Annotated in this window: 46 protein-coding genes and 1 riboswitch (1 of these 47 running past the window's edge); of the genes, 23 read left to right on the top strand and 23 right to left on the bottom strand. The window is 69.5% G+C overall.

Annotated elements, in window-relative coordinates:
• From ACWDZ6_RS27565 to ACWDZ6_RS27535, 7 genes are all read right to left on the bottom strand, one after another.
• On the bottom strand, positions 1-293 hold the beginning of the coding sequence (locus ACWDZ6_RS27565) for an ABC transporter ATP-binding protein (RefSeq protein WP_326652748.1). 805 nt of this gene lie to the left of the window's left edge; 293 of the gene's 1,098 nt are visible here — the first part of the coding sequence; the start codon lies at positions 291-293; its stop codon lies off the left edge, out of view.
• A complete protein-coding gene (locus tag ACWDZ6_RS27560; protein WP_389178205.1) occupies positions 290-1,288 on the bottom strand; it encodes an ABC transporter permease in 999 nt (332 codons plus the stop codon). Before ACWDZ6_RS27560 ends, ACWDZ6_RS27565 begins: the two co-directional genes overlap by 4 nt.
• Positions 1,289-1,413: 125 nt before the next feature.
• The gene (locus ACWDZ6_RS27555; RefSeq protein ID WP_451504977.1) at positions 1,414-3,189 is read right to left on the bottom strand and encodes an ABC transporter substrate-binding protein; all 1,776 of its coding nucleotides are present in this window, start codon (positions 3,187-3,189) and stop codon (positions 1,414-1,416) included.
• A gap of 107 nt (positions 3,190-3,296) precedes the next feature.
• Positions 3,297-4,295 carry an ABC transporter permease gene (locus ACWDZ6_RS27550; RefSeq protein ID WP_389178199.1) on the bottom strand — a complete coding sequence of 333 codons (999 nt, stop codon included), beginning with the start codon at positions 4,293-4,295 and terminating at the stop codon, positions 3,297-3,299.
• Between the two features lie 435 nt (positions 4,296-4,730).
• On the bottom strand, positions 4,731-5,522 hold the full coding sequence (locus ACWDZ6_RS27545) for an enhanced serine sensitivity protein SseB C-terminal domain-containing protein (RefSeq protein WP_351456395.1): 792 nt from the start codon (positions 5,520-5,522) through the stop codon (positions 4,731-4,733).
• Positions 5,523-5,645: 123 nt separating this feature from the next.
• Positions 5,646-6,416: an enhanced serine sensitivity protein SseB gene (locus tag ACWDZ6_RS27540; RefSeq protein WP_389178193.1), complete on the bottom strand. Its 771-nt coding sequence runs from the start codon at positions 6,414-6,416 to the stop codon at positions 5,646-5,648.
• A 172-nt stretch (positions 6,417-6,588) separates the two neighbouring features.
• On the bottom strand, positions 6,589-7,257 hold the full coding sequence (locus ACWDZ6_RS27535; RefSeq protein ID WP_451504976.1) for an AAA family ATPase: 669 nt from the start codon (positions 7,255-7,257) through the stop codon (positions 6,589-6,591).
• 181 nt (positions 7,258-7,438) lie between these two features.
• A riboswitch (glycine riboswitch) is annotated at positions 7,439-7,536 on the top strand.
• Between the two features lie 148 nt (positions 7,537-7,684).
• Here ACWDZ6_RS27535 and gcvT point away from each other — a divergent pair.
• The 5 genes from gcvT to ACWDZ6_RS27510 all read left to right on the top strand — a co-directional run bounded on the left by gcvT (position 7,685) and on the right by ACWDZ6_RS27510 (position 12,625).
• Positions 7,685-8,809 (top strand): glycine cleavage system aminomethyltransferase GcvT, encoded by a 1,125-nt coding sequence (gene gcvT, locus ACWDZ6_RS27530; protein ID WP_366735589.1) that lies wholly within the window; start codon positions 7,685-7,687, stop codon positions 8,807-8,809.
• Positions 8,810-8,867: 58 nt separating this feature from the next.
• Positions 8,868-9,245 carry a glycine cleavage system protein GcvH gene (gene gcvH, locus ACWDZ6_RS27525; RefSeq protein WP_326652738.1) on the top strand — a complete coding sequence of 126 codons (378 nt, stop codon included), beginning with the start codon at positions 8,868-8,870 and terminating at the stop codon, positions 9,243-9,245.
• 23 nt (positions 9,246-9,268) lie between these two features.
• Positions 9,269-10,531, top strand: coding sequence for a serine hydroxymethyltransferase (glyA, locus tag ACWDZ6_RS27520; protein ID WP_366735590.1), 1,263 nt, complete (start codon positions 9,269-9,271; stop codon positions 10,529-10,531).
• Positions 10,532-10,685: 154 nt separating this feature from the next.
• Positions 10,686-12,053, top strand: coding sequence for an L-serine ammonia-lyase (locus tag ACWDZ6_RS27515; protein WP_451504975.1), 1,368 nt, complete (start codon positions 10,686-10,688; stop codon positions 12,051-12,053).
• A 179-nt stretch (positions 12,054-12,232) separates the two neighbouring features.
• Positions 12,233-12,625, top strand: coding sequence for an STAS domain-containing protein (locus ACWDZ6_RS27510; RefSeq protein ID WP_451504974.1), 393 nt, complete (start codon positions 12,233-12,235; stop codon positions 12,623-12,625).
• Between the two features lie 111 nt (positions 12,626-12,736).
• Here ACWDZ6_RS27510 and ACWDZ6_RS27505 read toward each other — a convergent pair whose 3' ends face one another.
• Positions 12,737-12,952 carry an EF-hand domain-containing protein gene (locus ACWDZ6_RS27505; RefSeq protein WP_326652731.1) on the bottom strand — a complete coding sequence of 72 codons (216 nt, stop codon included), beginning with the start codon at positions 12,950-12,952 and terminating at the stop codon, positions 12,737-12,739.
• A 185-nt stretch (positions 12,953-13,137) separates the two neighbouring features.
• Between ACWDZ6_RS27505 and ACWDZ6_RS27500 the strand changes: the two genes are divergently transcribed.
• A complete protein-coding gene (locus ACWDZ6_RS27500) occupies positions 13,138-13,776 on the top strand; it encodes a GNAT family N-acetyltransferase (RefSeq protein WP_451504973.1) in 639 nt (212 codons plus the stop codon).
• 176 nt (positions 13,777-13,952) lie between these two features.
• On the opposite strand, the gene ACWDZ6_RS27495 is transcribed toward ACWDZ6_RS27500, so the two are convergent.
• From ACWDZ6_RS27495 to ACWDZ6_RS27470, 6 genes are all read right to left on the bottom strand, one after another.
• Entirely contained in the window at positions 13,953-15,131 is a 1,179-nt protein-coding gene (locus tag ACWDZ6_RS27495; protein WP_451504972.1) for a YVTN family beta-propeller repeat protein, read from the bottom strand.
• An 8-nt stretch (positions 15,132-15,139) separates the two neighbouring features.
• Entirely contained in the window at positions 15,140-15,916 is a 777-nt protein-coding gene (locus ACWDZ6_RS27490) for a polysaccharide deacetylase family protein (protein WP_451504971.1), read from the bottom strand.
• 396 nt (positions 15,917-16,312) lie between these two features.
• The gene (locus tag ACWDZ6_RS27485) at positions 16,313-16,816 is read right to left on the bottom strand and encodes an ATP-binding protein (protein ID WP_451504970.1); all 504 of its coding nucleotides are present in this window, start codon (positions 16,814-16,816) and stop codon (positions 16,313-16,315) included.
• A 262-nt stretch (positions 16,817-17,078) separates the two neighbouring features.
• On the bottom strand, positions 17,079-17,849 hold the full coding sequence (locus ACWDZ6_RS27480; RefSeq protein WP_451504969.1) for an enoyl-CoA hydratase/isomerase family protein: 771 nt from the start codon (positions 17,847-17,849) through the stop codon (positions 17,079-17,081).
• A gap of 86 nt (positions 17,850-17,935) precedes the next feature.
• The gene (locus tag ACWDZ6_RS27475) at positions 17,936-19,186 is read right to left on the bottom strand and encodes a L,D-transpeptidase (RefSeq protein WP_451504968.1); all 1,251 of its coding nucleotides are present in this window, start codon (positions 19,184-19,186) and stop codon (positions 17,936-17,938) included.
• 184 nt (positions 19,187-19,370) lie between these two features.
• Positions 19,371-20,582, bottom strand: coding sequence for an Ig-like domain-containing protein (locus ACWDZ6_RS27470; protein WP_451504967.1), 1,212 nt, complete (start codon positions 20,580-20,582; stop codon positions 19,371-19,373).
• A 199-nt stretch (positions 20,583-20,781) separates the two neighbouring features.
• Here ACWDZ6_RS27470 and glgX point away from each other — a divergent pair, with 199 nt between their 5' ends.
• From glgX to ACWDZ6_RS27445, 5 genes are all read left to right on the top strand, one after another.
• A complete protein-coding gene (gene glgX, locus ACWDZ6_RS27465) occupies positions 20,782-23,058 on the top strand; it encodes a glycogen debranching protein GlgX (RefSeq protein WP_366735599.1) in 2,277 nt (758 codons plus the stop codon).
• A gap of 151 nt (positions 23,059-23,209) precedes the next feature.
• Positions 23,210-25,000, top strand: a complete 1,791-nt coding sequence (locus ACWDZ6_RS27460; protein ID WP_451504966.1) for an ABC transporter ATP-binding protein — start codon at positions 23,210-23,212, stop codon at positions 24,998-25,000.
• A complete protein-coding gene (locus ACWDZ6_RS27455) occupies positions 24,997-26,886 on the top strand; it encodes an ABC transporter ATP-binding protein (RefSeq protein WP_451504965.1) in 1,890 nt (629 codons plus the stop codon). The genes ACWDZ6_RS27460 and ACWDZ6_RS27455 overlap by 4 nt, the downstream gene beginning before the upstream one ends.
• Positions 26,887-27,210: 324 nt before the next feature.
• Complete coding sequence (locus ACWDZ6_RS27450) at positions 27,211-27,606, top strand: hypothetical protein (RefSeq protein ID WP_451504964.1); 396 nt, start codon at positions 27,211-27,213, stop codon at positions 27,604-27,606.
• A 174-nt stretch (positions 27,607-27,780) separates the two neighbouring features.
• Entirely contained in the window at positions 27,781-29,817 is a 2,037-nt protein-coding gene (locus ACWDZ6_RS27445) for a M4 family metallopeptidase (RefSeq protein WP_451504963.1), read from the top strand.
• Between the two features lie 347 nt (positions 29,818-30,164).
• Here ACWDZ6_RS27445 and ACWDZ6_RS27440 read toward each other — a convergent pair whose 3' ends face one another.
• Positions 30,165-32,822: a glycosyltransferase family 1 protein gene (locus ACWDZ6_RS27440; protein WP_451504962.1), complete on the bottom strand. Its 2,658-nt coding sequence runs from the start codon at positions 32,820-32,822 to the stop codon at positions 30,165-30,167.
• Between the two features lie 166 nt (positions 32,823-32,988).
• Complete coding sequence (locus ACWDZ6_RS27435) at positions 32,989-33,180, bottom strand: hypothetical protein (protein WP_451504961.1); 192 nt, start codon at positions 33,178-33,180, stop codon at positions 32,989-32,991.
• A gap of 396 nt (positions 33,181-33,576) precedes the next feature.
• Here ACWDZ6_RS27435 and ACWDZ6_RS27430 point away from each other — a divergent pair, with 396 nt between their 5' ends.
• The 4 genes from ACWDZ6_RS27430 to glgB all read left to right on the top strand — a co-directional run bounded on the left by ACWDZ6_RS27430 (position 33,577) and on the right by glgB (position 41,243).
• Entirely contained in the window at positions 33,577-35,565 is a 1,989-nt protein-coding gene (locus ACWDZ6_RS27430; protein ID WP_451504960.1) for an alpha-1,4-glucan--maltose-1-phosphate maltosyltransferase, read from the top strand.
• Positions 35,562-37,286, top strand: a complete 1,725-nt coding sequence (gene treS, locus ACWDZ6_RS27425; protein WP_326652715.1) for a maltose alpha-D-glucosyltransferase — start codon at positions 35,562-35,564, stop codon at positions 37,284-37,286. Before ACWDZ6_RS27430 ends, treS begins: the two co-directional genes overlap by 4 nt.
• A 154-nt stretch (positions 37,287-37,440) precedes the next feature.
• Positions 37,441-38,862, top strand: a complete 1,422-nt coding sequence (locus ACWDZ6_RS27420; RefSeq protein WP_451504959.1) for a maltokinase N-terminal cap-like domain-containing protein — start codon at positions 37,441-37,443, stop codon at positions 38,860-38,862.
• Between the two features lie 29 nt (positions 38,863-38,891).
• Positions 38,892-41,243, top strand: a complete 2,352-nt coding sequence (gene glgB, locus ACWDZ6_RS27415; protein ID WP_451504958.1) for a 1,4-alpha-glucan branching enzyme — start codon at positions 38,892-38,894, stop codon at positions 41,241-41,243.
• A 124-nt stretch (positions 41,244-41,367) separates the two neighbouring features.
• Here the strand turns inward: glgB and ACWDZ6_RS27410 are convergent, their stop codons facing one another.
• On the bottom strand, positions 41,368-43,644 hold the full coding sequence (locus ACWDZ6_RS27410; protein WP_451504957.1) for a HelD family protein: 2,277 nt from the start codon (positions 43,642-43,644) through the stop codon (positions 41,368-41,370).
• Between the two features lie 166 nt (positions 43,645-43,810).
• Between ACWDZ6_RS27410 and ACWDZ6_RS27405 the strand changes: the two genes are divergently transcribed.
• Positions 43,811-44,359, top strand: coding sequence for a DUF6817 domain-containing protein (locus tag ACWDZ6_RS27405; protein WP_451504956.1), 549 nt, complete (start codon positions 43,811-43,813; stop codon positions 44,357-44,359).
• Between the two features lie 572 nt (positions 44,360-44,931).
• Here the strand turns inward: ACWDZ6_RS27405 and trxA are convergent.
• The 4 genes from trxA to ACWDZ6_RS27385 form a co-directional block, all read right to left on the bottom strand.
• On the bottom strand, positions 44,932-45,324 hold the full coding sequence (gene trxA / locus ACWDZ6_RS27400) for a thioredoxin (RefSeq protein WP_451504955.1): 393 nt from the start codon (positions 45,322-45,324) through the stop codon (positions 44,932-44,934).
• Positions 45,321-45,740: a MerR family transcriptional regulator gene (locus ACWDZ6_RS27395; protein WP_451504954.1), complete on the bottom strand. Its 420-nt coding sequence runs from the start codon at positions 45,738-45,740 to the stop codon at positions 45,321-45,323. The genes trxA and ACWDZ6_RS27395 overlap by 4 nt, the downstream gene beginning before the upstream one ends.
• 60 nt (positions 45,741-45,800) lie before the next feature.
• Positions 45,801-46,688, bottom strand: a complete 888-nt coding sequence (locus tag ACWDZ6_RS27390) for an NAD(P)-dependent oxidoreductase (protein ID WP_451504953.1) — start codon at positions 46,686-46,688, stop codon at positions 45,801-45,803.
• An 83-nt stretch (positions 46,689-46,771) separates the two neighbouring features.
• Positions 46,772-47,290 carry an Lrp/AsnC family transcriptional regulator gene (locus ACWDZ6_RS27385; RefSeq protein ID WP_451504952.1) on the bottom strand — a complete coding sequence of 173 codons (519 nt, stop codon included), beginning with the start codon at positions 47,288-47,290 and terminating at the stop codon, positions 46,772-46,774.
• Positions 47,291-47,354: 64 nt separating this feature from the next.
• Between ACWDZ6_RS27385 and ACWDZ6_RS27380 the strand changes: the two genes are divergently transcribed.
• From ACWDZ6_RS27380 to ACWDZ6_RS27365, 4 genes are all read left to right on the top strand, one after another.
• Positions 47,355-48,263, top strand: coding sequence for an NAD-dependent epimerase/dehydratase family protein (locus tag ACWDZ6_RS27380; RefSeq protein WP_451504951.1), 909 nt, complete (start codon positions 47,355-47,357; stop codon positions 48,261-48,263).
• Positions 48,263-49,222: an aldo/keto reductase gene (locus tag ACWDZ6_RS27375; protein WP_451504950.1), complete on the top strand. Its 960-nt coding sequence runs from the start codon at positions 48,263-48,265 to the stop codon at positions 49,220-49,222. Before ACWDZ6_RS27380 ends, ACWDZ6_RS27375 begins: the two co-directional genes overlap by 1 nt.
• Positions 49,223-49,398: 176 nt before the next feature.
• On the top strand, positions 49,399-50,838 hold the full coding sequence (locus tag ACWDZ6_RS27370; RefSeq protein ID WP_451504991.1) for a glycoside hydrolase family 16 protein: 1,440 nt from the start codon (positions 49,399-49,401) through the stop codon (positions 50,836-50,838).
• 16 nt (positions 50,839-50,854) lie between these two features.
• Positions 50,855-51,826 (top strand): DUF1996 domain-containing protein, encoded by a 972-nt coding sequence (locus tag ACWDZ6_RS27365; RefSeq protein ID WP_451504949.1) that lies wholly within the window; start codon positions 50,855-50,857, stop codon positions 51,824-51,826.
• A gap of 3 nt (positions 51,827-51,829) precedes the next feature.
• Here the strand turns inward: ACWDZ6_RS27365 and ACWDZ6_RS27360 are convergent, their stop codons facing one another.
• Positions 51,830-53,509 carry an MFS transporter gene (locus ACWDZ6_RS27360; protein ID WP_451504948.1) on the bottom strand — a complete coding sequence of 560 codons (1,680 nt, stop codon included), beginning with the start codon at positions 53,507-53,509 and terminating at the stop codon, positions 51,830-51,832.
• Positions 53,510-53,602: 93 nt separating this feature from the next.
• Between ACWDZ6_RS27360 and ACWDZ6_RS27355 the strand changes: the two genes are divergently transcribed.
• Complete coding sequence (locus tag ACWDZ6_RS27355) at positions 53,603-54,223, top strand: TetR/AcrR family transcriptional regulator (RefSeq protein ID WP_366735152.1); 621 nt, start codon at positions 53,603-53,605, stop codon at positions 54,221-54,223.
• 31 nt (positions 54,224-54,254) lie between these two features.
• Positions 54,255-54,560, top strand: coding sequence for an ArsR/SmtB family transcription factor (locus ACWDZ6_RS27350; RefSeq protein WP_451504947.1), 306 nt, complete (start codon positions 54,255-54,257; stop codon positions 54,558-54,560).
• A gap of 126 nt (positions 54,561-54,686) precedes the next feature.
• Here ACWDZ6_RS27350 and ACWDZ6_RS27345 read toward each other — a convergent pair whose 3' ends face one another.
• Positions 54,687-56,060 (bottom strand): cation:dicarboxylate symporter family transporter, encoded by a 1,374-nt coding sequence (locus ACWDZ6_RS27345; protein ID WP_451504946.1) that lies wholly within the window; start codon positions 56,058-56,060, stop codon positions 54,687-54,689.
• A 123-nt stretch (positions 56,061-56,183) separates the two neighbouring features.
• Here ACWDZ6_RS27345 and ACWDZ6_RS27340 point away from each other — a divergent pair.
• Positions 56,184-57,671: PAS domain-containing protein (locus ACWDZ6_RS27340; protein ID WP_451504945.1), on the top strand; the 1,488-nt coding region annotated here is incomplete at its 3' end.

Here is a 57,671-nt window from a genome sequence, read left to right as displayed (position 1 = left end):
CCGTTCAGCCAGATCTCGCCGGAGAGGTGCGCCTTCTGCCGGCCGTACTGGCCGACGCGGTGCAGGCCCATGATGCCGAGCGAGGTCACCGACTTGCCGGAACCGGACTCACCCACGATGCCGAGGGTCTTGCCCTTCTCCAGCGTGAAGGAGAGTCCGTCGACCGACTTCACGAGACCGTCGTCGGTCGGGAAGTGCACCTGGAGGTCGCGTACCTCGAGGAAGGCGGTGGAGGGGGCCGAGCCCGCGGAGACGGGCTCGCCGACGGCCCCGGTCTTCGTCAGATCGGTCATGAGAGCCTCACTCGGGGGTCGATCACTGCGTACATGAGGTCCACGACGAGGTTGGCGAGGACAACGAAGAAGGCCGCGATGAGCGTGACTCCGAGGATCACGGGCAGATCGTGGTTGCTGATGGCGTTCACCGCGTTGTAGCCGAGGCCGTGCAGGGAGAAGGTGCTCTCCGTCAGGACCGCGCCGCCCACGAGTGCTCCGAGGTCCAGGCCGAGGACGGTCAGGATCGGGGTCATGGTCGAGCGCATCGCGTGCTTGCCGATGACCACCGGTTCCGTGAGGCCCTTGGCTCTGGCGGTGCGGATGTAGTCCTCGTTGAGGACCTCCAGCATGGTGGCGCGGGTGAGCCGGGCGTACATCGCGGCGTACAGGAAGGCCAGCGTGACCCACGGCAGAACCATGCCGTTGAACCAGGCCGCCGGATCCTCACCGAACGTCGCGTCCGGCCGGTCGAACCACCCCAGCTGGTCGGAGAAGAGCGCCAGGGAGAGCATGCCGGTGAAGTAGATGGGCAGCGAGACACCGCCGAGAGCGATGCCCATCGCCGAACGGTCCAGGGGCGTACCGCGCTTGAGGGCGGAGATGATGCCGGTGGAGACACCACCGATCACCCAGAGCACGACGGCGCCCGCGGCGAGCGAGAGGGTGACCGGCAGCCACTCGAGCAGCAGCGGCCAGACCTCCTGCTCGGTCTTGAACGAGTACCCGAAGCAGGGCGCGGCGCACTGCGTCACGTCGGAGCCGTTGGCGTACGTCCGTCCGCTCACCAGCCCGGCCACGAACTTCCCGAACTGGACCAGGATCGGGTCGTCCAGGCCCATCTTCTGCCGGATGCCCTCGATGGAGGCGGGGTCGGACTGTTTGCCGACGAAGTACAGCGCCGGGTCCGTCCCGATCATCTTGGGGAAGAGGAAGAAGATTCCGAAGGTCACCAGCGTGATGACCATCAGCATGACGATGACGGCGAAGATTCGCCTGATGAGATATGCAAGCACTGCGCTCGGCCCGACGGTGGCCCGGGGGCCCTCTCTTATGGAGAGGGCCCCGGGCCACCGCTCGCGGCCATCACCTGCCCTTCGTGCCTAGCGGGTGTGGCACTGGAACGTGAACTGACTGGGATTTACTTGACGACGCCGAGCGAGGCGTAGTCGTAGCGGCCGTTGTAGGCGTCCGCGGTGTAGGCGTTGGTCAGGCGGGTGCTGCGCCAGGTGATCGTCTTGTCGTAGACGAAGGGCAGGTAGACAGCAGCCTCGGAGACCTTCTGGTTCATCTGCTTGTAGATCTCGCCGGCCTTGGCCGGGTCGGTCTCGGCGATGGCCTGGTCGAAGAGCTTGTTGACCGCGGGGTCTTTCAGCTCGGAGAAGTTGTTGTTACCGCTCTGCAGGATGAACCGGCCGTCGACCAGCGGCTGCGAGAAGCCCTGGCCGGTCGGGAAGTCCGCGCCCCAGCCCATGATGATGATGCCGTAGCCCTTGTCCTTGACGACCTTCGGCGAACCGATGATGCCGGACGTCTGGGCGCCGTCGAACTGGTCGACCTGAGCGTCGATGCCGACCTGCTTCAGCGCGTTCTGCAGCGAGACGGCCGTGGCGACCTCGACCGGCTTGTTGTTGCGCACCGCGATGGTGGTCTTGAAGCCGTTCGGCTGGCCACAGGCCTTCAGCGCCGCCTTGGCCTTCTCGACGTTCGGCTTGCCGTCGTTCTTGAGGACCTCGTACGGGTCGTACGACGGGTCCGAACCCTTGATGCCCGCGGGGAGCATGTTCGGGGCGATGTCGCCACCGGCCTGCGGGCCGCCACGGGCGGTCTGCAGCGACTTGTGGTCCGCGGCGTAGATGACCGCCTTGCGGCACTCGACGTTGTCGAACGGCTTGACCGTCTGCGGGAAGACCGCGTAGCGGATGAAGCCGGTCTGGCCGTTGTCGAGGTTGTCCTTGTGCTTGCGCAGGGCGGTGGTACGCGCCGCCTGGCCGATGCCCGTCGCGTTGATGTCGACATCGAAGTCGCCCTTGAGCAGGCGCTTGTCCATGTCGTCCGCGTTGGTCATGAAGGTGACCGTGATCTTGTCCGGAAGCGCCTTGCGGATGGTGTCCGAGGCGGGCTTCCAGTTGGTGTTGCGGGACAGCGACATCGACTTGTTCGGCGCGTACGAGTCGATCTTGTACGGGCCGTTGGAGAAGGGCTTGAGGCCGTACTTGGAGGCGGTGTCCTTCTCCTTCTTCACCGGAGAGGCCGCCGGCATGGCGAGCATCTGCTCGAAGTCACCGTTCGGCTTCGGCAGCTTGAAGACGATGGTCTTCGCGTCCGGCGTCTCGATCGCCTTCAGGCCGAGCTTGTCCGCGGCCTTGTCCTTGTACGGACCCTTGTACTCGGTCTTCGGGTCGAGCACCTGCATCAGGTAGACCGGACCGCCGGAGATGACGTCCTGGGCCCAGGTGCGCTCGATGCCGTACTTGATGTCCTGCGAGGTGACGGGCGTGCCGTCCTCCCAGGTCACGTTGTCCTTGAGGGTGTACTTGTAGGTCTTGCCGCCGTCCGATATCTCAGCCTTCGCGGTCGCGAGGTCCGGGACGAGCTCGGTGCTGCCCTGGCCCGGCGCCGCCTTGAAGCTGACGAGCTGGCGGGTGTAGTAACGGGCGAAGTCCCACATGAAGCCGTAGTAACCGCGCTGCGGGTCCCACGAGTCGGCGTCCTGCGTGCCGACGAACTTAAGCGTGCCGCCCTTGGTGTCGGACGCGTTGGCGACCTTGCCAATGCCGGCGTTGAAGCCGGCCGCCTTGCCGGCGCCGTCCTTGCCGTCGTCCTTGCCGCCACATGCCGTGGCGGTCAGCAGGGCCGCGAGCACGACAGCCGTGCCTGCGGCAAGCCTGCGCTTCGACGTGCGATTGGTTGTCACGATGCTCGCAACCTCCGTAGTAGTCACTGCCCTTGAGGGCCGTGGTTCTGGGCTATTGCTCCTGGCGGCTTCGACAGGGGCGGTGTGTCCGCAGGGACGTGTGGGGGTCAGCGGGACCCCTTCGGGTCCAGCGCATCTCGTACGCCGTCACCGAAGAGATTGAAGGCCAACACGGTGACGAAGATCGCCAGGCCCGGGATGATCATGAACAGCGGATCATCCTCGTAGGTGCGCACGGCCGACGAGAGCATCTCGCCCCACGACGGAGTGGGCGGCTTGACGCCAACACCGAGGAAGCTCAGGGCGGCTTCCGTCAGGACGTTGGTGGGGATCATCAGCGTCGTGTAGACGGTGATCGGGGCCACCAGGTTCGGCAGCAGCTCCCGGAAGAGGATGTACGTACGGCCCGCACCGAGGCTGCGCGCCGCTTCGACGTACTCCCGCTCGCGCAGCGAGAGCGTCTGCCCGCGCACGATCCGGCCGATGTACGGCCAGCCGAAGAAGCCGATCACCAGGACGAGGACCGCGATGCGCAGACCCGAACCGGAGAAGCCCCACAGTTCATTCGGGACGACCGAGATCAGGGCGATGATGAAGAGCAGCTGCGGGAAGGCCAGCAGCAGGTCCATCACCCGGCTGATCGCCGCGTCGACCCAGCCGCCGAAGTAGCCGGCGACGACTCCGAAGACGGTGCCCAGGGTGACCGCGACGAAGGCGGAGAGGAAGGCGACGAGAAGCGAGATCCGCGCGCCGTAGACGATTCGGCTGAAGACGTCCCGGCCGTTGACCGGCTCAACTCCGAAGAGGAAGTCGGAATTGATGCCACCCCAGTCACCGATCGGGGTACCCAGCAGCGGGTCGATCGCATCCTCGTGGAGCTCCTCCGGCGGGTGGCCGAGCAGGCTCACGATCAGTGGAGCGAATATCGCGACCACGATCAGGAGGAGCACCACGAAACCGCCGACAAGTGCGACCTTGTCACGCTTCAACCGGATCCAGGCGATCTTCCAGGGCGAACGCCCTTCGATGGCCTTCTGCGGGACATCGGCGGCGACATCGACGGCCGCGGTTTCGGCCGCGCTCGTGTCGTGCAGTGGTGCCGTCATCGTGGTGGGGACCCCTCTCGGCCGGCGGTGACCGACCCATGCCCGCCGCTGTAGCGGCTTCGTTCACATCAGTGGTGCAGTTGTGTGTGTTGCGAGGAATGTTCGAAAAGCTGGTCGTACACAGGACCGAAGGGTCCTTGTTGCCGGGAGTCTTCAACGCTGCTGCGATCAGCCGCCAGACCCCTCGGGGAATGTTTGCTCAAACGTGATGAGGGGAGGGGGTTTCCGTTATACGGACGGAGCCACCGACTGAGCGGAACGCCAAATATCGCAAATGGGGCGAAAGTTGACTGTTGTGCCGCCATGCGGACGAGGGCGGCTCTTCGATTACAAGGCGTTCGAAGCCTCAGCGCACACAATCCCACCCCAAGTGTGGAGTTGGGGCATGGAATCAGCAGGTCAGGCCATGAGCGTCAGGGTGCTGCCACGGCCGGCTCAGCGGCCGTGCGGCGGCGGATAGCCGTAGCCACCGCCGGCGGGCGCGCCGCCGGCATGGGCCTCACGGTCGTAGAACGGGCGGGCGTTGGCCCGCAGCCACATCGTGACGGGGTCGTACTCGTCGGACATCGCGACGGTGGAGACCGGCAACCCGTCCGGTACCGCGGCGATCGACTGCTGCATCATCGCCCGCACCGTGTCCACGGACTGCCTGCTCGTGTCGTACAGATCGAGCCCGATGGCGAGATACGGGGCGCCGAGCGCGGGCTGCACCCAGGCGCGGCGGAGCGAGCGGATCGCATGCGTGCGGTGGGCATTCTGGGCGAGCAGGCCGTAGAAGTGCGGTAGCTCGATGGCCGGTTCGGACAGTCGCAGCGGTCCTGCGGGCATCCGGTCGAGGCCGGTGGCGATGCGGCGCAGATCCAGCCAGGGGATGCCGACGCCGCCGCCCGGCGCGTGCGGGTTGAGCCAGATGCCCCAGCGGTCCGGGTACAGCGCGCGGGCGATGTCCCGGCCGGTGACCACCTCGTGGGCGCGGTTCCAGCCGGAGACGGAGAGCTCCTGGGCGGAGGTGACGCAGGGCGCGTAGCCGACGCCGTCGACCTCCATGTTGCCGTACTGGGCGTCCGACGATCCGGCCTGGCCGTGCCAGAGCAGCATCCAGACCTGGCCGTTCGACGGGTCGGCGATGGCGTGCAGCAGCGCCTCGTACGCGTCGTAGCGTCCGGGAGTCACCTGGCGCAGCATGTGCTCGACCTGCCCGGCCGCCGCGGTGCCTGACGCACTCACCCTGGTTCCGCCCCTCTTCGATGCCTCTTCGATGCAGCAACACCACAGCCGCCCCGGGCACACGAGTGCTGCGGTAAGGCCATCAAACCAGCTTAATCGGCAGTCCTGACACCGACTTGACGACTACATGTGCGGCCGTTCGTAGAAGGGCCGCACCCGCTCCAGCATCCATGCTCCGACCGGGTCCTGGGCGGCATCCAGCAGTACGAGGTTGACCGGCCAGCCCACCTGGACCCGGCCGAGCGCCCGGCCGAGCGCGTCCATCGGGGCATTGCGCTCGGCGGCCTCCCAGGAGGAGAGCTGGACACCGATGAAGAGGGCCGGCGGGTCGCCCTCGATGGAGGCGAGCGCGCGACGGGCGGTGAGGACGACGCCGGAGGCCTCGAACTCCTCGGCCGCGGCGGCGAGGAAGTCGACCGGCTCTTCCTGCCAGTCGGGCTCGAAGAGCCGGACCCGGCCGCCGCTCGCGGGGCCGTCCAGCGGTGTACGTCCCACCCGGCACAGCTCGGCGACCGCGGGCGGCGGCAGCGGCGCGCCGACCGTACCGCCGGGATTCACGGCGATACCGAGCTGCGGAGGCAGCCCGCGGGCGAATTCCCGCGCGGGCGCGACGGTGAAGGAGACATGGCTGCCGACGCACTGCAGATACTGCTGCTCGGAGCTGAAGACCGGGACATACGGAGCGCCGTCGATCTCCATCGTGGGCAGATCGAGATCGGGGCTGTCGGGTCCGCCGCCGTTGGGCAGCGGCACCCAGATATGACTGCGGCCGAGCACCTCGACCAGCCGGCCGCCCGCCGAGGGGTTGCCGAGCGATGCGCCGAGCACCTCTTCCAGCTCGTTCCCCGGCCAGCCGGACGACGGATACGGATGGGTCTGCTCCGGTATCTCCATGTGCGGTCCTTCTCCCCCGGCTTCCACGGCTGCGCGCCACGAGCCTAACTCCGCGGTCCGACGGACATGAACCGGGGCTCCGTGCCGGACCCCGCTCCTCAAAGGCCTCAGAGGCTGAGTCCCAGCCCCGCGCGCACCGCCCTACGGCTTCTCGAAGCCGTCGCGCACCGCCCTACGACTTCTCGAAGCCGACCCGCGCCAGCACCCCCGCCGCGTCCCGGTCCAGCAGCACCGCCGAAGCGCAGCCCGCCGGCAGCCGGCCCGCCTCCGCGTCGCCGATCAGATGCCCGACCGCGCGCCGGTGCCGGGCGAAGGCGTAGCCGGAGACTCCCCGACCCCGCTCGCGCTGGCCCTGTCTGGCGACCTCGGGCGTGACGTCGAGCAGCACCAGATGGAGACCGCTCCCGCGGCGGCGCGCCACGCGGGCCAGCCAGCGCCGCACCCAGGTCTGCGTACCGCAGTCATGGACGACGACACTCTCGCCGGAGCGCAGCGCCCGCCTCAGCCCGGCGTAGTGGGCGATCCGTACGAGCGGGCGGTAGACGGCGTACGGCAGCAGCCGCGGCATCAGGGCCTCCCAGCGGTCCCGGGTGTCCTGCGAGTCGATGACACGGCCGCGCGCCGCGCGGCGGATCAACGTGGACTTGCCGCTGCCGGGCAGGCCGGAGACGACCACCACATCACCGGCGGCGAAGACCAGACTGTGCGGACTGCGGCCCGAGCGGTCCCTGAGGTCGCGCAGTATGGCCTCGGGCGCCCCTCGCAGTTCCCGTGCGGACACGTCCGGCCGGGCGGGCACCCCCGCGGTCGTCGCACAGGCACCGGACTGCTGCAACGTCATCACCCTCCCCCATGTCGGGTCACGCTCACCCTTGCCCATGAAGTGTAAAGAATTGGTAATGCGACACAACCTATTCGCAGCTGCGGGCCACTTCGGGCAGGCGCGGCCGCGTTCCGGACCACACGCACCACTCTGGCGCGATGCGTGCAATGATGTGCCCGCCAACTGCATACCGGCCGCTTGAATCCACGCGGGAGAGTCCTGGCCACTGTGTGCGCCGGGCGCCGAAGGAGCAAGTCCCTCCCTTGAATCTCTCAGGCCCCGTACCGCGTGTGATGAGGCAGATCTGAAAAGCGAGCCGCTGTCGAGTGGCTCCACCCAAGGTGCAAGTCACGACCATCAATACGTGTGGTCGGGACGAACCTCTCAGGTTCCGATGACAGATGGGGAGGATCGTCCTCGCCGGCCTGCCCTGGGAGCCACATCTATGAGTCACGCCCCCCGTCTGACTGCCCTCGACGCCCTGCACCGCTCGCTGGGCGCGACCATGACCGACTTCGCGGGCTGGGACATGCCGCTGCGGTACGGCAGTGAGCGCGACGAGCACAACGCCGTACGCACCAAGGCCGGTCTCTTCGACCTGTCGCACATGGGCGAGATCACCGTCAGCGGACCGCGTGCCGCCGATCTCCTCGACTTCGCGCTGGTCGGCAACATCGGCGGAGTGGCCGTCGGCCGCGCCCGCTACACCATGATCTGCCAGGAGGACGGCGGAATCCTCGACGACCTGATCGTCTACCGCCTCGGCGAGACGGAGTACATGGTCGTCGCCAACGCGGGCAACGCCCAGGTGGTGCTGGACGCGCTGACCGCCCGCGCCGAGGGCTACGACGCCGAGGTACGGGACGACCGCGACGCGTACGCGCTCATCGCCGTCCAGGGCCCGGAGTCCCCCGGCATCCTCGCATCGCTGACCGACGCCGACCTGGACGGGCTGAAGTACTACGCCGGCCTGCCCGGCACGGTCGCCGGCGTCCCGGCGCTGATCGCCCGTACGGGCTACACCGGCGAGGACGGCTTCGAGCTCTTCGTCCAGCCGCAGTACGCCGAGAAGCTCTGGCAGGCGCTGACCGAGGCGGGCGCGCCCGTCGGTCTCGTCCCGGCCGGTCTGTCCTGCCGCGACACGCTCCGCCTGGAGGCGGGCATGCCGCTGTACGGGCATGAGCTGACCACCGCGCTGACCCCGTTCGACGCGGGCCTCGGCCGGGTCGTGAAGTTCGAGAAGACCACGAACGACGGGCGTTTCGTCGGCCGCGAGGCACTCGAGGCAGCCGCCGTGCGCGCCGAGTCCAACCCGCCGCGCAAGCTCGTCGGCCTGATCGCCGAGGGCCGCAGGGTCCCGCGCGCCGGCTTCTCCGTGGTCGCTGGCGGCCAGGTCGTCGGCGAGGTCACCTCCGGTGCGCCCTCCCCGACCCTCGGCAGGCCGATCGCCATCGCGTATGTGGACGCGACGCACGCCGTCCCGGGCAGCGAGGGCGTCGGCGTCGACATCCGCGGCACCCACGAGCCGTACGAGGTCGTCGCGCTGCCGTTCTACAAGCGCCAGAAGTGATCGTCCGCACCTTCACTCCGTTCACCAGCACTCCCCCGCGTACAGGAGAATTCAGGCCATGAGCAACCCCCAGCAGCTGCGCTTCAGCAAGGAGCACGAGTGGCTGTCGGCCGCCGAGGACGGCGTCTCGACGGTCGGCATCACGGAGCACGCGGCGAACGCACTCGGCGATGTGGTGTACGTCCAGCTCCCTGAGGTAGGTGACACGGTGACCGCGGGCGAGACCTGCGGTGAGCTGGAGTCGACCAAGTCCGTCAGCGACCTGTACTCCCCGGTCAGCGGTGAGGTCACCGAGGCCAACGAGGACGTCGTCAATGACCCGTCACTCGTGAACTCCGCCCCCTTCGAGGGTGGCTGGCTCTTCAAGGTGCGCGTCAGCGAGGAGCCGAAGGACCTGCTCTCCGCCGACGAGTACACCGAGTTCTCCGGCAACTGACCACGACCACGACAGGGATCGAGATGTCGCTTCTCAACGCCCCTCTCCATGAGCTGGACCCGGACGTCGCCGCCGCTGTCGACGCCGAGCTCCACCGCCAGCAGTCCACCCTCGAGATGATCGCCTCGGAGAACTTCGCTCCGGTCGCGGTCATGGAGGCGCAGGGCTCCGTCCTCACCAACAAGTACGCCGAGGGCTACCCGGGCCGCCGCTACTACGGCGGCTGCGAGCACGTCGATGTGGTCGAGCAGATCGCGATCGACCGCGTCAAGGCGCTCTTCGGCGCCGAGCACGCCAACGTCCAGCCGCACTCGGGCGCCCAGGCGAACGCGGCCGCGATGTTCGCGCTGCTGAAGCCGGGCGACACGATCATGGGTCTGAACCTCGCCCACGGCGGGCACCTGACCCACGGCATGAAGATCAACTTCTCCGGCAAGCTGTACAACGTGGTCGCGTACCACGTGGACAGCGAGACCGGCCAGGTCGACATGGCCGAGGTCGAGCGCCTCGCCAAGGAGTCCCGTCCGAAGCTGATCGTCGCCGGCTGGTCCGCGTACCCGCGCCAGCTGGACTTCGCGGCCTTCCGCCGGATCGCGGACGAGGTCGGCGCGTACCTGATGGTCGACATGGCCCACTTCGCGGGCCTGGTCGCCGCCGGTCTGCACCCGAACCCGGTGCCGCACGCCCATGTCGTCACCACCACCACGCACAAGACCCTCGGTGGTCCCCGCGGCGGCGTGATCCTGTCGACGCAGGAGCTCGCCAAAAAGATCAACTCCGCGGTCTTCCCCGGTCAGCAGGGCGGTCCGCTGGAGCACGTCATCGCGGCGAAGGCAGTCTCCTTCAAGGTCGCGGCGACCGAGGAGTTCAAGGAGCGCCAGCAGCGCACCCTGAACGGCGCCCGTATCCTCGCCGAGCGCCTGGTCCAGGCCGACGTGACCGAGCACGGCGTCTCCGTACTGTCCGGCGGCACGGATGTGCACCTGGTCCTGGTCGACCTGCGCAACTCCCAGCTGGACGGCCAGCAGGCCGAGGACCGCCTCCACGAGGTGGGCATCACGGTCAACCGCAACGCGATCCCGAACGACCCGCGGCCGCCGATGGTCACCTCGGGTCTGCGGATCGGCACCCCGGCGCTGGCCACCCGCGGTTTCCAGGACGAGGACTTCCGTGAGGTCGCCGACATCATCGCCGAGGCGCTGAAGCCTTCGTACGACACGCAGGCGCTGAGCGCCCGGGTCTCGGCCCTGGCCGCGAAGCACCCGCTTTACCCTGGCCTGAAGTAATTCCGTACGCTTTTGTACGAACTCACGGGGCACCGCGCACACTGGTCAGTGCGTGCGGTGCCCCGCACCAGGTACCGCCTCGGTACCGCCCACGCACCGCCCTCTGCACCACCCCGGCAGACAAAGGCGTCTACCAACCCCCTAGGAGTCTTCCGTGGCCATTTCGGTCTTCGACCTGTTCTCGATCGGCATCGGCCCGTCCAGCTCCCACACCGTCGGCCCGATGCGCGCGGCCGCCCTGTTCGCGCGGCGGCTCAAGAACGAGGGCCTGATGGCCCACACCGCCGCCATACGCGCCGAGCTCTTCGGCTCACTCGGCGCGACCGGCCACGGCCACGGCACCCCGAAGGCCGTCCTGCTCGGTCTTGAGGGCAACTCTCCCCGTACCGTCGACGTCGAGACCGCAGACGCCCAGGTCGAGCGCATCCGCACCGGCCGCCGGATCAATCTGCTCGGTATGCACGAGATCGACTTCGACTTCGACAAGGATCTGATCCTGCACCGCCGCAAGGCGCTGCCGTACCACGCCAACGGGATGACGATCTTCGCGTACGACGCCCAGGGCGGACTCGTCCTCGAGAAGACGTACTACTCGGTGGGCGGCGGCTTCGTGGTCGACGAGGACGCCGTCGGCGAGGACCGGATCAAGCTCGACGACACCGTGCTGAAGTACCCCTTCCGTACCGGCGACGAGCTGCTGCGGCTCGCGCAGGAGACCGGTCTTTCGATCTCCGCGCTGATGCTGGAGAACGAGAAGGCCTGGCGCACCGAGGACGAGATCCGCGAGGGCCTGCTCGAGATCTGGCGGGTCATGCAGGCCTGCGTCTCGCGCGGGATGTCCCGCGAGGGCATCCTGCCCGGCGGCCTCAAGGTCCGCCGCCGCGCGGCCAACTCCGCCCGTCAGCTGCGTGCCGAGGGCGACGCACTGGCCCGCTCCATGGAGTGGATCACGCTGTACGCGATGGCCGTGAACGAGGAGAACGCCGCGGGCGGCCGCGTCGTCACCGCACCCACCAACGGCGCCGCGGGCATCATCCCGGCGGTGCTGCACTACTACATGAACTTCGTGCCGGGCGCGGACGAGGACGGCGTGATCCGCTTCCTGCTCGCCGCCGGAGCGATCGGCATGCTCTTCAAGGAGAACGCCTCGATCTCCGGCGCCGAGGTCGGCTGCCAGGGCGAGGTCGGCTCCGCATGTTCGATGGCCGCGGGTGCGCTGGCGGAGGTGCTCGGCGGCACTCCCGAGCAGGTCGAGAACGCGGCCGAGATAGGCATGGAGCACAACCTCGGCCTGACCTGCGACCCGGTCGGCGGCCTGGTCCAGATCCCTTGCATCGAACGCAACGGCATGGCCGCGGTCAAGGCCGTGACGGCGGCGAAGATGGCGATGCGCGGTGACGGCAGCCACAAGGTCTCGCTCGACAAGGTCATCAAGACCATGAAGGAGACCGGGGCGGACATGTCGGTCAAGTACAAGGAGACCGCGCGCGGCGGCCTCGCGGTGAACATCATCGAGTGCTGATCAGCAGCTATAGAGCGCACGTCAAGACAGTCCGCAGGAATTCACCCACAAGGGTGAGTTTTCCGAGCTCCGAACGTTTCTTCTCCGCCGCGGGCCCGAGCCTCCGCATTAGTCTCACAGCCTGTTCACCCAAGCCCCCGGTGATCAGATCGGGCACTACCCAGCAAGGAGAAACCCTGATGTCCGAGGGGCTGACGTCCAGGCCGTACGGGTTACTCGCCACGCTTCCAGAAGCGTACGGCCGGGTCTACCGACGGCAGGAACGCACCGTCGTCGAGCTGCGTGGCGAGATCGACATCGCCGCAGTGACGGTGATCGGCGCCTATCTCGATGTGGTCACCTCGGTCCGCGCCCACGAAGTGGTCGTCGACCTGACGCATGTCGAGTTCCTGGACTGCTCCGGGCTGGCGCTGCTCTGCCGGGCCCGACGGCGCACCACGGAGTTCGGCGGCCGCCTGTGCGTGGTCTGCGCCCGGCCGACGATTCTGCGCGTCTTCAAGGCGGGCGGCGTGCTGGACGTGCTCCGTACGCTGCCGACGCTGGACGCGGCACTGGCGGCGCAGGGCGGATGAAATCCGGGCGGTCCCCGGCCTGGCCGGGGAGCCGCTCCGGTGCGTCAAGGCCTTGCGCGGCTCTGACGAGGCCCTGAGGCCCTGTTCGGCTCAGGCCCTGTTCAGCTCTGTTCAGGCCTTGTTGAGCGAGGCCCAGAATTCGTCGAAGGTCAGCTGACCGTCGCCGTTGGCGTCCTTCGTCCTGATCACTGCCTCGGCGACCGTCTCGGTGACATGGAAGTCGCCCAGCTGAGCCATCACGCTCTTGTACTCGCTCGCCGTGATCAGGCCGTCGCCGTCCAGGTCGTAGCGCTCGAACGCCCTGCGCGCCTCTTCGATGTCCGCCACTGCTTCCGCCCCTCCTTGGTGCATTACTGACGGGGTCAGATTAACCGCCCCGATGAGCCCTCACGGCAGCGGCCGTCCGATCGAAGGCGGCCGCGGCTCCTGTCGCACCCTTGAGCACTCCGCGTACGTCCTCCAGGGAGGGCCCGGGTTCGGGTGGAGGCTCACGTCGCGGAGAGGGAGACGAGATGAGCAAGGCACTGGCGGAGATCCTGGCCGCGGCAGCACGCGGGAAGTTCCCGCCGCCGGACGGATCCACCACCGTGATCGGTCAGCCGAGCGTCCGGGACGCCGGTGTGATGGCGTTCACCGCGCACTCGGTGGTCTTCACGGACGAGGATCCGGACTGGGTAGGGGCCGAGCTGGCCGCCACCGCGTCCGACCGGCTGGCCGCGGCGATGAACCCTGCGTTCCTTTCCGCCATGCTGGCCCGTACCGGCCGCTCGATGCACACCATCGACCTGGTGACCGTCGCCGGCGCGCTCCGGGGCGGACCGGCGCTCGAACTGCGCGAGATCGAGGACCCGGAGCACCCTCGGGTGGCACGCGCCCTGAAGTTCCGCGAGGGGGTGAGGGTCTGGGCCGCGGACGGCGGGGTGCTGGTACTCGGCCGGGGCGTCGCGGGCCGCTGGGAGGCCGCGATCGAGGTGGACGAGCAGGCGCGCGGCCGGGGCCTCGGCGTGGAACTCGCTGTGGCGGCACGCCACTTGGTGCCGGACTCCGTGGTGTGGGCCCAGCAGTCGCCGGGGAACGCCCGTAGCGTACGGACGTTCCAGACGGCGGGCTTCCGGCCGGTGGGCTCCGAAGCCCTGTTCGTGGCCCGATGAGCCGTGGTCGAGTCGGCCGGACGAGCCGGACGAGCACGCCGCCCGCGCCACAGAACTCGCCCGCCGGGCGACGCCGCGCTTCACCGCGAGGGTGTCCTCGAACGCGGGGCGGGTCCGGAGAGCGGCCCCGCCCCGCGTTCGAGGCGCGGGTCCGGGGCTGATCCCCGGGGCGCTGCTCAGCGGAAGATGCCCGTGTGACCCAGCGAGTAGCGCCCGGGCTGCGGATAGACCGCGAGTCCGTGCGGACCGCTGCCCACCCTGATACGGGCCAGCTGCTTACCGGTCACGGTGTCGATGGCGTACACCTCGGAGTCGTAACGCCCGGACAGCCACAGCACCTTGCCGTCCGCCGAGACACCGCCCATGTCGGGGCTGCCGCCGTCCGGCAGCGTCCACTTCTTGGTCAGCCTGTTCTGTGCGAAGTCGAAGACGGAGACGGAGCCCTCGCCGCGGTTGGAGATGTACATCTCCTTGGAGTCACGGCTGACGTAGAGGCCGTGGCAGCCCTTGCCGGTGGGGAGCAGTTCGGGCGTGGTGAACTTCTCGCCGTCGAGCACCCACACGCCGTGCGCCATCATGTCGGCGATGTAGAAGGTCTTGCCGTCCGGCGAGATCTTCACGTCCTGCGGCATCGCACCGTTGAAGGGCAGCTTCTGCCGGCCGAGGACATTCATGCCCTCCGTGTCGACCTTCAGCAGCTCGCCGGAGAACTCGCAGGAGACGATGAAGTACCGGCCGTCGGCGGAGAAGTCCGCGTGGTTGACGCCGTAGCAGGAGACAGGGGTGCTCTTGATCCGCTTCATGGTGTGCGCGTCGCGGAAGACGAGCGCGCGGTCCAGCGAGGCCATGACGATCGCGTACTTGCCGTCGGGCGTGAAGTAGAGGTTGTACGGGTCGTGCACGTCGACCGGCTTGCCCGCGGCACCGGTGGCGGGGTTGATCGGGGTGAGCGTATGGCCGCGGTTGTTGTTGACCCAGAGCGTCTTGAGGTCCCAGGAGGGGACGACGTGCTGCGGCTGGACGCCGACCGGGATCGTCTGGATGACCTTGTACGTCGTGGGGTCGATGACCGAGACGGTGTTGGAGTTGGTGTTGGGGACGTAGACCCGGGACGGGAAGCCTTTGACCGCCGGCGAGAGCCGGCCCGGGCGGTCCGCCGCGTAGACGTCATGCGCGTCCAGCACGGGCGGCATGCCACGCAGCCAGGAATGCTGCCCGTACCGGGGTTTGGCGGGCGGCGCGGCGGCCTTGGTTGCGAGCGCCTCGGTCCGGTCGGGGGGTGAGCTACAGCCCGCGAGCAGCGCGAGCAGGACGCCCGCGAGCAGCGCGGTGGTCCGCTTGGCGAGGGGAGTCATCGGGTGCATCAGATCAGCAGCTCCGTGGTGGTCACCGCGCGCAGGCCGCGGCGGTTGAGGTCGTCGAGGAGTGCGGGCAGCGCGGCGACCGTGTCGGGAACGCCGAAGTGCAGACTCACCACCGATCCGCGCCGGATCTGCCCGGTGACATTGCGGGTGACGGCTGTGGCGCCGGGCTTGGTGTGGTCGAGGGAGTCGACGTCGTACGAGAGAACATGCGGGTAGCCGGCCCGGTGGGCGAGTTCGGTGACGAGGGGGGTCGCGTCGCGCGTTCGGGAGGGGCGGAACCAGGTGCCGATGGAGCCGGTGAGCCGGCGCAGCCGCTCGGCACAGCCGGTGATCTCGGCGTACGCCTGCGTCTCGGACATCTCCGAGATGCCCAGATGGCGCTGGGTGTGATTGCCGAGGTCGTGCCCGCCGTCGAGGATCCGGCGGGCGAGGTCCGGGTACTCGTCGAGCCAGCTGCCGACGGCGAGGACGGTGACATGAGCCCCTGCCCGTTCGGCCTCGGCCAGTAACGCCCTGGCCACGGCCGGATCCCCCTGGCCGTGGAAGGTGAGGGCCACCCGGTCCCGGTCGCGGGGGCCGTGGGCGATCCGGGCGGGCTGTCCGGGGAAGCGGCGGGGAGCGGGCGCGGGGCCGGGACGGGAGCCGCGGGGCCGCGGCGTGGGGGCGGCGGGCGGTGGCGGAGCGGGACTGTCGTCGGTGCAGCTCGTGGCGAGGGCACCCGCGACGGCCGCACCCACTCCTGCGCGCAGTGCGCCGCGGCGGTCGATCGAGGTCACGGGAAGCACAGTAGGCGCGGACTGCCCGCAAGATAACGATTGTCCAAATTCAGGGCGATTACGGGTCGCGATCGCGAGACTCAACGCCGGGACAGTGGACCACTAAAACACTCGATGCAATCTATATTCATGCAGCGTTTACCAGGCGAGTGGCCCATCTAACCTACGATTCACTTCCCGCATGTCCATATTTGCCAGCTTTCAACCGAGTATGGACTTTTGGCGCCGCGACGCCCGTCTGCCATAGTCGGTGACACGACCCCCATTGACCCGGGCCAGGTCGTCGTAAGCCGCCGTGGATACACCCCCCCAATCCACGGCGCTCCACAGGAGCCCCCGCTCAGGGGGCTTCTGTGTTTCCCGGTCCGCCGATCGCGGCCCCCGCTGCCCGGCTCCTCAGCGGTCGGAGACCCGCATCTCGAACCAGGTGGTCTTGCCTCGGGGCAGCAGATCCACGCCCCACCGGTCGGAGAGCTTGTCCACGAGAAAGAGGCCGCGGCCGCTGATGTCCATCTCCTGGACCGGCATCAGACAGGGCAGCCCGCGGGAGGGATCATGAACCTCGATCCTGATCCAGCCGCGGCGCCGCAGCATCCGCAACCCGAAGACGCGCGCGCCGGTATGGCGTACGGCATTACCGACGAGCTCCGAGACGAGTAACACCGCATGCTCGGCGGTCTGCGCGGACAGCGCCCACTGGCGCAGCACCACACACTGGGTCAGCCGGCGTGCGGTGGCGGCGGATTCGGGGCGGGAAGGCAGTCGGACTTCCTCGTCCGTCGGATTGCCGAACAACTCCAGTGCCTTGAGCGCCTGTTCATCCTCGACGGCCGGAACCCGCCGCGCGACGGTAGCGCTGCCACGCTGTCGCGGTTGCTCCACACCCTCCAGGCCCGCCATGCCCCCATCATGGCCGCAATGAGCGGCTTCCGGGGCCATTCCGGGGGAATAGGGCCCCCGGAACAATCCACTCCCGCGCAACCCGCTGGCATATGCCACTGGCCCCATGCAGCCATTCATACACTCGCTGAGCTGCGCTGACGCCTCGCTCACGGATGATCGCTCAGCGCAGCGGCCCGCTCGGCCTTAAGGCTCCTTTAAGACCCGGCTAAGCCGGCCACAGGATTGACGCCCGGCATCGATGTGTCCAACGTGCCCGCGCTCAGAGGAACTTGGCCTTACCCGGGCCCTCCTCCACGAAGCTGCGCATCCCGCGCTCGCGGTCCTCCGTCGCGAACAGGCCCGCGAACCAGTTGCGTTCGACGGCGAGGCCCGTCCCGATGTCCGTCTCCAGGCCGGCGTCGATGGACTCCTTGGCGGCACGCAGCGCCAGGGCCGGCCCCCGCGCGAGCCGTGCGGCCCAGGCGCGGGCCTGCTCGTACACCTCGGCCGCGGGGACGAGGCGGTCGACGAGACCGAGCGCCAGCGCCTCCTCGGCCTTCACCATACGGCCGGTGAAGATCAGGTCCTTGGCCTTGGACGGGCCGATCAGCCGCGAGAGCCGCTGGGTGCCGCCGGCGCCCGGGATCAGGCCGAGCAGGATCTCGGGCTGCCCGAGCGTGGCGTTGTCGGCGGCGATCCGGAAGTCGGCGCAGAGGGCCAGTTCGCAGCCGCCTCCGAGTGCGTAGCCGGTGACGGCGGCGACGACGGGCTTGGGGATACGGGCGACAGCGGTGAAGGAATCCTGCAGGGCCCGGGACCGCACGACCATCGCCGCGTGGTCCATCTCCTGCATCTCCTTGATGTCCGCTCCGGCCGCGAACACCTTCTCGCCGCCGTACAGGATCACGGCCCGTACGTCCTCGCGGCGGGTCGCCTCCTCGGCGAGCTCGCGCAGCCTGTCCTGGATGGCGATGTCCAGGGCGTTCATCGGCGGGCGGTCCAGTCGGATGGTGCCGACGCCTTCGGAGACCTCGAGTGCAACAGTCGTCATGGAGGCAGGTTAACCGTCGCTAACGACAACGGACCCGGTGCTGTTGCTCACAGCACCGGGTCCGGCGTTTCCGGAAGGCGGACGTACTACTTGGTCCAGTCCGCCCAGGACATGTTCCAGCCGTTCAGACCGTTCTCCGGAGCGATCTGGCGGTCCTTGGAGTTCTTCACGATCACCACGTCGCCGATGATCGACCGGTCGAAGAGCCAGGCCGCCGGGGTGCCGTCGTCGTACGCCCCCCGGACGTCGCGCAGACCCACACAGCCATGGCTGACGTTCGACGAACCGAACGTCCCGGACGAGGCCCAGTAGTTGCCGTGGATGAAGGTGCCCGAGTTGGACAGACGCATCGCGTGCGGCACGTCCTTGATGTCGTACTCGCCGCCGAAGCCCACGGTGGCGCCGTTCATCCGGGTCACCTTGTACTTCTCACTGATGACCATCTGGCCGTTGTACGTCGTGGTCGACGGCGCGCCCGCGGTGATGGGGATGGACTTGATCTGCTTGCCGTCCCGTACGACCTTCATGGTGTGCTCACCGGCGTCCACGGTGGAGACCTGGCTGCGGCCGATGGTGAACTTCACCGTCTTGGACTGCTTGCCGTACACCCCGGGGCGACCCTCGACGCCGTCCAGGCTGAGCCTGACCGTCACCTTGGTGCCCGCGGCCCAGTACTTCTCCGGGCGGAAGTCGAGGCGGTCGTTGCCGAACCAGTGGCCCTCGACCGGCACGGCCGGCTCCGCGGTCACCTTGATGGCCTTCTCGACGGACTCCGGATTGGTGATGCCACGGGTGAAGTTGATCGAGACCGGCATGCCGACGCCGACCGTCGCGCCGTCCTCGGGCGTGTACTGCCCGAGGAAGGTGTTCTTCGGGACGAGGGTGGTGAAGGTGGTGTCCTTCGCCGACTCACGGCCGTCCGCGTCCTTGGCGATCGCGTGCACCTTGTACTTGGTGGAGCCCGCCAGGTGCTGCAGCGGCTGCCAACTGGCGCCGTCCGCGGCGAGCTTGCCCTCGACCGCGGAGCCCTTGTCGTCCTGGACCGTGACCGTGGTCAGCTTGCCCTTCTCGGCCGTGACCTTGAGTGCGCCGCTGGTGGCTACCGACCGGGCGCCGTCCTTGGGCGCGATGGTCACCACCGCCTGGGAGGCCGCGTTCCCGACCTTCCCGCCGTCCTTCTTGTCCTTGTCGCCACTGCCCTTGCCGGAGTCCCCACCACCGCAAGCCGTGACCAGCACCAGCAACGCCCCCAGCACCAGAGCCAGCAGAGCGGCGCCCCCACGCCCGCGTCCGCTTCCCGCCCCGGCCGATGCCCCCGATATCGGCTGCCCGTTCAAAATGGTCTTCTCCCCTCGCACGGCCTGGCCCCGCCACGGCCCGCACCCCCGCGCGCCTCACGCACGCACGGCGATAGATAATCACACCGTGGGTAGGTGAACCTCCCCACGAATGTCACCGTTCAGTCCCAACTTGTCCGCCGGGCTCACCTGAGACGGTGCGGGCCTTGCAGGTCAGCGAGGGTCAGCGCAGCGCGGAACCCTCCTTCCACGCCTTCCAGTCCAGGTTCCAGCCGCCGAGACCGTTGTCGGGGTCGACCCGCTTGTCCCGCGAGCCCACGACCTCGACCACATCGCCGATCAGCGTCCGGTCGAAGAACCAGCCGGCCGGGGTGTCCTCGCTGCCGCCCTTGACGTCGCGCAGTCCGACGCAGCCATGGCTCACGTTCTCCGAGCCGAAGGTCTCCGGCGCGGCCCAGTAATTGCCGTGCAGGAACGTCCCCGAGTTGGTCAGACGCATCGCGTGCGGGACGTCCTTGATGTCGTACTCACCGCCGAAGCCGACCGTCCGGCCGTTCATCCGGGTCACGTCGAACAGCTCTGAGACCACCATCTTGCCGTTGTACGTCGTCGTCTTGGGCCCTCCCGCGGTGATGGGCAGAGTCGCCAGGACGGCGCCGTCGCGCGTGATCCGCATGGTGTGCGCCGTGGCGTCGACCTGTGAGACCTGCGAGCGGCCGACCGTGAAGGCGACGGTCTTCTGCTGGATGCCGTACACCCGCGGCGCCGCCTCGACATCACGCAGCCGCACATCGACCGTGACCTTGGTGCCCGGTCTCCAGTACTCCCGCGGACGGAAGTCGAGGCGCTCCTTGCCGAACCAGTGGCCGACCACCTCGACGGGCGGCTCGGAGGTGACGCGGATGGCACGTTCGACGGCCCCGCGGTTCTCGATCTCCCGGTTGAAGTCGAAGGAAACGATCATGCCGGTGCCGACGGTCGAGCGGTTCTCCGGTTTGAAGTAGCCGATGAAACGGCGCTCGGGAATCTGTGTGGTGAAGGTGGTGTGGCGGGCCTGACGGTGGCCGTGTCCGTCCAGCGCCACCACGTCGACGCTGTACTTTGCGGACAGATCGAGGTGCGTGCCCTCGGCCGGGTTCCAGCGCAGCCCGTCCTCGGAGACCACGCCGGGGACCTCGGTCGGCCGGCCGTCCTCCACCTGCATCACCTTGACCCGCTCGAGCCGCCCGCTGGGCAGCTTCACCATGAGCGGGCCCTCGGGGCCGACCCCCTTGGCGCCATCCTCGGGGACGACCTGGATCGCGTCCTCGGGCGACCGCGGCTTATTGCCGACGTCGAGCTCCGCGCCGGTGCATCCGGCCAGCCCGGCCATCAGTCCTGCCCATGTCAGGACGACGGCCGCGCCCCGTCCTGCCCGCTTCAGTACATGTCTCACGTACCGACCAACGACCGCCCCCCTCCAGGGGAAACGTGAGCGCGGGGCCATGTTGGTATGAGAGCAGTGCGGGCAGAACAGGTGGGAGGACCACGCGTGGGGTGCCGCGGCCGGGACGCCGTGAGCAGTACTCCCCCAGAGCCCTTCGGGCCTGGGGGGCACCCCCGGCGGGGCCCGATGAGCCGCGGGAGGCCGGCAGGTGTCGAGCGCAGCCGAGCAGGAGACAGTGCAGGAGGGGGTGCGGGGCGAATTTCCCGGCCCACTCCCGGCGGTCGGTGTCAACGGCCGCCACAGAGAGACAGGCGCCCGCAGGCCGGCCGTATGGCCGGGGGCGCCGACGCCGCTCGGGGCGCGTTTCCGGGTCGGACCCGACGGGGTCGCGGGCACGAACTTCGCGCTCTGGGCGGGCGGGGCGGAGGCGGTGGAGCTGTGCCTGTTCGGCGACGAGGGCGGTTCGGTCACCGAGACACGGCTGCCGCTGACCGAGCTGACCCATGAGATCTGGCACGGCTTTGTGCCCGAGGTCCGGCCGGGGCAGCGGTACGGCTTCCGGGTGCACGGCCGCTGGGACCCGTGGACGGGCGCGCGATGGAATCCGGCGAAGCTGCTGCTGGATCCGTACGCGCGGGCGGTGGACGGCGAGTTCCGACTGCCCGCCGAGGTGTACGGGCATGTGCGCGACTGGCCGCAGCAGCATGTCGCGGACACGGTGCGGGACGACCGGGACTCGGCGCCGTATGTGCCCAAGGGCGTCGTCGTCCACGATGACGCCCCCGACGACGAATGGACGGACGACCGCAGGCCCAAGACGCCGTGGGCGGACTCGGTCATCTACGAGCTGCATGTGCGCGGGTTCACCAAGCTGCATCCGGGGGTTCCGGAGGAACTGCGGGGCACCTACGCGGGCCTCGCGCATCCGGCGGCGATAGAGCATCTGGTGCGGCTCGGGGTGACGGCGGTCGAGCTGCTGCCGGTCCACCAGTACGCGCACGAGGACCATCTGCTGCGGCGCGGCCTGCGCAACTACTGGGGCTACAACTCCATCGGCTACTTCGCGCCGCACGCCGCGTACTCGGCGAGCGGGACGAGCGGTCAGCAGGTCGGCGAGTTCAAACGGATGGTGCAGGCACTGCACGCCGCCGGGATCGAGGTCATCCTCGATGTGGTCTACAACCACACGGCGGAGGCGGGTGAGCTGGGTCCGACCCTGTCGCTGCGCGGTATCGACAACCGCGGCTACTACCGGCTCCAGTCGGACGCCCGGACGTACGCGGACTACACCGGGTGCGGCAACACCCTGCATGTGGTGCAGCCGCATGTGCTGCGGCTGATCACCGATTCACTGCGCTACTGGGTGACCGAAATGGGGGTCGACGGCTTCCGCTTCGACCTGGCGGCGGCGCTGGCGCGCTCCATGCACGATGTCGACATGCTCTCCCCCTTCCTCGCAGTGATCGCGCAGGATCCGGTGCTGCGGCGGGTGAAGCTGATCGCCGAGCCGTGGGACGTGGGCAACGGCGGCTACCAGGTGGGGGCGTTCCCGCCGCTGTGGACGGAGTGGAACGACCGCTACCGCGATGCCGTACGGGACTTCTGGCGCGGCGCGCTGCCCGACGTGAGGGATCTCGGATACCGGCTCTCGGGCTCCAGCGATCTGTACGCCTGGGGCGGCCGGCGGCCGTACGCGTCCATCAACTTCGTGACCGCGCACGACGGGTTCACCCTGCGCGATCTGGTCAGTTACGAGCAGAAGCACAACGAGGCCAATGGCGAGGGCAACCGCGACGGCACGAACGACAACCGGTCCTGGAACTGCGGCGCCGAGGGCGAGACGGACGATGCGCAGATCAACGCGCTACGGCGGCGGCAGCTGCGCAATCTGCTGACGACGCTGCTGGTGTCGACGGGCGTGCCGATGCTGGTCGCGGGCGACGAGATGGGCCGTACACAGGGCGGCAGCAACAACGCCTACTGCCAGGACAACGAGATCGGCTGGGTGGACTGGTCACTGCGCGAGCAGCCGGGCCCGCGCGGACTGCTGGAGCTGACGACCCGGCTGCTGGCGCTGCGCCACAGCCATCCGGTGCTGCGCCGCCGTGCCTTCTTCTCGGGCCGCGCGAGGGCGGCGGACGGACTGCGGGATCTCGCCTGGTTCACGCCGCACGGCACGGAGATGACGGAACGGGACTGGTACGCCCCGGCGTCGACGCTGGCGCTCTATCTCTCCGGCCGCGACATCCCCGGACGTGACGCGCGTGGGGCGGAGGTGACGGACGACAGCTTCCTGACGGTGCTGCACTCGGCGGACCGGCCGACGAGCTTCCGGCTGCCGGGCCCGCCCTGGGCGCAGGCGTACGAGCTGGTGGTCGACACCTCGCGGGAGGACCAGGAGACGGCGCCGGGCACCGTGCATCCCGGTGGGGAGACGGTGACCGTGCCGGCGCGGTCGGTGCTGCTGCTTCGCGTCAGAACGTGACCGGGATTCCGGGGGGCGAAGTCGTCCTCGACGGGGTCGGTTCCCGGTCTTCGCCCCGGCGGGCACAGCGGCTGCGCCCCTGCCTGGATACGCCCGGTGGCGGCAAAAACCGGATGAGCGATGTCAGTGGTGAACCGTAGGCTCGCCGCTGATGTCCGACACACATGCAGCCACCAGGAACCGGTCCGCCGTGCGTTCGCTGCTGCGGCTGTGGCCGTACGTACGCCCCGTCCGAACGCGCCTGTTCAGCGCGGGATTTGTCGCCATAGTGGCCTCCTGCCTCGGCCTGGTCATCCCGCTCGTCCTGAAGTGGATGGTGGACGGCCCGGTCGCCGGCAGGGACCCCGGCGGGGTCTGGCTCGGCGCGCTGGTGCTGCTGATGCTGGGCGTCGCCGAGGCGGTGCTCTTCGGCCTCCGGCGGTGGCTGGTGGCCAGGCCGCTGGCGAGCGTGGAGGCGGCCATGCGGGCCGGTCTCTACCGGCATCTGCAGCGGCTGCCGGTGGCTTTCCACGACCGGTGGGCGTCGGGGCAGTTGCTCTCGCGCGGAACGACGGATCTGATGCTGGTGCGGATGTTCCTGGCCTTTCCGCTGACCTTCCTCGTGGTCAACGCGACGACCATCCTGGTCGGCTATGTGATTCTGCTGGGCCAGCAGTGGACGCTGGGGCTCGTACTCCTCGCGCCCATCGTGCCGCTGGTGATTCTCTGCTCGGTCTTCGAGTCGCGGTACGCGATCGTCGCCCGGAAGGCGCAGGACCAGGTCGGCGATCTGACGACCGTCGTCGAGGAGAGCGTGCTCGGCATCCGCATCATCAAGGGCTTCGGCCGCCACCGCAGCCAGGCCCGCGCCTTCCGCGGGCTCTCGGAGCGGCTGCGCGGTACGGAGCTGGGCAAAGCGCGGCTGCTGGCCGGGATCTGGGCACTGATCACGACCATCCCGGAGGTAGCGATCGGCGCGGCCCTGGTGCTGGGCACGATCCAGGTCGCCGACGGCGGTCTGTCGGCGGGCACGCTGGTGGCGTTCCTGTCGACAGCGCTCGCGCTGCGCTGGCCGGTGGAGTCGATCGGCTTTCTGCTGGCGATGAGCCAGGAGGCGGCGACGGCGACGGAGCGGTACTTCGAGGTGATGGACGCGGCGGAGGAGTCGTCCGGGGGTTCGGACGCGTCCGGGCCCGGCAGTGCCGACGGACTCCGGTTCGAGGGCGTCGAGTTCCGCTACCCGGACGCGTCCGACGGCGCCGCGCCCGTGCTCGCCCGCATCGATCTGAGGGTACGTCCCGGCGAGACCATGGCCCTGGTCGGCGGCACCGGTTCCGGAAAGACCACGCTCACCGCGCTCGTACCGCGACTGCACGAGGTGACCGCGGGCCGGATCACGCTGGACGGGGAGGACATCGCGGCGATGCCTCGCGAGCGGTTGCGCGAGCTGGTGTCCGTGGCTTTCGAGGAGCCGACGCTGTTCTCGGCGAGCGTCGGAGAGAACGTTCTGATGGGCGCGGAGGGCGCGGGCGACGAAGAGCTGGGCCGGGCCCTGGACATCGCGCAGGCCGGGTTCGTGCAGTCGCTGCCCCACGGCACCGACACCCAGGTCGGCGAGCAGGGCCTCAGCCTCTCCGGCGGACAGCGGCAGCGCCTGGCCCTGGCCAGGGCGGTCGTCGGGCAGCCGCGCTTCCTGGTGCTCGACGACCCGCTGTCGGCGCTGGATGTGCATACGGAGGCGCTGGTCGAGGCCGCACTGCGCCGAGTGCTTGAGGACACGACGGCGCTGGTGGTGGCGCACCGCCCGTCGACGGTGATGCTGGCGGACCGGGTGGCGCTGCTGTCGGGCGGGCGGATCGCGGCGGTCGGCACTCATCAGGAACTGCTGCGTACGAACAGGGAGTACGCGTGGCTGATGTCCGGCGCCGATGCCCAGGAGAACGCCGAGGAGAGTGTCCGATGACGTCATCGACGACCACCGCGCCGTACGCCGACGGCGAGGACGAACGCACGGGCGAGGGCGCGCCGCCCCTGGAGAAGCCGGCGCCGGTCAGGGCCGACCCGTTCGACCGGGACGCGCTGCCGGCGCCGCAGGGGGCGACCGGCGCCCTGTTGCGCTCGCTCCTCGCGCCGCGGCGCCGCTTCGTCGGCATCGCGGCGCTGCTCCTGCTGCTTCAGCAGGCCGCCGTCCAGGCCGGTCCACTCCTCGTCGCGTACGCCATCGACCGCGGCGTACCGGCCTTCCGCACACACGACTACGGACCGCTGATCGCGGTCGCCGTCGGGTACGCCCTGTGCGCTTCCGGCGCCGGTGTCCTGCAGTACTCCTTCATCCGCGCCTCCGCCCGCGTCAACCAGGACGTCCTCCTCGATCTGCGCGGCCGGATCTTCCGTCACGCACAGGCCCTGAGCGTCGACTTCCACGAGCGGTACACCTCGGGCCGGCTCATCTCGCGGTCGACCACCGATGTCGAGTCCCTCCGGGAGCTGCTCAGCGAAGGCCTGCAGGAGCTGATCATGGTTGTCCTCGCCTTTGTCTACATCTCGGCAATGCTGCTCTGGCTGGACCTCGGACTCGGCGGGCTCGCGGTCCTCTCGTTCGTCCCGCTCCATCTGCTCGTACGCCTCTACCAGCGCCGCGCCAAGGCCGTCTACAGCACCCGTTCCACAGCGATCGCCGCCGTCATCGTGAAGTTCGCGGAGACGATGAACGGCATCCGGCCGGTGCGCGCCTTCCGCCGCGAGCGCGCGAACGACACGGGGTTCCAGGCCCTCAACCACCACCATGAGCGCACCAACGGCGACGCCATGCTGGAGATGGCGCGCTACGTCGTCGGCTCCCGGCTCGTCGCCAACACCGCTGTCGCCGGCATCGTGCTGTGGGGCGCGTACCGGGTGGCGGACGGCACGCTGGCGCTCGGTGTGCTGGCCGCCGCCGTCCTCTATCTGCGACGGCTGTACGACCCGATCGACCGGCTCGGGATGTTCCTCAACTCCTACCAGTCCGCAGCGGCTTCCCTCGAGAAGATCGCGGGCCTGCTGGCCCAGGTCCCGTCGGTCCCCGAGGCACCGGACCCGAAGGAACTGCCTGCCCGTCGCTCGGGCCACCCGGGCCGCGAGGTCGTCTTCGACGGCGTCCGTTTCGCCTACCGCACCGGCGGCGAGGTGCTTCCCCGCTTCGATCTGACGATCCCGGCCGGCCAGACCGTCGCCGTCGTCGGCTCGACCGGCGCGGGCAAGTCCACGCTCGCGAAGCTGCTGGCCCGCTTCTACGACCCCACGGAGGGCCGGGTCCTCCTCGACGGCGTCGAGCTGCGCGAGCTGGCGACGCCGGAACTGCGGCGCGGGGTGGTGATGGTGACCCAGGAGGCGTTCCTGTTCTCCGGGACGGTCGCGGAGAACATCGCGATCGGACGGCCGGACGCCTCCCGCGAGGAGATCGAGCAGGCGGCGAAGGCGATCGGCGCGCACGGCTTCATCAGCGGCCTGCCGGACGGCTACGACACGGACGTACGCAAACGGGGCGGCCGGATCTCCGCCGGCCAGCGACAACTGGTGGCCTTCGCCCGCGCGCTGCTCGCCGACCCGGCGGTGCTGATCCTTGACGAGGCGACGAGCTCGCTCGACATCCCGGGTGAACGGGCGGTGCAGCGCGCGATGGACACGGTGCTGCACGGGCGCACGGCAGTGGTGATCGCACACCGCCTGTCGACGGTGGAGATCGCGGACCGGGTGCTGGTGATGGAACACGGCCGCATCGTGGAGGACGGCGCGCCGGGCCGGCTGATCGCCGGGGAGGGCCGCTTCGCGGGCCTGCACCGGGCGTGGCGCGACAGCGTGGTGGGGTGAGATCGCGGGGTGCGGGCCTCGGTGTGAAGGCCGTGGACCGCTCCCTGTGATCGCCGGCTTCGCGCCGCGCGGCGACCCACCTCCGGGAAGCACGGGCACGCGGGACACGCCGGCCCCGGACGGCCGGCGGCACAGGACCGGGCACCCGCCCCCACAGGGGACGGCCACCGCCGCACCCGCGTGCTCGGGCGGGGCCGCGCCCGGGGCCGGTCCGTTCGCACGGACGCGATCCGTGGCGAGGATTCGACGGACCGGTTCCGGCCGATCGGCGGGCCGCGCCCGAGCTCGCCACTCGCCGGGCTTCGCGGCGTACACCCGCCATCCGTGGACGGCGCGGGCGATGGCGCCCCTCACGCGGCCGACCGTCTCGCCGGACGCGACGAAGTACACCGAACGGGTACCGCGCGCCCGGCACGGCACCGGCCCGACCCCTTCGAGGCTATCCACACCCACCTCACGCTCTTCGCGTACGTCCAAGGGCCGGCTGTGACCGCGGAGTCGGGGACCCGGGCGGAGCAGGACACCGGAATGCCGGACGCCGAGTGGACGGCACGGAACGCGCCATGTTCCGGGGCGATCGCCGCGACCGGGAACCATGCCCTGCTCAACACGCCGTTCACACCGGACGGGTTCGGGCCGGACCTCGAAACGCTCTTCGAGTTCGGGCTGCGCCGAACAATCGACGGCATCCCAGTGATGATCAGCGAAACGTCCGCTTAACGAACATGACTGTTCACGCAGCGGACGATTTCCAGCCATCTTTTTGACGCGGTCCTGACAGGAGACCTCAAGTGCTGCCACTCTTCCCCAGCATCCACGCACCACATGCTCCGCATGCTCTGCCCGGCCGGCCCCACCCAGCCGACCGGTACCCCCCTCGCAGAAGGAGTTCGCGTGAGACCCACGCCTCGCCGGCGCACCACCGCGACCGGAGCTCTTATAGCCACCGCCGCCCTCCTGGCGGTCGGATTCCAGACAGGTACGTCATCGGCCGAACCGGCGGCATCCGCCGCGCCGGCGGCAGCGAAAGCGGGGAAGGCCGACCCCGGCGCCCTGCCGTTGACTCTCAGCCCCGCGCAGCGCGCCGAGCTGATCCGCAAGGCGAGCGCCACCACGGCGGCGACCGCCAAGGAACTGGGCCTCACCGCCCAGGAGAAGCTCGTCGTGCGGGACGTCACGCAGGACCGTGACGGCACCACGCACACCCGCTACGAGCGTACCTACGCCGGGCTCCCGGTCCTCGGCGGCGACCTCGTGGTCTCCGAGACCAAGGCGGGCGCCACCGAGTCGGTCAGCAAGGCCTCCCGGTCGGTCCTGAAGAACATCGACACCAGCGCCGACGTCGCTCCCGCCGCCGCCGAGAAGCAGGCGCTGGGCGCGGCCAGGGCGGAGGGCTCGGCGAAGGCCAAGGCCGACCGCGCACCGCGCAAGGTGGTCTGGCTGGCGTCGGGCACGCCGACTCTCGCGTACGAGACCGTCGTCGGTGGCCTCCAGCACGACGGCACTCCGAACGAGCTGCACGTCGTCACCGACGCCTCCACCGGCAAGAAGCTCTTCGAGTGGCAGGCCGTCGAGAACGGCACCGGCAACACGCAGTACAGCGGCTCGGTGACGGTCGGCAGCGTGCAGTCCGGAAGCACGTACAACCTCACCGACTCCGGGCGCGGCAACCACAAGACGTACAACCTGAACCACGGCTCCAGCGGCACCGGCACCCTGTACTCGGGTGCGGACGACGTCTGGGGCAACGGCCAGGCCTCCGAACCGGAGACCGCCGGCGCGGATGCCGCCTACGGCGCCGGGCTCACCTGGGACTACTACAAGAACGTGCACGGCCGCTCCGGCATCCGTGGTGACGGTGTCGGCGCGTACTCCCGTGTCCACTACGGCAACGCGTACGTCAACGCGTTCTGGCAGGACAGCTGCTTCTGCATGACGTACGGCGACGGCTCGGGCAACGCCAAGCCGCTCACGTCCATCGACGTGGCCGCGCACGAGATGACCCACGGTGTCACCGCCGCCACCGCGAAGCTCGTCTACAGCGGCGAGTCCGGCGGCCTCAACGAGGCGACGTCCGACATCTTCGCCGCGGCCGTCGAGTTCTACGCCAACAACGCCCAGGACAAGGGTGACTACCTGGTCGGCGAGAAGATCGACATCAACGGCGACGGCACCCCGCTGCGCTACATGGACAAGCCGAGCAAGGACGGCGCGTCCAAGGACGCCTGGTACTCGGGTATCGGCGGCGTCGACGTCCACTACTCCTCGGGTCCGGCGAACCACTGGTACTACCTGCTCTCCGAGGGCAGCGGTGCCAAGACCATCAACGGCGTCAACTACGACTCCCCGACCTCCGACGGTCTGCCCGTGACCGGCATCGGCCGGGACAAGGCCTCGCTGATCTGGTTCAAGGCGCTCACCACGAAGTTCAACTCCACGACGAACTACGCGGCGGCCCGCACCGGCACCATCGCGGTCGCGACGGAGCTGTACGGAGCCACCAGCGCCGAGGTCAAGTCCGTGACCGACGCGTGGGCCGGCATCAACGTCGGCGCCCGCCCCGGCGGCGACCCGGACCCGGGCGGCACGGTCTTCGAGAACACCGCTGACGTCGCGATCCCGGACAACGGCGCCGCTGTCACCTCGACGGTCAACGTCACGGGCCGCACGGGCAACGCCCCGGCCGCCCTCAAGGTCGGCGTGGACATCATCCACACCTGGCGCGGCGACCTGGTCGTCGACCTGATCGCCCCGGACGGAACGGTCTACAACCTGAAGCCGTTCAGCTCCTCCGACTCGGCCGACAACGTCCAGACGACCTACACGGTCAACGCCTCCTCCGAGGTCGCCAACGGCGCCTGGAAGCTGCGCGTCCAGGACAAGGCGGCATGGGACACCGGCTACATCAACAGCTTCAAGCTCACTTTCTGAGTCCTGCCGCACGAGGCTGCCCGGGGGTGCACCATCGCCCCGGGCAGCTTCCGCGTGTTCGTGACCGCGGCTTCGGGGTGCGCAGCCGCCGCCCGGGATCGCCGGCATGGGTGAGGGTCTCCCAGGCGACGAACAGGTTGTTGGACCCGGCGGGGCCGTTGCTGCTCAAAGGCATCCCATGAGCACGTCAAGGCTTCGAGTTCAGGGCGTGAAGGAGAACGGTCGGTCCGCCGGAATGCTGGGGCGGTACACGCAGGCGAACCCGGCCGCGGGTGCGACCGGGTTCGCCGTGCGGCGGTGCGCGGACACCACCGTGGATCAGCCCGTCAACCTCATTGAGCAGCGCATCAGCGCATCAGAACGCCCGCGCCCTCCCCCGTCGCCTCCGTCGGCAGCGCGACCAGCCCCAGATCCGCACTGGCGGCGAGCAGTCGGTGGTCCGGCAGGATCCGCACCGTATAGCCGAACGGACCCGTACGGTCGAGCGCGAGCGGACCCTCGTACACCCAGCGGCCGTCCAGGTCGGGGCCGCTCGTCGGCTTCAGCGGGGAGGTCTGGGCGCCGGCGATCGCGTCGTCGGAGTCGACCTGGCCCGCCACCGCCTGCACCTCCACGTCGTCCGGCTGCAGGTCGCCCAGGGCAACGCGCACCCGGAGCGCGAGGGTGGCGCCCAGCTCCGCCGTGCCCGCGGGCGAGGCCTGTTCGAGGGCCTCCACATGGTCGACGGCCACCCGCGGCCAGGCGATGCGTACCCGGGACTTCCAGGCCGCCAGCTCGCGTGCGGTGTCCGCGTTCAGGGACCGGTGGGCCCGGGCGGCCGGGGCGTACAGCCGCTCCACGTACTCGCGCACCATGCGGCCGGCGAGCACCTTGGGGCCGAGCGTCGTCAGTGTCCGGCGGACCATCTCGATCCAGCGCTCGGGCAGTCCGCCGCCGTTGCGGTCGTAGAAGCGGGGCGCCACCCGCTCCTCGATCAGCTCGTACAGCGCGCCCGCCTCCAGCTCGTCGCGGCGGTCGTCGTCGGTGGCCGAGCCGTCCGCGGTGGGAATGGCCCAGCCGAAGTCCGGCTCGAACCACTCGTCCCACCAGCCGTCGAGCACGGACAGGTTGAGACAGCCGTTCAGCGCGGCCTTCATCCCGCTCGTCCCGCAGGCCTCCAGCGGCCGCAGCGGATTGTTCAGCCACACATCGCAGCCCGGGTAGAGCTTCTGCGCCATCGCCATGCCGTAGTCGGGCAGGAAGACGATGCGATGACGGACCCGCGGATCATCGGCGAACCGCACCAGCTCCCGCACCAGCCGCTTGCCGCTGTCGTCCGCCGGATGCGCCTTGCCCGCGACGACGATCTGGATGGGCCTGGTGGGGTGGAGCAGCAGCTCCATCAGCCGGTCGCGGTCGCGCAGCATCAGGGTGAGCCGTTTGTACGAGGGAACCCGGCGGGCGAACCCGATCGTCAGCACGTCCGGGTCGAGCACCCCGTCGATCCAGCCCAGTTCGGCCGCACCGGCGCCGCGCTGGCGCCACGAGGCGTGCAGCCGCTCCCGTACCTCCAGGACCAGCTGCTCCCGCAGGCCGCGGCGCAGCTCCCAGATGTCGGCGTCCGGGATGTCGGCGACGGCGTCCCAGCGCTCGGAGTCGCCCACGGACAGGGCGTCCTCGGTGCGGCCCGGGCCGATCTGGCGCGCACCGAGCCGGAACACTTCGGGCGCCACCCAGGTCGGCGCGTGCACCCCGTTGGTGACCGAGGTGATCGGCACCTCCTCGGCGTCGAAGCCGGGCCACAGGCCGGCGAACATGCCGCGGCTCACCGCACCGTGCAGGACCGAGACCCCGTTGGCGCGCTGGGCCAGCCGCAGCCCCATCACCGCCATGTTGAAGAGATTGGGCTCGCCGCCCGGATAGGTCTCCATACCGAGCTGGAGCACCTTCTCGACCGGGACTCCGGCCAGCTCCGCGCGGTCGCCGAAGTGGCGGGCGACGAGCTCGCGGTCGAAGCGGTCGATCCCGGCGGGCACCGGCGTGTGGGTGGTGAACACGGTCCCGGCCCGGACCGCCTCCAGCGCCGCGTCGAAGTCCAGGCCCGTGTCACCCAGTTCGCGGATGCGCTCCAGGCCGAGGAAGCCGGCGTGCCCCTCGTTGGTGTGGAACACCTCGGGCGCGGGGTGGCCGGCGAGCCGGCAGTACGCACGTACCGCACGTACCCCCCCGATCCCCAGCAGCATCTCCTGCAGCAGCCGGTGCTCGCTGCCGCCGCCGTACAGCCGGTCGGTGACATCGCGCTCGCCGGGATCGTTCTCCTCGACGTCGGAGTCGAGCATCAGCAGTGGTACCCGGCCGACCTGCGCGACCCAGATGTGCGCGCGCAGCGAGCGACCGCCGGGCAGCGCCAGGGACACCTGGACGGGGCTCCCTTCGGTCTCCCGCAGGAGGCTCACCGGGAGCTCGTTCGGATCGAGAAGCGGATAGTGCTCCTGCTGCCAGCCGTCGCGGGACAACGACTGGCGGAAGTAGCCGTGGCGGTAGAGCAGCCCGACGCCGATGAGCGGTACGCCGAGGTCGCTGGCGGCCTTGAGATGGTCACCGGCGAGGATGCCGAGGCCGCCGGAGTACTGCGGGAGTGCGGCGGTGACGCCGAACTCCGGCGAGAAGTAGGCGATCGCGGCCGGGAACTCCGGCGCCTCGGGGTCGATGTCGCCGGAGGTGCCGCTGTGCGCCTGGTACCACCTGCGCCCGAGCAGATAGTCGTCCAGGTCGTCGGCGACGGCGGTCAGTCTGCGCAGAAAGCGCCGGTCTCCGGCCAGTTCGGCCAGTCGGGCGGCGGACACGGCCCCGAGCAGCCGCACGGGGTCGCCGCCCGCCGCCTGCCATCCTTCGGGATCGACGGCCTGGAAGAGGTCACGGGTCTCGGTATGCCAGGACCAGCGCAGATTGCGCGCCAGATCGCTGAGCGGACTGAGCGGTTCGGGGAGGACGGGGCGGACGGTGAATCGACGAATGGCCTTCACGGGTCCCACCTTCGCAGGGGAGGTACGCATCCGAGGGGACGCACGACGGTGTGCGCCTCTCCGTCACCCCAGACGGTAGTGGTAAGCGCGCCTTCTCAACCACGGCGCGCGGCCGTCCGGCGGGCGCCCGCGGGAGTACTCGGCGCGGTGAACCCAACGAAACTCCTTACGGGGAACCCCGGTTGACGGTCGCCGGGCCGACGGCCCCGGTCGCCGGACACCGGGCCGCTGTCTCGGCGAGTTCCCGCACGGGTATCACCTGGTGGATGCCGGTGCAGCCGTCCGGTGCCCGCTCATGAGCCAGATGGACGACGACCTCGGGACCGGCTGCCGGTTCACCCCGCTGAAGCTCTGTCATGGCGGCCTGCTCAGCCGGAAACACGGTCCGATCCGCGAAGGTGCCGGGACGTCTCCTACGCCCCCTAGTAGTGCCGCGCTCCCCCGAGGGGACGACCCCCGGATCCCCTCAGAACTCGATCCGGGCCCGCGAAAGTGTTGTGTCGTCACCTACGCCCTAGTAGTTAACGAACCACCGGATTGCCCACCCGAAGTGCGGGGGAAGGCTCCTCCGGTAACGCATGCGATCGCGCACCTCTCACAGCATTCTTTCCGCCCACCCGAGTGAACGCGGACAGGAGCGGCCATGCCCACAGCCCGCCAGTCGTCGCCTGAGCAGCTACAAAGAACAACCAAACCTCGTAAAAAGAAACAACCCGCTCAATCCGCCCTGCCCGCACAGCCCTCAGGTGATCCCATGATCGGTCGCATCCCCGTCCTGGACGTCCGCCCCCTCGTCGACTGTGGAAGGAGGCCGGCGAAAGCGGTGGCCGGTGAGACCTTCCAGGTCACCGCCACCGTCTTCCGCGAGGGCCATGACGCGGTCGCCGCCAATGTCCTCCTGCGCGATCCGAGCGGTCACCCCGGCCCCTGGACCCCCATGCGCGAGCTCGCGCCCGGCACCGACCGCTGGGGAGCCGACGTCACGCCGAATGCCGAGGGCCGCTGGACGTACGCCGTCGAGGCCTGGAGCGACCCGGTCGCCACTTGGCGGCACCACGCCCAGATCAAGATCCCCGCCGGTATCGACACCGCGCTCGTCCTGGCCGAAGGCGCCGATCTGTACGAACGTGCCGCCGCCGGAGTGCCCAAGAACGACGGGCGCGAGGCCGTGCTCGCCGCCGTCGACGCGCTGCGCGACGACACGCGGTCCGCCGCCGCGCGGCTCGCCGCCGCCCTCGCCCCGGACGCCGCCGCCGCGCTCGGCCGCCACCCGCTGCGCGAACTGGTCACCTCCTCCCGCCCGTTGCCGCTCGTGGTCGAGCGGCAGCGCGCGCTGTACGGCTCCTGGTACGAGCTCTTCCCGCGCTCCGAGGGCGCGGTCGTCAAGGAGGGCGAGCCGCCCGTCTCCGGCACCCTCCGCACCGCGGCCGAACGGCTGCCTGCCGTCGCCGCGATGGGCTTCGACGTCGTCTATCTGCCACCCGTCCACCCCATCGGCACCACCTTCCGCAAGGGCCCCAACAACAGCCTCTCCCCCGGCGCCCACGATGTCGGAGTGCCCTGGGCCATCGGCTCGCCCGACGGCGGCCATGACGCGCTCCACCCCGATCTCGGCACCTTCGAGGACTTCGACCACTTCGTCGAAACGGCAGCCGCTCTGCGTATGGAGGTGGCCCTGGACTTCGCGCTCCAGTGCTCCCCCGACCATCCCTGGGTGAAAGAGCACCCCGAGTGGTTCCACCACCGGGCCGACGGTTCGATCGCGTACGCCGAGAACCCGCCCAAGAAGTACCAGGACATCTATCCCATCGCCTTCGACCAGGACATGCGCGGACTGGTCCGCGAGACGCTGCGGGTGCTGCGCTTCTGGATGGGCCACGGCGTACGGATCTTCCGCGTCGACAACCCGCACACCAAGCCGGTCATCTTCTGGGAGAAGGTGATCGCGGACATCAACCGCAGCGATCCCGATGTGCTCTTCCTGGCCGAGGCGTTCACCCGTCCGGCGATGATGCACACCCTCGCCGAGATCGGCTTCCAGCAGTCGTACACGTACTTCACCTGGCGCAACACCAAGCAGGAGCTGACCGAATACCTCACTGAGCTCTCCGGCGGGGCCGCCTCCTGCATGCGGCCCAACTTCTTCGTCAACACGCCCGACATCCTGCACGCCTACCTCCAGCAGGGCGGTCGCCCGGCGTTCGAGGTGCGCGCGGTGCTTGCCGCGACCATGGCGCCGTCCTGGGGGGTGTACGCCGGCTACGAGCTCTGCGAGAACACCCCGGTACGGCCCGGCAGCGAGGAGTACCTTCACTCGGAGAAGTACCAACTACGGCCGCGGGACTGGGAGTCGGCGGAGCGTGAGGGTCGCACCATCGCCCCCCTGATCACCGCCCTCAACCGGATCCGGCGCCGCCATCCCGCCCTCCAGCAGCTGCGTGACATCCATTTCCACCACACCGACAACGACGCGGTGATCGCGTACTCGAAACGGTCCGGCTCGAACACCGTCCTCGTGATCGCCAACCTCGACCCCCACCACACCCAGGAGGCCACAGTCTCGTTGGACATGCCGCGCCTCGGCCTCGACTGGCACGAGAGCACACCGGTGCGCGACGAGCTCACCGGCGAGACCTATCACTGGGGCAGGGCCAACTATGTGCGCCTCGAGCCGGGCAGAACGCCCGCGCACATCGTCGTTCTGCGACCGTCCCCGCCGATCGGAGGGTCACCCACATCATGATCGTCAATGAGCCCGTCCACGACACGTTCGAGGACACACCCGCCAAGGACCGCGACCCCGACTGGTTCAAACGGGCCGTCTTCTACGAAGTCCTGGTGCGGTCCTTCCAGGACAGCAACGGCGACGGCATCGGCGACCTGAAGGGCATCACCGCCAAACTGGACTATCTGCAGTGGCTGGGAGTCGACTGCCTCTGGCTGCCGCCGTTCTTCAAGTCGCCGCTGCGGGACGGTGGTTACGACGTCTCCGACTACACCGCCGTGCTGCCCGACTTCGGTGACCTGGCGGACTTCGTGGAGTTCGTCGACGCGTCCCACCAGCGGGGCATGCGCGTCATCATCGACTTTGTCATGAACCACACCAGCGACCAGCACCCGTGGTTCCAGGAGTCCCGCAGCGCCCCGGAAGGACCGTACGGCGACTACTACGTCTGGGCGGACGACGACAAGCAGTTCCAGGACGCCCGGATCATCTTCGTCGACACCGAGACGTCCAACTGGACCTTCGACCCGGTGCGCAAGCAGTACTACTTCCACCGCTTCTTCTCCCACCAGCCCGATCTCAACTACGAGAACCCGGCGGTGCAGGAAGAGATCATCTCGGCGCTGCGCTTCTGGCTGGACCTGGGCATCGACGGCTTCCGGCTGGACGCAGTGCCGTACCTGTACCAGGAGGAGGGCACGAACTGCGAGAACCTCCCCGCCACCCACACCTTCCTCAAGCACGTACGCAAGGTGATCGACGCCCACTACCCGGACACCGTGCTGCTCGCCGAGGCCAACCAGTGGCCGGAGGACGTCGTCGACTACTTCGGCGAGTTCCCGGCCGGCGGCGACGAGTGTCATATGGCGTTCCACTTCCCGGTGATGCCCCGGATCTTCATGGCCGTACGGCGCGAATCGCGCTACCCGGTCTCCGAAATCCTCTCCAAGACCCCGGCCATCCCGAAGAACTGCCAGTGGGGCATCTTCCTGCGCAACCACGACGAGCTCACGCTCGAGATGGTCACGGACGAAGAGCGCGACTACATGTACGCGGAGTACGCCAAGGATCCACGGATGCGCGCCAATATCGGCATCCGCCGGCGGCTGGCCCCGCTGCTGGACAACGACCGCAATCAGATCGAGCTGTTCACGGCGCTGCTGCTGTCGCTGCCGGGCTCGCCGATCCTGTACTACGGCGACGAGATCGGGATGGGCGACAACATCTGGCTCGGCGACCGGGACGCGGTGCGCACCCCGATGCAGTGGACACCGGACCGGAACGCGGGATTCTCCTCCAGCGACCCGGGCCGGCTCTATCTGCCGACCATCATGGATCCGGTCTACGGCTACCAGGTCACCAATGTGGAGGCGGCGATGGCCTCGCCGTCCTCGCTGCTGCACTGGACCCGGCGGATGATCGAGATCCGTAAGCAGAACCACGCCTTCGGGCTCGGTTCGTACACCGAGCTGCCCTCGTCGAACCCGGCCGTGCTCGCGTTCCTGCGCGAGGCCCCGTCAGTTGACGGACACGGCGACGATCTCGTGCTCTGCGTGAACAATTTCTCGCGTTTCGCGCAGCCCACCGAGCTCGATCTGCGGACGTTCAGCGGCCGGCATCCGGTGGAGCTCATCGGCGGAGTGCGGTTCCCGGCCATCGGTCAGTGGCCCTACCTGCTCACTCTCGCCGGTCACGGCTTCTACTGGTTCCGCCTGCGAAAGGATTCGGCGCCGACCTGAGTCACGTACGGGGAGAGGTATGTCCCGCGGGGCGGTTTCCCCCGCCCCGCACCGGGCACTCTCCCCCTTATCCCCGCGCGCCGCCGGACAGCCACTGCTGTAATCCGGGACACTCTGCGCATTCGTGGTGTACCCGGGGAAAGGACGCGATGCCATGTCGGAGGCTGCATCCACCCGGACTCCCGTCGCTCTCCTCCCGTCACTCGCCCCCTTACTGCACGAATGGCTCCCCCGGCAGCGCTGGTTCGCCGGCAAGGGCCGTCCAGTCACCGGCTTCTCGCTCGTCTCGGCGACCGAACTGCTGCCGGTGGAGGGACCAGGTGCCGGACTGCTGCATCTGCTCGTACGTGTCCAGCAGCCGGGACCTCCCGCTCCGTCCACGAACGACTGCTACCAACTCCTGCTCGGCGTACGCAAGACGCTGCCGCCGTATCTCGCGCCCGCGCTGATCGGCCGTCCCGCGGAGGGGCCGCTGGCCGGGCTGACGGTCTACGAGGGCCTGCATGACCCGCGCCTCGCCGAGCTGATCCTGGAGCGGCTGCGCACGCCCGGCGTGCTCGGGGCGCTCCGCTTCGACCGGTTCGACCGCGGCCCGGACATCCCCGGCGGGCTCACCGCACGGCCGCTGGACGCCGAGCAGTCCAACTCCTCACTCGTGTACGGCGATGCGTACATCCTCAAGCTCTTCCGCCGGGTCCATCCGGGCCCCAACCCCGATCTCGAGCTGCCGCTCGCGCTCGCCCGTGCCGGATGCGGCCGGGTGCCCGCGCCCGTCGCCTGGTACGAGTCCACCGCGCCGGAGCCGTACACACTCGGAGTCCTGCAGCCGTTCCTGCGCGGCTCCGAGGACGGCTGGCTGCTCGCGCTGGACTCACTGGCGGGCGGGCGCTCCTTCACCGCGGAGGCCTGCGCGCTGGGCCGGGTCACCGCCGAGGTCCACGCGGCGCTGGCGAATGCCCTGCCGACCGTGATGCTGCGCCGGCCACAGGCCGAGCACCTCGCGGCAGCGATGTCGGAGCGGCTGGACGCGGCCGCGCAAGCGGTGCCCGCCCTGAAGCCGTACGCGCCCCGGCTGCGCTCCGCCTTCGACGCGATCGCCTCGCTGGGCAGACACGGCCGCGCCTGGCGGGCCCAGCGCGTCCATGGCGACCTCCATCTGGGTCAGACCTTGCTCGGCGCCGGTTCCGGCGGTCCCTCAGGCCCCACCGGTTCATCCGGTTCGTCCGGCGACGGCCACTGGTCGGTCATCGACTTCGAGGGTGAGCCCGCGCGCCCGCTCAACGAACGGCGCAGGCCGCAGCCCCCGGTACGCGATGTGGCCGGCATGCTCCGCTCGTTCGACTACGCGGCCCGTACGCACCGCCCGTGGGACCCCGCCTGGGCGGAGCGCTGCCGTACGGCGTTCTGCGAGGGCTATGCCGAGATCTCCGGCGCCGATCCGCGCACCGAACCCGAACTGCTGCGCGCGTACGAGACGGACAAGGCCGTGTACGAGGTCGTGTACGAAGCCCGGCACCGCCCCGACTGGCTGCCGGTGCCGATGGCGGCGATCGACCGCCTGGCCGCGCTCACCTGATCCCCCACAGCCCAAGGAGGCCGACCCCCGTGACCGCCCGCCCCCCGTCCCGTCATTCGTCCGACCCCGATGCACCGAATCCGCCGGCAGCGGCCAGGACCGGCCGCAAGCAGTCCGCCGCACCACGGCCGCGCGCCGGCGGCAGTCATGGCGTGCGGGCCGCGCGGCCGCTCGCGGACGGGGACAGGGAACGGCTGCTGAGCGGCGCCCACCACGATCCGCACGGACTGCTCGGCGCGCACTCGGTGCGGGGCGGCGTCGAACTGCGCGCGCTGCGCCCGTACGCGCGGGCGGTGACCGTACTGGCCAAGGGGCTGCGGGCCGAGCTGCACGAGGACGGCGACGGGTTCTTCTCCGGTGTGCTGCCGCTGCGTACGGCTCCGGAGTACCAGTTGCTGGTCACGTACGACGCGGGCGGGGCCGCCGAAGGGGACGAGAGCCCCGGCACGCACGAGATCGAGGTGCAGGACCCGTACCGCTTCCTGCCCTCGCTCGGCGAACTCGATCTGCATCTGATCGGCGAGGGTCGGCACGAGGAGCTGTGGAAGGCGCTCGGCGCCCATCCGATGGCGCACCAGGGTGTCACCGGGACCCGGTTCACCGTCTGGGCACCCAACGCCCTCGGCGTGCGCGTCGTCGGCGACTTCAACTACTGGGACGGCACGGGCCATCCGATGCGGTCGCTGGGCTCCACGGGCGTGTGGGAGCTGTTCGTCCCGGGGGTGGGCGAGGGGGCGCTCTACAAGTTCGACGTCACCCGCCCCGACGGCTCGCACACCATGCGCGCCGACCCGATGGCGCGGCACACCGAGGTACCGCCCGCCAATGCCTCCATCGTGATCGAGTCCCACCATGTGTGGCGGGACGAGGAGTGGATGGCGCACCGCGGTGACCGGCCGGTGCACGAGGCGCCGTTCTCCGTCTACGAGGTGCACCTGGCGTCCTGGCGGCCCGGTCTGACCTACCGCCAGCTCGCCCTCCAGCTCCCCGCGTACGTCAAGGACCTGGGCTTCACTCATGTCGAGCTGATGCCGGTCGCCGAACATCCCTTCGGCGGCTCCTGGGGATATCAGGTCACCGGTTTCTACGCACCGACCTCCCGGATGGGCAGCCCGGACGATTTCCGCTTCCTGATCGACGCCCTGCACCGGGCCGGCATCGGGGTGCTGGTGGACTGGGTGCCCGCGCACTTCCCGAAGGACGACTGGGCGCTCGCGGCGTTCGACGGCCGCACCCTGTACGAGCACGAGGATCCCGCGCGTGCCGCGCACCCGGACTGGGGAACCCTCGAGTTCGACTACGGCCGCAAGGAGGTGCGCAACTTCCTGGTCGCCAACGCGACGTACTGGTGCGAGGAGTTCCATATCGACGGGCTGCGGGTGGACGCCGTCGCCTCGATGCTCTACCTCGACTACTCCCGCGAGCAGGGCGAGTGGTCGCCGAACGTCCACGGCGGCCGGGAGAATCTGGACGCCGTCGCCTTCCTCCAGGAGATGAACGCCACGGTCTACCGGCGCTGTCCCGGCGTCGTCACCATCGCCGAGGAGTCCACTGCCTGGGACGGCGTCACCCGTGCCACCCACCATGTGGGCCCCGGCGGCTTCGGCGGCCTCGGCTTCGGCCTGAAGTGGAACATGGGCTGGATGCACGACTCGCTGGACTACGTCACCCACGAACCGGTGCACCGTAAGTTCCACCACAACGAGATGACCTTCTCGATGGTGTACGCGTACAGCGAGAACTACGTCCTGCCGATCTCGCACGACGAGGTGGTGCACGGCAAACGGTCGCTGGTGAGCAAGATGCCCGGCGACTGGTGGCAGCAGCGCGCCAATCACCGCGCCTATCTGGGCTTCATGTGGGCGCATCCGGGCAAGCAACTGCTCTTCATGGGCCAGGAGTTCGCGCAGGGCGCCGAGTGGTCGGAGGGCCACGGCCCGGACTGGTGGCTGCTCGACCCGTCGTACGCGGCGGAGGCGGACCACCGCGGGGTACGGAATCTGGTCAGCGATCTCAACGCGGTGTACGGCGCGACTCCCGCGCTCTGGCAGCGCGACACCGTGCCCGAGGGCTTCGCCTGGGTGGACGGCGACGCTGCGGAGGACAATGTCTTCGCCTTCCTGCGTTACGACGCCTCGGGCGCACCGCTGCTGGCCGTCAGCCACTTCTCGCCGGTGGTCCGCCATGAGTACCGCCTCGGGGTGCCGGACTCGGCCCAGGCGTGGACGGAGATCCTCAACACGGACGCGGAGCGCTACGGCGGCGGCGATGTGCTCAACGGGGATCCGCTGAAGCCGGAGTCGGTCCCGTCGCACGGCCGCCCGTCGAGCATCCAGCTGACCTTGCCGCCGCTGGCGACGGTGTGGCTGCGCCCGGCGTGAACGTATGCCCTCGATCGCCGGGCGGGCTTGCTCTCCGAGCCCGGCCGGCGGTTGAGGACGGACCGGCTGCCGGTCGGACCCCGTCATTCCCGCGCGGTCGTCCCGCCCGGTCATTGCCGCGCGGTCACCTGGACAGGCCGCGGTCCGTACGCACCACCCCCAGGCGCTGGGTGGCCCGGGTCAGCGCCACATAGAGGTCGTTCGTCCCGTGGGGCGAGCCGGCGCGGATCAGCTCCGGCTCGACGAGGATCACCGTGTCGAACTCCAGGCCCTTCGCCTGGCGGGGGTCGAGCAGTACGACGGGCCGGGTGAGGTCCGGTTCACCGCCGCTCGGGACGTCGGGCAGCTCGGCCGCGAGCGCGGTGTGGAGCCCGGCCGGTGCGATCACCGCGAGCCGTCCCTCGTACGGAACTTCGGCCACCCGCTCGGCGACGGTCCGTGCCAGCTCGTCCGGGGCGACAGCCACCTCCCACGGCGGGACGCCCGTGGAACGCACCGAGCGGGGCGGCTCGAAGGCGGGGTCCTCACTGCGCCGCACCTCCGCCGCGAGCTCCATGATCTCGGCGGGCGTACGGTAGTTGACACCCAGTCGGTTGTGCTGCCAGCGGTCGCCGACGTACGGCTCCAGGACCTCCTGCCACGACCCGCAGCCGGCCGCGTCGCCCGTCTGGGCCGGGTCGCCGACCAGGGTCATCGAGCGGGTGGGGCAGCGGCGCATCAGCAGCCGCCACGCCATCGCGGACAGCTCCTGCGCCTCGTCGACGATGATGTGCCCGAACGCCCAGGTCCGGTCGGCGGCGGCACGCGCGGCCGCGCTGCGGTGGTCGGTCTCCTCCTGGCGCTCGGCCATCCGCTCGGCGTCGATGATGTCGTGTGCCGCGAGAACCTCGGACTCCTCGTCCTCGAACTCGTACGTCTTGGAGCCCTGCGAGAGCTCCAGGACACCCTGCGCGTAGGCGATCCGGTCCTGCCGTTCGGCCTCCGCTACGGCCTGTTCCGCGCTGTCGTCGATGCCCAGCAGTTCGGCGGCCTCGTCGAGCAGCGGCACATCGGCGGGCGTCCAGGCACCCTTCGTACGCCGGATCATCTCGGCCTGCTCGCTGGGCAGTTGGGCCTCGGGCTCGGCGAGAAAGTCGGCGACGACCCGCTGCGGGGTGAGCGAGGGCCAGAGCTCGTCGATGGCCGAGTGCACCTCGGCGCTGGTGGCGATCTCCTTGCCGAGCTGGGCGATGTCGTCGGGGCCGAGGAGGTTCGGTCCTCCGTACGGGTCGGCGCCGAGCCGGTCCACGAGCTGCTCGGTCAGCGCGTCGATGATCCGGAAGGCGAAGTGCGGCCGGGCCAGGTTGTGCGGAAGCCCGGTGGCGCGCGCACGGTCGCGGGCCTCGTATGCCATCTCCCGGTGGAGCAGCAACGTCCCGTGCTCCTGATGGTCGATCTCGAGCGCGGGCTCGGGCAGCGTGCCGCTGTCCTCGTGATCGACCCGGGGCACGGACTCCGGGAGCGTCTGCCGGTCGCGTACGACACGGGCCAGCACATCGGCCATCTCCGCGCGGCCCTTGACGGCCGCGGCCTGCTGGGTGTCGGTCCCGGTGGCCCGTACGCCGGGAAAGAGCTCCGCCATGGTGGACAGCAGCACCCCGGTCTCGCCGAGCGAGGGCAGCACCTCACCGATGTATCCGAGGAACGCCGGGTTCGGCCCGACGATCAGCACGGCGCGCCGGGCGAGCTGCTCGCGGTGGGCGTAGAGCAGATAGGCGGCCCGGTGCAGCGCGACCGCGGTCTTCCCGGTGCCGGGCCCGCCCTCGACAACGAGCACACCACGCCGCGGGGCGCGGATGATGCGGTCCTGCTCGGCCTGGATGGTCTGCACGATGTCGCTCATCCGCCCGGTTCGCTCGGCCCCGAGCGCGGCGAGCAGTACGGCGTCCGCGTCGTGGTCCTCGTACCCGGTGCGGGTGGCATCGGCGAGATCGAGGATCTCGTCGTGCAGCGCGGTGACGGTGCGCGCCTTGGTGGTGATGTGCCGGCGCCGCCGCAGCCCCATCGGCTCATGGCCGGTGGCGAGGTAGAAAGGCCGGGCCACAGGAGCCCGCCAGTCGATGAGGAGCGGTGTGCGCTCCGCATCGTCCTGCCGCATTCCGATGCGTCCGATGTGGTGCCTGGCACCGTCCGCGAGATCCATGCGCCCGAAACAGAGCCCCGAGTCCACGGCATTCAGCGCGGACAGCTGTCCGGACTGTTCCGCGACGCTGACATCGCGCTCCACGCGGGCCTGAAGACCGGTGCCGGCCTGCCCGATCGCCGTCCGGACCGCACCCTCGGCCTGCTCGCGAAGCGCATCGAGACGCTTGTAGAGCAGGGAGACGAATTGCTGCTCATTCTGCAATTCCTCGGTTGACAATTCAGCTCCTGACGCGATACGGTGTCACCAGTGAACTTATCCGCGCACTTCAGTGTGCGCGGGCACGGAAACATTCAATATACGCAGAGAAATACCCCGGCCGTCAATTCGGTTCCGGGGTATTTTTGTGCGTCGTAGCGTTGTCGAAGAGTCCAGGGGGAGACACATGGGCGGGGCGCAGGCCATGGCGCTGCTGCGCGAGTACGGCGCCGATCAGCTGGAACACCCCGGCGGGACGCTGCTCGCCCACCTGGAGCGCGTGGGGGAACGCCTGGCCGCCTGGGGCGCACGGCCGGAGCTCCGGCTGGCCGGTCTGTGCCACGCGTTCTACGGGACGGACGGCTTCGCGACAGCCCTGCTGCCGCTGGAGCGGCGGGACGAACTGGCGGCCGCCGTCGGCACGGAGGCGGAGGAGCTCGTGTACTTCTACGCGAGCTGCGACCGGAAGGCCTCCTACAGCACGCTGGCCGAGGACGACGCCGCGTTCCGCGACCGGTTCACGGGCGTGACATACACACCGAGCCTCCAGCAGCGGCAGGACTTCGCCGAGCTCACCGCCGTCAATGAACTCGACCTCGCCCGGACGGACAGCGCGTTCCGGTCCCGGCACGGCGGGCCGCTGCTGCGGCTGTTCAGCGCATGGCGGCCACTGCTGAGCGAAGCCGCCCGAGCGGATGTGCGCGATCTGCTGGTACTTCGCGGCGAGGAACAGTGACCGCGCTCCGGCCCGGCGGAACAGCGGACCAGGGTCCGCCGGCCATGCCCTCGAGGTAGCCGGGAAACGTTCGGTCCCACACATGGTGCTGACGGCATGAAACATTTCATCGCATCAATGAGGTGAAGGGGCTTGGAGGCCCCGCAATAACCGAACACATAACGGGGATGGACGGGGAGGGGACAGCATGACCAAGTCCCGCGAGGACGAGTTCCTCCAATTGCTGAGGGCCGTCTCTTTCGCTCCGCCTGCCTCTCCATCAGGGGCGACACGCGTCTTGCCGTCGAGAAGGCCGCCGACGCGCTGAACGTCGGCTCCCTCGCCATTCCGACGCGCTCGTCGCGCGCACCGGCACGCCCTGCACGGACAACTCGGCGGCAGCCGAGCCGGGCTTGTTCCGTCCGTTGAGACCTCTTTTCCCACCCGGCCGGTATCAACCGGAGAGGGTGATCCGTCTTGCCGCCCGCCACCGGCAAGTAGTGCTACCCGCCCCCTTCTCCGGGCGCCTGTGGCGGACATGAGTCCTCAGCCGGGGAGGGCGTGTCCGAACAGAAGCCGCGCCGCCCGCGCTTTCACACCGATGCGGGTGCGCCGTTCTTCACGTCGCCGTTCTCCGGTCGGCGCGACAGCGGCCGGATCACCTCCTCCAGCTCCTGGAGCAGCCGTCGTTTGGGCCGGGCGCCGATCATCGACTTCACCGGCTCGCCCCCGCGGAACACCATCAGCGTCGGCATCGACAGCACGCCGTACCGCGCCATGATTTCCGGATTGGTGTCCACGTCGAGCTGTACGACCTTGAGCCGGTCGGCCTCCTCGGCGGCGAGCGCGCTCAGCACGGGCGCGAGCTGGCGGCACGGGCCGCACCAGTCGGCCGTGAACTCCACCAGGACCGGCAGTCCCGCCTTCAGTACCTCGTCGTCGAAGTCGTCGTCCGTCACCGCGGCGACGCCCTGTGCGTGGATCATTCGTCTTCCCCTCCGTACGTCAGTTCACAGCGTGGCTCCGGACCGCCCGGAACAGCGGCCCGCGCCTCCAGCTCCGCCCGTGCGAGCTGCGCCCCGACCTGGGCGCGCACCGACTGGAGCTGGTCGATGAGCGTGTCCAGCTCACCGAGCTTGGCGCGGTAGACGGCGAGCGAGGCGGGGCAGGAGTCGCCCGCCGGGTGCCCGGCGCGCAGGCAGTCGACGAAGGGCCTGGTCTCCTCCAGGTCGAACCCGAAGTCCTGCAGGGTCCGGATCTGCTGGAGCAGCCGCAGATCGTCCTCGTCGTACGTGCGGTAGCCGTTCACCGCGCGCCGGGCGGGCAGGAGCCCGCGGGACTCGTAGTAACGCAGAGCGCGGGTGGTCGTCCCGGCCCGCTCCGCCAGCTCGCCGATTCGCATGTCTTCGACGGTAATCCTTGACGTCGGCGTCAAGGCAACAGGCTGGCCCTTTCCCGGAACTCAGGCCACCCCGGTGACGGCCTCGACCGTGCTCGCCCAGTCGTCGGCCCCATGGCCCTTCGCGATCGCCCTGTCGGCGACGGACTTGATGGCTTCCAGATGAGAGACGTCGAGGCCGCGGGCGCGCGCCGCGTGCAGGATGTGCTCGACGCCCGCCGCCATCATGCCGAGGTTGGCCTGTGCTCCCGGATAGCTGCCCGCGTCGATATTGGCGGCCGTGTACTCCGCGATGGGCGGCAGGATCCCGACGATCGTTCCCAGGTACGGGGCGATGTCGACCGCCTTGACCCCGTCGGCCGTGGCCAGCGCGTACGCATGCACCAGGCCCGAGATGCTGCCGTAGAAGAAGTCGAGCAGCGACAGATCGTAGAGCGCGGCGAGCCCGGGATCCGTGCCGACGAAGGCAGCCTTGCCACCGAGGACCTTCAGGGCGGACTCGTACCGATCGAACGCCTCCTGGGCGCCGGAGTAGAAGAGCAGCGCGTCGGGCGAGCCGATGAGCGGGGTCGGCACCATGACCGCGCCGTCCAGATAGGCGATGGACCGCTCGGCCGCCCAGGCCGCCGTCGCCCGCGAGCGCTCCGGCGTGTCCGAGGTGACATTGACCAGCGCCCGGCCTCGGAGCGCGTCGCCCAGGGGGTCGAGGACCGCCTGGGCGGCGTCGTGGTCGACCACGCAAATGACGGTCAACTCGCTTGCAAGTACGGCTTCTTCGGCACTGGCGGCACGGACCGCGCCGCGTGCGACGAGTTCGTCGCCCTTGCCCTGGGAGCGGTTCCAGACGGTGGTGGGGTGGCCTGCGTCGAGGAGGGCGCCGGCGAGGGCCCTGCCCATCGCGCCGAGGCCGAGGACGGTGACCGAGGTGAGCGGGGTGTTGGTGGTGGACATGCCCGCAATGCTTCTTCGGCGCCCAACTCCGCCACAAGTACCTACAAATAAGTCAGGTACGCACCGTGAGGAAAACATCGAGGTCAGTGCGGTGGCAGCAGCGGTTTCCGGGCCACCGGCGAGGTCAGCACCACCGATGTCGTCGTACGGCCGAGCGCCGACGTCTGCTCCAGTACGTCCTCGAGATGGACCGTGTCGGTCACCGCGACCTTGATGATCCAGCAGTCCTCGCCGACGACATGGTGAACCTCGATCACCTCGGGGCGCGCCAGCAGTTCGAGAGTTCTGGGGTGCCTCAGGTTGTAGCCGCCGTGCGGACTGACGCGGATGAAGGCCTGGATGCCGTAGCCGAGGCGGGCCGGTGAGACATGCGCCCCGTAACCGGTGATGGCGCCGCAGGCCTCCAGCCGGCGCAGCCGTTCGGTGACCGCCGCCGGGCTCAGCCGCACCCGGCGGCCCAGTTCGCTGAGTTTGATGCGGCCGTCGGTCTGGACGAGCTCCAGGATCTGGCGGTCGACGGCGTCGAAGGCGGTCGCCGACGTTTCGCTGGCGGCAGCGCGCAGAGGCCGTGGTTCTTTCGGCAGGCCGGCCGGATCTCCCATGTCTCCCCCTTCAGAATGCGATCCGTAAACGTAACACTTGACGTACGACGAGAGGGAGTTGGGAATGCGCGAGATATGCGTCATCGGCGGTAACCGGTATTTCGGCAAACGGTTGACAGCTCGACTGCTGGATTCGGGCGACCGGGTCACCGTCATCAATCGCGGGTCGTCCGCCCCGCCCGCCGGAGTCACCCATCTCGTCGCTGACCGCGACGACGAGAATTCCCTGCGGGCCGCGATCGGCTCTCGTACATTCGATGTCGTCTTCGATCAGGTCTGCTATACGCCACGCCAGGCGGACATCGCCCGTCGGGTGTTCGCGGGCCGCACCGGGCGCTATGTGATGACGTCCACCGTCGAGGTGTACGAGTACGAACACTCCACAATCCTCGTCAGCGAGGAGGCCGTGGACCCGCTGACGGTGAACGTGGACCTGGCCGCTCCGTGGGAGGACCCGGACTTCCGTGAGGAGCACTACGGCGAGGGAAAGCGGCAGGCCGAGGCGGTCCTGGCGCAGAATCCGGCCTTCCCGTACGTGTCGGTGCGCGTCGCCCATGTGCTCGGCGGGGACGACGACTTCACCGGCCGCGTGGACCACTACGCGACCCGGATCAGGGCGGGCGAGCCCATCGCCGTACCCGCGGAGAACCACCCCGCCACCTATGTGCATGTGGCGGAGATCGCCGAATTCCTGGCGTGGACAGCGGGTCAGGCATTCACCGGACCGGTGAATGCGAATGCGTACGGTCCGCTCTCCACAGCCGATATCTGCGCGGCGATCGAGCGCGTGACCGGCGGAAAGACGGAATTTCTTCCCGTGGAGGTCGGCAAGACCTCGCCGTTCTCCTTCGCCCGCTCGTACGGCATGGACAACTCGCGTGCGGCGGAGCTGGGTTACACCTTCAGCCGCACCGAGGAATGGCTGTCCCGGGCCATGGCCGAGACTCTCGGTTCCGGCAAGGAGGTCCGGTAATGCGGTACCGCACGCTGGGCAGCCTCCAGGTGAGCGCGATCGGGTTCGGCGCCATGCCACTGTCCATCGAGGGCCACCCCGACGAGCGGCAGGCCCTCGCCACCGTCCATGCCGCTCTCGACGCCGGCGTGACGCTGGTGGACACGGCCGACTCCTACCATCCGCCCGGCGGCGAGCCGGGCGCCGGCGAGTTGCTCGTACGACGCGCGCTCGCCGCGTACGGCGGCGATACGGACTCCGTCCTGGTCGCCACCAAAGGCGGCCGGGGCAGGACCGCCGACGGCGGCTGGACGGTCAACGGCGATCCGCGCCATCTCAAGCAGGCCGCCAGGAGCTCGCTCGACCGGCTCGGCGTCGCGGCGATCGGGCTCTATCAGCTGCACAAGCCGGACCCGTCCGTCCCCTTCGCCGATTCGCTCGGCGCGCTCCAGGAACTGCTGACGGAGGGCACGATCCGGTTTGCCGGGATCTCCAACACGAACGCGGCTCAGATCCGGCTGGCCAGGCAGATGCTGGGAGAGCGGCTGGTCTCCATACAGAACCGGTACTCGCCGGCGGTGCGTGACAGCGAGGCGGAGCTGCGGCTCTGCGCGGAGCTGGGCCTCGCCTTTCTTCCGTGGAGTCCGCTCGGCGGGATCTCACGGAGTTCGCTGGACGGGCCGTCGGATCCGCACGGCGCGGGAGCGGACCGGGGGAGCAGGGAAGTGACCGGTCCGTACGCCGCCTTCCACCAGGTGGCTCGGGAGCACGGCGTGAGTCCCCAACAGACCGCCCTGGCCTGGCTTCTGGCGAAGTCGCCGACCGTGATCCCGATCCCGGGGGCGAGCAGGCCGTTGACCATCCGGAATTCGGCGGCGGCCGCCGGACTCACTCTGAGCGCCGCGGAACTGGCGGCGCTCGACGCCTCGTCGACCACGGCCAACGGGAACGACGGGTCGGAACCGGCCGTCCGCTCCTGACCAGCGGTTCAGCCCAAACCGGCAACGCGTTCAGGAAGTCAACGATGTGCAGCCATTGACGACTGGACTGTCTACATCTACAAAACTGTTTGAGAGCGCTCTCAACTCCCTCGGCACCACCCTCCCGGAGGTGTTCCTTGAGCACGAGCCGCATCAAACGCACCCCCCTGGTCACCATGATCGTCGCCATGTCCGTGGCCCTCGCCGGTTTCATCGCCGTGACCGGCGCGGGCTCCGCCCGCGGTGACGTACCGCCCACGCCCGGCTGGAATCTCCAGTGGAGCGACGATTTCAACGGCGCCAACCGCACCCTGCCCTCGTCGGCCAACTGGCAGATCGACCTCGGCCACGCCTACCCGAACGGGCCGGGAAACTGGGGCACCGGTGAAATCCAGAACTACACCGGCAACCCCGACAACCTCAGTCTCGACGGCGCCGGCAATCTCCGCATCACCCCGCTCCGGGACGGCGGGGGCAACTGGACCTCCGGCCGGATCGAGACCCGGCGCACCGACTTCAAGGCCCCGGCCGGCGGCACGCTGCGCATCGAAGGCCGGATCCAGATGCCGAATGTGACCGGCCAGTCCGCCCTCGGCTACTGGCCCGCCTTCTGGGCCCTCGGCGCGCCCTACCGTGGCAACTACTGGAACTGGCCGTCCATCGGCGAGTTCGACATCATGGAGAACGTCAACGGCATCAACTCCGTCTGGGGGGTGCTGCACTGCGGGGTCAACCCCGGCGGCCCCTGCAACGAGACCAGCGGCATCGCCAACAACCGCGCCTGCCCCGGAGCGAGTTGCCAGTCCGCATTCCACACGTACCGCTTCGAGTGGGACCGTTCCGCCTCCCCCAACGAACTGCGCTGGTATGTGGACGACCAGCTGTTCCACAGCGTCGCGGAGAACCGTGTGGACGCCGGGACCTGGGCGAACATGACCAGCCACGCGGGCTACTTCATCCTGCTCAATGTCGCGATCGGCGGCGCGTTCCCCGACGCGCTGGCAGGCAAGACCCCGACGGCCGCGACCGTCCCCGGCCGCCCCATGCTCGTCGACTACGTCGCCGTCTGGACCAAGGGCGGCGGCTCGACCACCCCGCCCACGACACCTCCCACGACCGACCCGCCCACGACTCCCCCGCCGTCCGGCTCCTCCCAGCTGTATCTGCGTACGGGAGGCGGCGCGGGCGACGCGGCGGCATCGGCCTCCACGGTGAGCCTCGCCTCGGCGGGCGGCGCCAACTACGACGGCACCCCGCACAATCCGCAGGTCTTCACCTCGTCCGGGATCACCAGGAAGTACAACGGCGGCCCGACGCAGTTCGACCTGTTCGTCGACGCGGGCTCCACCGTCGCCAACGGCCAGCAGATCAGGGTGAGTTACGACCGTACGGACGACGGGAACTGGGACCGGACGGAGACGTACAGCTACTTCGCCACCGACCCCGTCGCCGGCTGGGAGCACTACACCCAGGCGACAGGCCTCAAGTCGTCCACCGGGGCGCTCGGCGATCTGGCGAACGGCAAGGTGCGGATCGAGGTGTGGAACGCCATCGGCGGCGGTGCAAGCACGGTCGGCGTCGGCAACCAGTCCGTCGTACGCATCCCCTTCGGCTGAATCCAGGAGGACCGCAATGTTGCGCCGACTGCTCACGGGCCTGGCCGCCGTGATCTTCCTGATCACGGCGGGATGGATCACCGCGAGGACTGAACGGGCGGCTCCCGACACCGTTTCGGGCCACACCGCATCCCGTCCCGCCATGTCGGGCCACAACGGCCACGCCTACACCTTCACCGGCGCCCAGACGGCCGCGATCGTCGCACAGGCCGCGGCCCCGGTGCGCGGCAGCGAATTCCGCGCGGAGTGCTTCTCCAGCCACCGCAAGGGCGACGACCCGATCGTCTTCCCGGGACAGGCGGGCCGTTCGCACATCCATGAGTTCTACGGAAACCGGACCGCGAACGCGGCCTCGACGCTGCAGTCGCTGGCCGCCGGCACCACCAACTGCACGCCCGCGGTGGACCTCTCCTCGTACTGGACCCCCACCCTCTACAAGAACGGAGTTCCCGTGGCCCCCGAGCGGGTCACCGTCTACTACCAGGGCATCACCGACCACGCCCGGGCCGTGGCCCATCCGCGCGGTCTGCGCTACGTCGTCGGAAACGCCCTGGCCACCTCTCCCGACCAGAACCCGGCGGCGCGCTGGTCGTGCGTGGGCCGGCCCGAGTCCGGCCGGGAGTTCATCAACTGCCCTCCCGGCACCAAGCTGGAGAACTATCTGGACTTCCCGACCTGCTGGGACGGGAAGAACCTGGACAGTGCCAACCACCGGGACCACATGGCGTACGCGGCCGGACAGACCTGCCCCGCCTCGCACCCGGTGGTCGTGCCGCGGCTGGAACTGCTGATCACCTGGCCGGTCAACGGCGGCGGGCTGACGCTCGCGGGCACCAGGAACGGCGTCAATGTGACCGACCAGCCGGGCTACACCTTCCACGGCGACTTCTTCAACGCCTGGGACGACGGTGAGCTGAAGCGCCGGGTGGCCAACTGCATTGTCGCGGGGTACATCTGCGGGACGGACGGCAACCCGGTCCAGCAGTGACCCTCATCCGTCCGATTCCGGGGCCGGGACGCCCAGCAGCCTGCGGGTCAGGGCGTCCCGGTCCGGTTCGTCCGGCGTGGTCCGTACGTCCCCGGAACGTGTGAGCCCGCTCTCCTCGCCGGCCGCGACCTGCGGCTCGGTGGCCCTGCCGCGGCGCGGCAGCAGTACGGCGACGAGCACCGTGCCGACGCCGAGGATCACCGCACCCACCAGGCTGGTGTGCGCGACGGCGTCCGAGAAGGCGCCGTTCACCGCGTCCACCAGGGCCTTCGCCTGCTGGGGACCTGCCTGGACGCCGACCTGCTGTGCGACGGCGAGGCCCGCGCCGACCGAGTCCTGGGCGGCGTCGAGCGCCTCGGCCGGGAGCTTGGTTCCCACGGCATCGTCGAGGTGGGAGGAGTACGAACCGGCCAGCACCGAGCCGAGGATGGCGATCCCGAGCGACCCGCCGAGCTCGAGGGAGGTGTCGTTGACGGCGCCGCCGACGCCGAGTTCGGACTCGGGGAAGGCACCCATGATCGCGTCCGTGCAGGGCGAGAGCGCGAGGCCGATCGCGAGCCCGAGGATGACGAGCGGCGGCACGAAGTCGCCGTACGCCGATCCGGCGTCGATACGGGTGAGCAGGGCGAGCGCGGACGTACCGCCGACCATGCCCGCGGTGACGGTGACCTTCATACCGAGGCGCGGGGTGAGGAAGCCGGTCAGGGCGGAGCCGACGAAGACGGCCCCGGCGAGCGGGAGCATCCGTACGCCGGTCTCGAAGGGGTTGTAGCCGAGGACGAACTGCAGATGCTGCGTGAGGTAGTAGAAGGCCCCGAACACGGCGAGGAAGAAGAGCGCGACAGCGAGATTGGCGCCGGCGAAGCCGCGGTGGGCGAACCGGCGCACATCCAGGACGGGACGCGGGTGGCGCAGCTCCCACACCACGAACAGGACCAGGCCCGCGCCCGCGACGACGGCGGCCGTGATCGCCTCGGCGCCCCACCCGAAATGCGGCCCCTGGATGATCATGTAGACGAGCGAGCCGATCCAGACCACGGAGAGCAGCCCGCCGGTGTAGTCGATCCGGTCGTGGCGGGCGGCCTTCGACGGCGGTACGAGGACGAGCGTGCCGACGATCGCGAGCGCGGCGACCGGCACGTTGATGAGGAACGTCGAGGCCCAGCCGTGCTTCTCCAGCAGCGCGCCGGCGACGAGCGGCCCGGCGGCGATGGCAAGTCCGGCGGTGGCGGTCCACATGACGATGGCCTTGGCGCGCTCGGCCCGCGGGAAGGTCGCGGCGAGCAGCGAGAGCGTGGCAGGCATGATCATCGCGGCGCCGACGCCCATGACGGCGCGTGCCGAGATGACCCCGGCCGAACTGTCGACGAGCGATCCGGCCACCGCGCCCGCGCCGAAGACGACGAGTCCGAGGACGAGGGCGCCACGGCGGCTGTATTTGTCGCCGATCGCGCCGAGGAGCAGCATCAGCGCGGCGTAGGGGACGGTGTAGCCGTCGATGACCCACTGCAGATCGGAGCTGGTCAGGCCCAGGTCCTTGGTCATGTCGGGGGCGGCGACGGTCAGCGCGGTGTTCGCCATGACGATGATCAGCAGGCTCAGGCAGAGGACGAGCAGCGCCCACCAGCGCCGGGCGTAGGGCCGGTCCATCTGCTCGACGGGCCGCTTCATGACGAGGGACACGAGGCTCCACCTTCCACTGTCTTGCACACTCATGTGCAATTACACACTGCTGTGCAATTTACGTCAATGCACAGCCGTGTGCAAAATGGAGCCATGACGATGGGTGCCACGGGTAACAGCGGCCGGGCCGACGCGAACCGCCGCCGCATCATGCAGGTCGCGCTCACGGAACTGCTGCGCGACCCGGACGCGTCCATGGACCAGCTGGCCCGCGCGGCCGGCGTGGTGCGCCGGACGGTGTACGGCCACTTCCCCAGCCGCGACGCGCTGATCACGGCCCTGGTGGACGACGCGGTCGCCACGGTCGCCGAGGCGCACGCCCGCGGCCGCGAAGGCGTGAGCGACCCCTCCGAGGCACTGGCCCGCGCGACACTCGCGGTCTGGGAGATCGCCGACCGCTACCGCCTGCTGGTGGCCCTGGCGCAGCGCAGCGTGACGATGGAAGGCATCAAGCAACGTCTGGCCCCGGTCCGCAAGTCCTGCCTGGAGCTGCTCCAACAGGGCATGGACGAGGGCGCGTTCACCGCTCCGCTGCCGGCGGCGGCTCTCGCGTACGTTCACGAGCAGCAGCTCTTCGGTCTGATGGAGGCGGTGAACGACGGCGCGCTGGATCCGGCCGATGCGGGGCGCGCGGCGGCGGCGACGGCGCTGATCTCGGCGGGAGTCGGGGCCGAACGGGCACGGGAGATCGTGGCGGGGCTGCAGGGCCGGTGAGCGGATTGCCGCATCGGCTAAAATCTGGGGCATGGACGTGGTCCAGGCGGTCGCCGAGCCCAGACGGCGCGAGATTCTCCGGCTGATCTGGAACGACGAACTGCCCGCAGGCGAGATCGCGGCCCGCTTCGAGGTCACCTTCGGCGCGGTGTCCCAGCATCTGAAGGTGCTGCGGGACGCGGGCCTGGTGACACTGCGCAGGGACGGGACCAAGCGGTTCTACCGGGCCGACCGGCAAGCCCTCGGACCGCTCTGCGAATTCCTCCGGTCCATGTGGAGCAGCAAGCTCGACACCCTGGGCCGCGTCGCGGAAGATGCCGAACCGAACGGAGCCTGACGGGCACGGACACCGTGACCGTGGCGTACCGCTGCGCCCTCCGCCACGGGGGCAGGCGAAGGGCGGAGCGGAAGAGGCGGTCCTCAACCGCCGGACAAGCGGCGGAAGTTCGGTACCGGCCGGCGGTCAGACCTTCACGCCCGCCTCGTTCTCCTCCCGCGGCTCAGGAAGGTCCACGTCCGCCTCCGGCGCCGCGTCACCCCGGCCGTCGTCGAGCAGCGTCCTCTCGTCGAACGGGAGCCTCCCGGCCAGGACCTCGTCGACCCGCGCCCTGTCGATCTCCTTCGTCCACGTCCCGATCAGCACCGTCGCGACCGCGTTGCCCGCAAAGTTGGTCAGGGCGCGCGCCTCGCTCATGAAGCGGTCGATACCGACGATCAGGCCGACGCCGTCGACCAGCTCCGGCCGGTGCGACTGCAGACCGCCCGCCAGCGTGGCCAGCCCGGCTCCGGAGACGCCCGCCGCGCCCTTCGACGCGACGAAGAGGAAGAGGAGGAGCGGAATCTGCTCCCCGACCGACATCGGGTTGCCCATGGCGTCGGCGATGAAGAGCGAGGCCATCGTCATGTAGATCATGGTGCCGTCGAGGTTGAAGGAGTAGCCGGTCGGAACGGTGATGCCGACCACCGGCTTGCTCACGCCCAGGTGCTCCATCTTCGCGATGAGCCGCGGGAGCGCGGACTCGGAGGAGGAGGTGGACAGGATCAGCAGGAACTCACGGCCCAGGTACTTGAAGAGCGTGAGGATGTTGAGGCCCGCGACGAGGCGCAGCAGCGTGCCGAGCACGATGACGACGAAGAGGAAGCAGGTCACGTAGAAGCCGAGCATCAGCACGGCGAGGCTCTTGAGCGCGTCCAGACCGGCCGACCCGGTGACGGCGGCGATCGCGCCGAAGGCGCCGATCGGCGCGGCCCACATCACCATGGCGAGAATGCGGAAGACGAGTCGCTGGATGTGCTCGACACCGCGCAGCACCGGTTCGCCGACAGGTCCCATCGCCTGCAGCGCGAAGCCGGCGAGCAGCGCGACGAGCAGGGTCTGCAGGACCTCGCCCGAGGTGAAGGCGGAGACCATCGTGGTCGGGATGATCCCGAGCACGAACTCGACCGGGGGCTTGGCCTCGGCCGACACCTGGCCCTGGCCCGCCTCCTTGACCGCGTCGGTCAGCGCCAGGCCGTCACCGGGGTGCAGGATGTTGCCGACGACCAGGCCGATGGCGAGGGCGACCATCGACATCACCATGAAGTAGCCGAGCGCTATGCCGCCGACCGCGCCGACCTTGGCGGCCTTTCGTACCGATCCGATGCCCAGCACGATCGTGCAGAAGATGATCGGCGAGATCATCATCTTGATCAGATTCACAAAGCCGGTACCCAGCGGCTTGAGTTCAACGGCGAACTCGGGGGCGACCAGGCCCACCGTGATGCCCAACGCGACCGCGATGATCACGGCGATATAGAGATAGTGGGTACGGTCCCGCCTGACGGCTCCACCAACCACGGGGTCCTCCTCGTTCCGATTCGTCCATGTCCCTATGGATGCCGTGACTATCCACCAGCCTGTGACGACGGTCACCCTTACGTTCGTTTCGTTCACACAAAATCGGCCAGGCAGACTGATTGCATGCGCATACCTCGCCCCCGAAGCCTCGCCGGCCAGCTCTTCGCGATGCAGGTCGTGCTGGTCGCCGCGATCGTGGCGGGCTGTGCCCTCTTCGCGTATCTCACCGACCGCTCCCAGGCCGAGGAGACGGCGCGGCTGCAGTCCACCGCCACCGCCACCGCCGTGGCGCGGTCCCCCTCGGTGATCGCGGCGGCGCGTTCCGCGCAGCCCACCGAGCTGCTTCAGCCGTACACGGAGCGGCTGCGCAGGGACGCGGGCGTCACCTTCGTCGTGATCATGGCCCCGGACGGCACGCGGTGGACGCATCCGGAGCCGGGCGAGATCGGCAAGACATATCTGGGGCACATCGGCGAGGCACTGAAGGGCAGGACATACAGCGAGAAGCACCTGGGCGTGCTCGGACCCTCGGTGCGGACCGTGGTGCCGATCCATGACCACGGGAAGATCACCGGGCTCGTCAGCGCGGGCATCACCATCCAGAAGATCAGCGAGCAGGTGAGCAAGCAGGTCGCCGCGCTGCTCGGTGTCGCGGGCGCGGCGCTCGCGCTGGGCGGCCTCGGCACATACGTGATCAACGCGCGGCTGCGCCGGCATACGCACGGTATGAACGCGGCCGAGCTGAGCCGACTGCACGACTACCACGAGGCCGCGTTGCATGCCGTGCGCGAGGGGCTGTTGATGCTCGACGGCCGGCGGCGGATCGCCCTGGTCAACGACGCGGGCCGGGAGCTGCTGGGTCTCGACGACCACGCCGTCGGCCGGCCGGTGGCCGAGCTCGGCCTGCCGGCCCGGCTCACGGGCGCGCTGCTGGCGTCCGAGCCACGCGTCGACGAGGTCCATCTGACCACCGACCGGGTCATCGTCGTGAACACCAGCCCGGTCGTCGGCGGCGAGCAGCGCGGCACGGTGGTGACCTTGCGGGACCACACCGAACTCCAGTCTCTGTCGGGCGAGTTGGACTCGGAACGCGGCTTCACCCAGGCTTTGCGATCCCAGGCGCACGAAGCGGCCAATCGCCTGCACACGGTCGTCTCGCTGATCGAGCTCGGGCGGGCGGACGAGGCGGTCGACTTCGCGACCGCGGAGCTGGAGCTGGCTCAGGTGCTGACCGACCGGGTCGTCGGCGCGGTGGGCGAGCCGGTGCTGGCCGCGCTGCTGCTGGGCAAGGCGGCGCAGGCGAACGAGCGCGGCGTGGAGCTGATCCTCGCGGAGGACAGCTGCATCGACGACGGCGTTCTGCCGCCGTCGCTGCCGTCGCGCGATCTGGTGACGATCCTGGGGAACCTGATCGACAACGCGGTCGACGCGGCGTCGGAGGCGGCGGCGGGCGGGCGGGGAGGGGGAGCACACGCCGGGAAGGATGCGATCGCGCCGGGCGCCGACGCGCACGCCGGGGTGGACGGCCAGGACCATGTCATCGCCGGCGCGGCGGACGGCCAGGACCGTGTCCTCGTCACCGCGGCGGACGGCCGGGGCCGCGACACCGTC

The organism is Streptomyces sp. NPDC002926, assembly GCF_053591755.1.
The sequence above is the reverse complement of the archived record's forward strand: the minus strand, read 5'-3'. Positions and strand labels throughout refer to the sequence as shown.

Coding starts and splice junctions, on each gene's coding strand:
- ACWDZ6_RS27350 (WP_451504947.1), top strand. CDS start 54,255: ATGGACGTGGTCCAGGCGGTCGCCGAGCCCAGACGGCGCGAGATTCTC.
- ACWDZ6_RS27550 (WP_389178199.1), bottom strand. CDS start 4,295: ATGACGGCACCACTGCACGACACGAGCGCGGCCGAAACCGCGGCCGTC.
- ACWDZ6_RS27370 (WP_451504991.1), top strand. CDS start 49,399: ATGATCGTCGCCATGTCCGTGGCCCTCGCCGGTTTCATCGCCGTGACC.
- ACWDZ6_RS27430 (WP_451504960.1), top strand. CDS start 33,577: ATGATCGGTCGCATCCCCGTCCTGGACGTCCGCCCCCTCGTCGACTGT.
- trxA (WP_451504955.1), bottom strand. CDS start 45,324: ATGATCCACGCACAGGGCGTCGCCGCGGTGACGGACGACGACTTCGAC.
- ACWDZ6_RS27395 (WP_451504954.1), bottom strand. CDS start 45,740: ATGCGAATCGGCGAGCTGGCGGAGCGGGCCGGGACGACCACCCGCGCT.
- glyA (WP_366735590.1), top strand. CDS start 9,269: ATGTCGCTTCTCAACGCCCCTCTCCATGAGCTGGACCCGGACGTCGCC.
- ACWDZ6_RS27380 (WP_451504951.1), top strand. CDS start 47,355: ATGCGCGAGATATGCGTCATCGGCGGTAACCGGTATTTCGGCAAACGG.
- ACWDZ6_RS27365 (WP_451504949.1), top strand. CDS start 50,855: ATGTTGCGCCGACTGCTCACGGGCCTGGCCGCCGTGATCTTCCTGATC.
- ACWDZ6_RS27420 (WP_451504959.1), top strand. CDS start 37,441: ATGTCGGAGGCTGCATCCACCCGGACTCCCGTCGCTCTCCTCCCGTCA.
- ACWDZ6_RS27540 (WP_389178193.1), bottom strand. CDS start 6,416: ATGGAGATACCGGAGCAGACCCATCCGTATCCGTCGTCCGGCTGGCCG.
- ACWDZ6_RS27390 (WP_451504953.1), bottom strand. CDS start 46,688: ATGTCCACCACCAACACCCCGCTCACCTCGGTCACCGTCCTCGGCCTC.
- ACWDZ6_RS27480 (WP_451504969.1), bottom strand. CDS start 17,849: ATGACGACTGTTGCACTCGAGGTCTCCGAAGGCGTCGGCACCATCCGA.
- ACWDZ6_RS27460 (WP_451504966.1), top strand. CDS start 23,210: ATGTCCGACACACATGCAGCCACCAGGAACCGGTCCGCCGTGCGTTCG.
- treS (WP_326652715.1), top strand. CDS start 35,562: ATGATCGTCAATGAGCCCGTCCACGACACGTTCGAGGACACACCCGCC.
- ACWDZ6_RS27355 (WP_366735152.1), top strand. CDS start 53,603: ATGACGATGGGTGCCACGGGTAACAGCGGCCGGGCCGACGCGAACCGC.
- gcvH (WP_326652738.1), top strand. CDS start 8,868: ATGAGCAACCCCCAGCAGCTGCGCTTCAGCAAGGAGCACGAGTGGCTG.
- ACWDZ6_RS27375 (WP_451504950.1), top strand. CDS start 48,263: ATGCGGTACCGCACGCTGGGCAGCCTCCAGGTGAGCGCGATCGGGTTC.
- ACWDZ6_RS27500 (WP_451504973.1), top strand. CDS start 13,138: ATGAGCAAGGCACTGGCGGAGATCCTGGCCGCGGCAGCACGCGGGAAG.
- ACWDZ6_RS27455 (WP_451504965.1), top strand. CDS start 24,997: ATGACGTCATCGACGACCACCGCGCCGTACGCCGACGGCGAGGACGAA.
- gcvT (WP_366735589.1), top strand. CDS start 7,685: ATGAGTCACGCCCCCCGTCTGACTGCCCTCGACGCCCTGCACCGCTCG.
- ACWDZ6_RS27485 (WP_451504970.1), bottom strand. CDS start 16,816: ATGGCGGGCCTGGAGGGTGTGGAGCAACCGCGACAGCGTGGCAGCGCT.
- ACWDZ6_RS27385 (WP_451504952.1), bottom strand. CDS start 47,290: ATGGGAGATCCGGCCGGCCTGCCGAAAGAACCACGGCCTCTGCGCGCT.
- ACWDZ6_RS27405 (WP_451504956.1), top strand. CDS start 43,811: ATGGGCGGGGCGCAGGCCATGGCGCTGCTGCGCGAGTACGGCGCCGAT.
- ACWDZ6_RS27435 (WP_451504961.1), bottom strand. CDS start 33,180: ATGACAGAGCTTCAGCGGGGTGAACCGGCAGCCGGTCCCGAGGTCGTC.
- ACWDZ6_RS27535 (WP_451504976.1), bottom strand. CDS start 7,257: ATGACGTTGCAGCAGTCCGGTGCCTGTGCGACGACCGCGGGGGTGCCC.
- ACWDZ6_RS27510 (WP_451504974.1), top strand. CDS start 12,233: ATGTCCGAGGGGCTGACGTCCAGGCCGTACGGGTTACTCGCCACGCTT.
- ACWDZ6_RS27495 (WP_451504972.1), bottom strand. CDS start 15,131: ATGACTCCCCTCGCCAAGCGGACCACCGCGCTGCTCGCGGGCGTCCTG.